The organism is Crenobacter sp. CS_VA4, from assembly GCF_055597485.1.
This window is the reverse complement of record NZ_JBVMAE010000021.1, coordinates 1-56,345: the sequence shown is the minus strand read 5'-3', so window position 1 is coordinate 56,345 and position 56,345 is coordinate 1. Positions and strand designations below refer to the sequence as shown.

Sequence of the window (56,345 nt, the reverse complement as noted above, 5' to 3'; positions counted from 1 at the left end):
ATGAATCGTTTCATAGCACCCAACCAGGCTGGGACGATGCCGATATCCTACCTGGTCTGGCGTTTTTACACAGTCTGGGCCAGGAGCGGTCATTCAGGGAGACGGTTTCCGAGGAGACCGCTTCCGGCCAGATTTCGGTCGGTCAGCCATCCCGTCGGCTCCGAACAAGACAGAACGTGCAGGACACGCTCCATCAACTTGAGGATGAATTTCGGCCCAGCCGTGCTGCCTCTATCTCGGCGATGTTGATCTTTTTCATTGTCATCATCGCGTCGAATGCGCGCTTGGCCGCCGCGCGATCGGGGTCGGTTATTGCCGCGGTAAGGGCGCGCGGGGTGATCTGCCACGACAATCCCCACCGGTCCTTGCACCAGCCGCATGCGCTTTCCTGGCCGCCATTGCCGACGATCGCATTCCACAATCGGTCGGTTTCTTCCTGATCGTCCGTCGCGATTTGAAAAGAGAAGGCCTCGTTGTGCTTGAAATGCGGGCCGCCGTTCAGCCCGAGGCAGGGAATGCCGGCGACGGTGAACTCGACCGTCAGGACATCACCCTGCTTGCCGTCCGGATAGTCGCCCGGTGCGCGGTGGACGGCGCCGACGGCGCTGTCGGGGAATGTTTCAGCATAGAAAGTTGCGGCGTCGAGGGCGTCGCCGTCGTACCACAGACAGATCGTGTTTTTGCTGTTCATTTTGTGTCTCCAGAAGCGCTGAGCACCGGCATCCGCTACCGTCAAAACAACTCCAATCGTTCATATCGCGGGACCTTTGTCTGCCGGATGAGACCGATGCTGTTGTCGGCCCCCCAATGTCTCACATTCTTGCGGCGGGCGCAGGCCGCTCGAAGCGGTGGACCGCATTTCGCGAAGGGCTGTTATCCGGCCATCGAATCTGATGGTCCGAATGACCGCTTCGGCTCGTTATGCGACGGTCGTGACCAGCTGAAACTGACCCTCCCCCGGACGGTCACAAAAATCGGGACAGGCCAATCCAAACGGTCGGGTCGGCTCGACGTTGGTGGTGATGCGATAGCTGGGCCGATGGCTTAGATTCAAAAGCAGAATGCTTTGTTAGACTCTCGTGGCCAGCTTTTCTTTATCACATCCAATCCACACTTTTCGATTCGGTTTAACCATGCCAAGAAAACCGCGCCTTCGCTCGGGAAGCGGCGTCACCATGCATGATATTGGGCTCGCCGCCGGCGTCAGCGCGATCACGGTTTCGCGAGCGCTGAACTCTCCGGAGCGCGTCTCGGAAGCACTCAGAGGCAAGATATTGGAAACCGTGGAGCGCTTGGGGTATGTCCCCAACCGCTCGGCCCGATCGCTCGCCTCGGCTCGTTCGCAGACGGTGTTGGTGTTGATCCCGTCCCTGACCAATACCGTGTTCATCGACACGCTGGCAGGGATCGAAGACGTGCTGCGCGCCGCCGGCTACCAAATGCTGATCGGCAACACCCACTACAGCTCGGATGAGGAGTTGCAACTGCTGCGCGCCTATCTCGAGCACCAGCCGGACGGCATTCTCGTGACCGGCCTGTCGCAGCCGCAGGAATTCGAGAGCACCCTCGAGCGGCTTGGCCTTCCTGCCGTGTACATGATGGACCTTACCGACGATGGCCGCCTATGCGTGGGCTTTTCCCAGGAGGACGCCGGGGCCGCGATCACCGCGCACCTGCTTGCCAGCGGCTATAGGCGCATCGCCTTCATGGGGGCGCAACTGGACGAGCGCGTTCTCAAGCGGCTCGAGGGGTACCGGACCACGCTGCAGGCGGCGCAGCTTTACGATGAGGGACTGGAGTCCCTCGACCCTTCGCCCTCTTCGATGCAGATGGGCGCGGAGACGCTGGAGCGCATCCTGCACGAGCACCCGGACTGCGACGCGGTGTTTTGTTGCAACGACGACCTGGCGATCGGCGCGATTGCACAGTGCCATCGGCTCGGCTTTGCCGTACCGGGTAGGGTGGCGGTAGCCGGCTTCAACGATCTTCAGCCCGCGGCCTGGATGACGCCTGCGCTGACCACGGTCGCGACACCGCGCTACCGCATCGGAGCAGAGGCGGCCCGGCTGCTGCTCGATCGCATCGCAGGCCACCCCATATCGACCCCCCGACAGGATCTTTGTTTCGAGGTTGTTGTGCGAGGCAGCTCGTAACATCATGAAATAGTTAGTGTTTTTCTTTGTATTGAATTGCCGGCCACGCGATAGTGGTCATAGGCGCATCCTTGTCTTGGCCCCGTTTTGCAACACCCAGCCAACGTCTCAGCGGATCCCCAATTAATTTCTTGTTGCACCCTGACGTTAGCGCTAACATCCGAAGCTGAACGCCGTCGCACCACACGGCGTTTTTTCTCAACCTAGAAATGTTAGCGCTAACATGAAAAAGCCGAACATCGTGGTCATGGGGGTTGCCGGCTGTGGCAAGAGCAGCCTTGGCAAAGTCCTGTCTGAAGCTCTTGAAGCCACCTTTATCGAAGGAGATAGCTTTCACCCACCCGAGAATGTCGCCCGCATGGCGGCCGGCATACCGCTCACCGATGACGACCGGGCCGGTTGGCTTGCCATGCTCGCCGACCGTTTGGCCGCCGGCCGGGCACGCGGCGAAGGCATGGTCCTGGCCTGCTCGGCACTCAAACGCCGCTATCGCGACAAGCTGCGCGAGGGTGACCCGGAGCTGCTGTTTGTGCACTTGAGTGGCGCACCGCAGTTGATCGCCGAGCGCATGACATCGCGTAGCGCCCACTTCATGCCGCAGAGCCTGATCGAAAGCCAGTTTGGCGATCTGGAGGCCCTGCAGACCGATGAACTGGCTGTCGTTTGTGACATCCAGCAATCGCTCGAAACCATTCGGGACAGAGTGGCCGAGCGCTTGGGCAGTGCCTCTACCGTGCACGCCTGGTAGAGAACCCATACAGAGGAGAACTAAAATGACTACAGCCCACACAACCCTGATTCCGACACGACGCTGGCGCATTGGCGGTCTGCTCGGCATCGGTGTACTGGTCAATTACTTCGACCGCATCAGCCTTTCGGTCGCGGCCCCGCAGTTACAACACGAATTTCACCTGAGTGCCGGTGACCTTGGCCTGTTGTTCAGTGCCTTTTTCTGGACCTATGCCGTGCTGCAGATTCCGACCGGCATGGTGCTCGACCGTTTCGGCGTCACCCGCGTTGGCCGCTGGGGAGCCTTCTTGTGGGGGATCGCGGCGACACTGACCGCCTGTGCCGGCGGTTTCGGCGGCGTGTTCCTGGCCCGTGCGCTACTGGGGGTGGCCGAAGCGCCGGGCTTCCCGGTCAGCTCCAAGGCGACCGGCTACTGGTTCCCCCGCCGTGAACGGGCGATGGCGACCGCGATCTTCGACGCCGCCGCCAAGTTTTCCAATGTGATCGGCGTGCCGCTGGTGGCGCTCGCCGTGGTGCATCTGGGCTGGCGCTGGGGCTTCGGTATCTCCGCACTGCTGAGCCTGGCCTACTTCGTCGCCTTCTATTTCATTTATCGCGACCCGAGCGCGGACCAAAAGCTTTCGCCGGCCGAACATGACTACATCGTTCGGGGTGGTGCTACTCCGGAGGGGCGCAGCCAAGGCGGCTCGCTACATCTGTTGGGCTATCTGCTCAAGCAGCGCAAGATCTGGGGGCTGTCCATCGGCTTTGCTGCCTACGGTTACGTTTTCTACCTGTTTCTGACCTGGTTGCCCGGCTATCTGGTGCAGACGATGCACATGAGCATCCTTAAATCCGCGTCGTTCGCGGCTATTCCATGGATCTTTGCCACCTTGTCCGATCTCTTGGTCGGCGGCTGGCTAATCGATCATCTGATCGCCAAGGGGCACAACGAAACGCGGGTGCGCAAGGGCGTATTGCTCGCCGGCATGTGCTGCGGTCTGGCCGTGTTCGGCGCCACCACGACCACCGATCCCTATATCGCGATTCTGTGGATCACCGTCGCCTTGAGCGGGCTTGCCGCGGCGGCCCCGGTGGGCTGGTCGCTGCCGTCTCTGATCGCCCCCCATGGCGGCACCGGCACGGTCGGCGGCATCATGAATTTTGCCAACAACTTGATGGGGGCCGTTGCTCCGATCGTGACCGGCTATATCGTCGGCGCGACGCACTCATTCACCAATGCTTTCCTGGTTGCGGGAGCGGTGCTGTTGCTCGGGGTGTTCGCCTTCGTGTTCCTGCTCGGCGCCATCGAACCGATCCCGGAGCCGGGCGAGGACAAACGGCTGTCGGATGCGCGTTTCAGCGCCAGCCGTACTTCAGGCAGGGCCTGAATGCCTAGTCGGTCCCCGACTGGATAGTTGGTTAAGTTTTGAGCAGCGCCTGGCGCTGCTCAAATTCCATCGGGCTTGGTTAGCCCAAGTTTGAATGGCGCTGGTGCTTGTAGAAGCAGAAGTAATCGAATGCATCCGGCCGCGCCTCGTCGTGGCTCCTGCATCCGACTGTCCGAATTTCCGGTCCTCCCTGCCGCCTCGTAAATACCAGGCGAATTTCCTGATATGACCGGTCGATACATCTGGGTTGGTAGAATGTCCGCTACATTCTGACTTGCCTCAGCCCTCATGCGAATCCTCCACACCTCCGACTGGCACTTGGGCCAGCACTTCATGGGCAAGACCCGCCAGGCAGAGCATCGAGCTTTCATCGACTGGCTGATTGCCCAAGTTCAGCAGCACACTGTCGACGCTGTCATTATGGCGGGCGACATCTTTGATACCGGCGCACCTCCCAGCTACGCACGCGAGCTATACAACCGGCTGGTGATGGAGTTGCACAATGCAGGCACCGGCCTGGTCTTGTTGGGAGGCAACCATGATTCGGTGGCCACGCTGGGCGAAAGCCGCCCCTTGTTGTCCTACCTCACCACCGCGGTAGTGCCCGCCGTGGAAGAAGACCTGTCCCGACAGGTGCTGGTGCTGCCAACGCGCAGAGGCCAGCCTGGGGCCATCGTCTGCGCCATCCCCTTCATCCGCCCACGTGACGTGCTGCAAAGCCAGGCCGGGCAGAGCGCCGAGGAAAAGCAGCAGTCGCTGCAGGAAGCCATCCACCAGCATTACCAGGCGGTTTACCAACTGGCCTGTGCCAAACGCGATGCACTCGGCCTGTCGCTGCCCATCATCGCCACCGGCCACCTCACCACCGTCGGCGCCAGCGCCAGCGAATCGGTGCGCGAGATCTATGTCGGCGCGCTGGAAGCATTCCCGACCACCGCCTTCCCGCCGGCCGACTACATCGCCCTGGGTCACATCCACCGCCCGCAGAAGGTGGGCGGGCTGGAGCATATCCGTTATTGCGGCTCGCCCATCCCCCTGAGCTTCGACGAGGCGCAGCAGCAGAAAGAAGTGCTGCTGGTTGACCTGAATGAGCAGGGCCTGCAGGCCGTCACCCCACTGGTCGTACCGCGTTTTCAGGCGTTGGTGTCGGTGAAGGGCGATCTACAAGAGTTGGCCGAGGCCATCCCGCTTGCCGCCCAGCAGCGCACGCCGGAACAGCCGGTGTGGCTGGAGGTGATGGTGAAGGGCGACGATTACCTCACCGATCTACAGACTCGCATTCAGGCCATCACCGAAGGCTTGCCTGTCGAGCTGCTGCGCCTACGCCGCGATCGCGGCAACGCTTCGGCCAACCTTCAAGGTGCTGCCCGCGAAACGCTGGACGAACTGAGCCCCTTCGACGTGTTCGCCAAGCGGCTGGAGCAGGAAGAGCTGGACGACGAGCTGAAGCAGCAGCTTCAGGCGCGTTACCGCGACATCGTCGCAAGCCTTGCGGAGGGCGCGGCATGAAGATCCTGACCCTGCGACTGAAGAACCTCAATTCGCTCAAGGGCGAGTGGAAGGTCGACTTCACCCAGCCGCCGTTCAAGGACAACGGCCTGTTCGCCATCACCGGCCCCACCGGCGCGGGCAAGTCCACGCTGCTCGACGCCATTTGCCTCGCGCTCTACCACGAAACGCCGCGGCTTAAGACCATCTCGGCCGCGACCAACGAGATCATGACCCGCCACACCGCCGACTGCCTGGCCGAGGTGGAATTCGAGGTGAAGGGCCAGGTGTACCGCGCGTTCTGGAGCCAGCGCCGCGCCCGCGACAAGGCAGATGGCGCGTTGCAGGCGCCCAAGGTGGAGTTGGCCGAAGGCGACGGCACCATCCTCACCAGCCAGATCAACGACAAGCTCAAACGCGTCGAGGCGATCACCGGCCTCGATTTCGCCCGTTTCACCAAGTCCATGATGCTGGCGCAGGGCGGTTTCGCCGCCTTCCTCAACGCCAGCGCCAACGAGCGGGCGGAGCTGCTGGAGGAACTGACCGGCACCGACATCTACGGTCAGATCTCGCAGCGCGTGTTCGAGCAGGCCCGCGATGCCCGGCAGACGCTGGATCAGCTCAAGGCCCGCGCCGAGGGTGTCGAGCTGTTGAGCGAGGCACAGCGCCTACAAATGCATGCAGAGACGGGAGGGCTGGAAGACCAAGCGGTCGAGGTCCAAACCCGCTTGAATGCCGCCCAGCAACAGCGCCAATGGCGCCTGGACCTGAGCCGTGTCGAGCAGGACGAAGCCAAAGGCGCGCAACGCGTGCTGCAGGCCGAGCAGGCGATAAGCTTGGCCGAACCCGATCTGCAGCGTCTGGCCAAGAGCGAGCCGGCCGAAGCCATCAAGCCGTTGTACCAAGCATGGCAGCAGGCCGAAACAAGACGCGAGCAAACCGACGCCAGCCTGCAATCCCTGTGTGGGATCCTAGCCGCTACCCGTCAGCAATGGGTCGCCAGCTACTGGCAAGCCCGAGCTCTGACCGGGCAGATTGCCGACAGCGAACAACAGCAGCTGCAGCGGTTGGCCAACGAGCGGCAGCTGTTGGACGAGGAATGCGCCAAAGCGCCACACCACGCCAAACTGGGCGAGCTGCTGGGAGTCTGGCGTGGCCAGTTCGAGCAGCGGGAACGCTTGGGGCGAGACCATGCCCAGCGTCAGGACGCGGCATCGGAGTTGGGCCAAAACGTGGTCGAGCGAGAAGGGAAGATTGCCCGGCAACAGGCCGAAGTCGCCACGGCACAGCAAAGGTTGGTCGAAGCGCAGTGGGCAGAGCAAGACGCCCAGGCCGCGCTGCACACTCTGCTGGCTGGGCAGAGCCTGACGGAGCTGCGCGGCCAATGGCAGATGCGCCAGCAAGACGTGCACCAGTTGCAGCAACTGGACGCGCTGGCCATCCAACTGCGCGAGCTGACCGAGCGACAAGGCCGGCAGCAGTCGGATAGGGAGCAAGGGCAAGCCCAGGTCGGCGAACAGGAAGCACGGCTAACCCAGTTGCGCGTCAGCTACAAACAGCTGCAGGAACAGGTGGCTGACAAGCAGAGGCTGCTTGAGCAAGAACAGCGCATCCAGGGCCTGGAACAACATCGTGCCCAATTGCAGCCGGGCGAAGCCTGCCCGCTGTGCGGCTCGCACGACCATCCCGCCATTGCTGCCTATCAGGCGCTGGATGTCTCGGCCACTCGTAGGACGTTAGAAGAAAAGCTGGCGACACTGGAAAGCCTGCGGGAGCAGGGGCAGCAAGCGGCCACGCAGTTGGCCGAATTCAAGACCCGGCTGAATCAGACCATCGAGCAGCACCAGCAGACCCTCGCCGATACCGACCGCGCCCAGCAGGCCTGGCAGGAGCAGGCCGCCCACTTCCAGCTGGACAGCCTAGCCTGGCAAACGCCGGACATCCTCCAGGCCAAACGCCAGCAAGCGGAACAGGTACTCGCACAACTGAACCAGACCTTGCAGGCAGTGGAGCAGGGCGAGCAAGCCCTGGCTCGCGCCCAGCAAGTCAGCCACCAGCAAACGCAAACTCTGCAAAGCGCGCAAAGCCAGCTGGCGCTGTTAGAACAGGCCCAGCAGGACACTCGCAACCGCTTGGATGAACTGCAGCAGCACCTGCAGAAGCAGCAACAGGAGTTAGCCGAGTTGACCAGCACGATTACGGACGACATTGCACAGGCCGGCTTTGCGATGCCAACCGAACCCACACCCTGGCTCCGTGAGCGAAAAGCTGAGTGGCAGCGCCGGCAGGAAACCCAGACCCGCCTGCACCAGCTCGCCGAGGCCATCACCCGCCAGCAGGCGGTGAACGACAGCGCCAGCGCACAAGCGGCAGACTGGCTGGCACGCTGGCAAAGGTTGGCCGAAAGCGAGCTGGCGCCACTGCCGGCCGCCGATAACGCCAAGGCGGCGCTAGCCCACTGCCTCGAACAGGTGGACCACATCACGCAGCTACTCGCCCAACTGCAAGGCCAGCAAAGCCACCTGGAATCGGACCTGACCCAGCAGCAGCAAACGGTGAACGACGCAGGCCAGAGCTGGAACGCATCCCTCACGACCAGCCCGTTCGCCGATCAGGCCGCTTTCATTGAGGCGCTGCTGGGCACGGAAGAGCGCCAGCGCCTGATGCTCCAGAAAGACCAGCTGCAGCAAGCGCTACAGCAAGCCCAGGCCCTGTTGCTCGCGGCAACCATGAAACTCGCCGACCTGCAGCAGCAGGCCATGACCGAGCTGGCGCTAACCGAGTTGGAGCAGCAGGTGGCCGAGCTGGATACCCGGCGCCAGGACATCACCCGCCAGCTGGGCGCGCTGCGTGCACTGCTGAGCAGTGATGACGGCCGCCGCCGCAACCAGCAGGCCTTGTTCCAGCAGATCGAGCAGCAGTCAGCGGAGGTCGACATCTGGCTGCACCTCGACGGGCTGATCGGTTCGGCCAAGGGCGACAAGTACCGCAAGTTCGCCCAGGGGCTAACGCTCGACCACCTAGTGCATCTCGCCAACCGACACCTCGACCGCCTGCACGGCCGCTATCTGCTGCAGCGCAAGTCAACGGGCGAGCTGGAACTCGAAATCGTCGACACCTGGCAGGCGGACGTCAGCCGCGACACTCGAACCCTGTCCGGCGGCGAGAGCTTCCTGGTCAGCCTCGCGCTGGCGCTGGCCCTGTCGGACCTGGTCAGCCACAAGACCTCGATCGACTCGCTGTTCCTCGACGAAGGCTTCGGCACGCTGGACGGGGAAACGCTGGAGATCGCGCTGGACGCACTCGATAGCCTCAACGCCAGCGGCAAGACCATCGGCGTGATCAGCCATGTGGAAGGGCTGAAGGAGCGCATCGCCGTGCAGTTGCGAGTTGGCAAGGGCAATGGGGCGGGGGTGTCGACGCTCAGCATTCACGGTTAGCCGGCGCTCGCTTTTCGGCCAACGTTGTCCGAGTCCCCGCGCGGCAGCGGCAACGGTCACGTTTGATTAAGCTCGAATAGAGGTGAGCGCTAACAAAACCCCGCGCAGCGGGTAGGATGGGTGAAACCCATCGCTCTGGTTGATGATAGGTTTCCCCCATCCTACTTGCTGCACCCCAGGCAGCAGCATCTTGCAGCAACCCGTCGTCCAGGCGAGGTCGAGAGTGTGATCGCATGCTCGATCAGCCCGATCCGCGTATCGCCGAGGTGCAAACGAGCTACACGAAACGGCTGCGCAGTGGGACGAAGTTGCCGGAGGAGTTACCGCCCGATGCGAATTGGAATACGCCGGCGCCCGAACTGACGATCGAACCGTTCGAACCGCCCTGCAATCGGTGCAGAGCAATCGGGACACGTACCGCCTTGAGTTAGGCGGTAGTGCTCGATGTCATGCCAGTCGCGCACGATGAGCGGCGCGCGACAGGCTGGGCAGTAGGTAGTGGCGCCGTCGGCGTCATGAACGTTACCCGTGTAGACGTATTGCAGCCCTTCCGCCAGGGCGATCGCGCGCGCTCGGGCAAGCGTGGAAGGCGGCGTCGGCGGCACATCGGTCATCTTGTAGTCGGGATGGAACGCCGTGAAATGCAGCGGTACGTCGCCGCCAAGTTCCTTCGCGATCCACTGCGCCTCGGCGCGAATTTCGTCATTGCTGTCGTTTCTGCCGGGAATGAGCAGCGTCGTGATTTCGAGCCAGACATCGGTCTCATGCTTCAGGTACTTGAGCGTCTCTAATACCGGCTGCAAGCGAGCCCCGGTGAGAATGAAATAAAAGTCGTCGGTGAAGGCCTTCAAGTCGACGTTCGCCGCATCCATCTTGGCATAGAAGTCGCGCCGGGCTTCCGCGCCCATGTAGCCGGCGGTCACCGCCACCGTCTTGATGCCCCGCTCGTGGCAGGCGTCGGCCACGTCCATGGCGTATTCGGCGAAGATCACCGGGTCGTTGTAGGTGAAGGCCACGCTTTTGCATTCGTAGGCCGCTGCCGCCTCGCCGATGGCTTCGGGCGTGGCCGCGGCGGCGAGCGTTTCGATCTCGCGGGACTTGCTGATGTCCCAGTTCTGACAAAACTTGCACGCCAGGTTGCAGCCGGCCGTGCCGAAAGACAGAACGCTAGTGCCGGGGTAGAAATGGTTGAGCGGCTTTTTCTCGATCGGATCGATGCAGAAACCCGATGAGCGGCCATAGGCGGTAAGGATCATCTGATCGCCGACCCGCTGGCGCACGAAGCAGGCGCCGCGCTGACCCACCTGCAGGCGACAGTTGCGAGGGCACAGGTCGCACTGGATACGTCCATCCCCCAGGAAATGCCAGTAACGGCCAGGGTAAAGAGCTTCCTTCATGGCAGTGGCAGCACTGACGGCTGCTCCAAAAAGCTGGGGCCGTGGGTGACCCGCTAGCGTGTATCCAAAGCAACAGACCCACATTCAATCATTATCTATCGAGCTGCGCCAATCTGCACCAGCCCCATTACCTGTTTAAGGAGGAAACGCCGTTCTCGTAGAGGTGCTTCTGGACGGTTGCCCAATCTGCGATGTTCTCCTCGTCGCCTCATGAAAAATTAGAACGGCTGCGGCACCGAGGTCCGGCGCCTGTACGTAGGAGCCACATAGAGACTGCGATCACATGATTGGGGGCTCGAAGACCGGGCAGAAGTCTAGCCAGTCCTTCACGGGCGGTGTTTCCAACTGTGGTGACTAAGATGATCACCCGAGGTGCGACATCGCCGCAGCCGGTGCAGGTCGCATCGGCCTTGCTATAATCTCCTTCAACCCCATTGACATAGCCAACCTGCGCCGCGGGACTGAATCGAGTGAGCACCGCAGTGCCGGCAGGATGGCTCAAGGCGTGACGAGGTATTACGTGGCCGGTACCAAGATCGCATCGCAAAGCGCCCCGCCAGCCGGGCAAGCCGTGTCGTCGGGCAGTTCCTTCCATGTCGCCTTGCGGGTTCTTCCCGCGCCGCAGCGCCTGGCAATGTCCGAGATCTACGCCTTTTGCCGCGCGGTCGACGATATTGCCGACGGCACCGGCCCACGTGCCGAACACCTGGCCGGCCTGCAGCAATGGCGTACTGACATTGCCGCCTGCTATGCCGACGCCGCGCCGTTCGCCCTGACTGGCTTGGCGGCGCAAATTGCCGGCTTCGGCCTAGCGCAGGAAGATTTCATCGCCATCATCGATGGCATGACCATGGATGTGGTCGACGACATCTGCGCGCCCGACGAGGCCACCCTCGATCTGTACTGCGACCGTGTTGCCAGCGCCGTGGGCCGGCTGGCTGTGCGCGTGTTCGGGCTGGACGAGGTGGCCGGCCCGGCGTTGGCCCATCATCTCGGGCGCGCCCTCCAACTGACCAACATCCTGCGCGATATCGACGAAGATGCGGCACTCGGCCGGGTCTACCTGCCGGCCGAGGCCTTGCGCGCGGCCGGCGTCACACCGGGTGAACCGCGCCGGATGGTGGCGCACCCAAATCTCGGCCAGGCATGCGCAGCGCTGCAACGACAGGCGCAGGCGCACTTCGACCAGGCCGATGCGCTAATGGCGGGCTGCCCGCCACAGCTGGTGCGCTCGCCTCGCATCATGTCCGAGGTCTATCACGGCATCTTGACCCGCTTGGCGGCACGCGGCTGGGATGCCCCGCGCGTCCGGGTACGGGTGCCGCGCGTGCAGTTGCTGTGGATAGTGCTGCACTCCACGATCGGCCGACCTGGCTGGTTCTCCAGAATAGCGGTGCGTCCGGCATGATGCCGGGCGTTCCGCGTTGTTGGCGAGAGCACTACGACCGATGAGCCAAACGACCATTCCCCCAATACGGCAAGCACAAATACAACCAGGGCCGCTTGATGCCGATACGGCACTCGAACAGGCGCTGGAGGCATTGCTGGCGCACCAGCGCGACGACGGCCACTGGCTATTCGAACTGGAGGCCGACGCCACCATCCCAGCGGAATACGTACTGCTGGTGCACTACCTGGGCGAAACGCCCGACCTGCAACTGGAGGCGCGTATCGCGAGCTATCTGCGCCGCATCCAGAATGCCGACGGTAGCTGGCCGCTATTCCAGCAGGGCCAGGCCGACATCAGCGCCAGCGTCAAAGCGTACTTCGCGCTGAAGATGATCGGCGATGCGCCGGAAGCGGAGCATATGCAACGCGCGCGCGCCTCCATCCTGGCGCAGGGGGGCGCAGAGGCGAGCAATGTGTTCACACGGACGCTGCTCGCACTGTACGGTGTGATGCCCTGGCAGGCGGTGCCGATGATGCCGGTGGAGATCATGCTGCTGCCGCTCTGGTTTCCCTTTCACCTGTCCAAGGTTTCCTATTGGTCTCGCACTGTGCTGGTACCCCTGCTGGTGCTGAACAGCCTGCGGCCGCAGGCGCGCAATCCGCGCGGGATCGGCATCGACGAATTGTTCGGACGGTCTCCCCAGTCCGTGCGCCTGCCGCGCAAGGCGCCGCACCAGCGGTGGCTATGGTTCGGCGTGTTCCGCGGCCTCGACGCCGCGCTGCGCGCGTGCGAGCCCTTGTTCCCGCGTCGGCTGCGCCAGCATGCCATCGGCCGCGCCGAGCGCTTCGTGCGCGAACGGCTCAATGGTGACGACGGCCTTGGCGCCATCTTCCCGGCCATGGCCAACGCGGTGATGATGTTCGAGGTGCTGGGCGTGCCGCGCACAGATCCAGCCATGGCGAGGGCGCGCGCCGCCATCGACCGCCTGCTGGTGGTGCGCGAGCACGAAGCCTATTGTCAGCCCTGTCTGTCCCCGGTGTGGGATACCGCTTTGGCCTGCCATGCCCTGCTGGAGGCAGGCGGTCCGCGCGCGTCGAGTGCTGCGGCGCGCGGGCTGGCCTGGCTGCGCCCGCTACAGGTGCTGGACGTGTGTGGCGACTGGGCGGTGCGACGACCGCGCCTGCGCCCGGGCGGGTGGGCCTTCCAGTATGCCAATGCGCATTACCCTGATGTGGACGATACCGCCGTGGTGGCGATGGCGCTGCACCGGGCAGCGTATGCCGTGGATGGCAAGGTGGGGGAGGGACCGCAGCCTGACAATGAAGGTATCGCGCGCGCTGCCGAATGGGTGGCGGGCATGCAAAGCGGCAACGGCGGCTGGGGTGCGTTCGAACCGGAAAACACGCATTTTTATCTGAACAATATTCCCTTTGCCGATCATGGTGCCCTGCTGGATCCGCCCACCGTGGATGTCTCGGCACGCTGCTTGTCGATGTTGGCGCAGCTTGAGGGGGGGGCGGCAGGGCCGGCGGCGCAGGCAGCCCTACGCTACATACTGGCCGAACAAGAAGCCGACGGAAGCTGGTTCGGTCGCTGGGGGACCAACTACATCTATGGCACCTGGAGCGCCCTGTGCGGGCTCAACGCCGCGGGCATGGCCGCCGATGCGCCCGAAATGCGGCGCGCCGCGGATTGGCTGATCGGCATCCAGAACGAAGACGGCGGCTGGGGCGAGGATGGCGACAGCTATAGTCTGGACTATCGCGGCTATGTGCCTGCGCCCAGCACTGCCTCGCAGACAGCATGGGCGCTGGTGGGCCTGATGGCCGCCGGCGCTGCCGGGCATGAGTCGGTGGCGCGGGGTATCGACTATCTGGTCCGCACCCAGCAGGCCGACGGCCATTGGCAGGAAGAGCGCTTTACCGCGGTGGGCTTCCCGCGCGTGTTCTACCTGCGCTATCACGGCTATGCCCGTTATTTCCCGCTGTGGGCGCTGGCGCGATACCGCAACCTCCGGCAGGACGGAGCACGCGCGACCGCATGGGGCCTGTGAGCTCGGCCAGAGTGGTGGTGGTGACCGGCATGGCCTTCGAGGCCCGCATTGCCGCCGGAGCCGGGGTGGAGGTCCTGTACGGGCTGCGTGCCGGCGCGCTGGAGCGCGCCCTGGCCGAGCGCCTGCGCATGCCATGCGCCGGAGTGATCAGTTTCGGCGTGGCGGGTGGGCTGGATGCGGCCCTGGCCCCCGGCGCCGTGGTGGTGGCAGAGCGCATCGTCAATGGCAGACAAAGCCTCGATACCGATCCTGCCTGGTCAGCCGCCTTGCGCGCGGCGCTTCCCCTGGCAGTGGGCGGAATCCTGGCAGGTGCGGATGCCGCCGTGACCGGCGTGGCGGACAAGCAGGCCCTGTACCGCGCCAGCGGGGCGCTGGCGGTCGATATGGAATCGCATATTGCGGCGCGACTGGCACTGGCCGCGGGTATACCGTGCGCGGCGTGCCGGGTGGTGATCGATCCGGCCATCCGGGCCATCCCATCGGCTGCGCTGGCTGCTATGGGCAGCGACGGCCGCACCGATCTCGTCGCCTTGCTGCGTGTCCTGGCCGGGCAGCCGCGCCAGTTGGCAGGCTTGCTGCAACTGGCGCGCGACGCTACCGTCGCCCGTGCAGCCTTGCGTGCGGCGCGCAGGGCTCTGGGTGAGCGTTTTACAATGCCGGAACCGAAGCCGCAAGCGTCGCCTATCTAAATCTGTTTCGCCAATTTCGCTTACTTCGTCTCTTGCTCGGCTGGTGCTTCTTGAGTGTTGCTATTGGCTTCGCGGTCGGGCAGCTTGTCCGGAGCCGGAGCTTTTCCTTCCTGCTTCGTCTCTTGCTTGGCCGGAGCCGCCTCGATGCCGCCACCGTCTTCATGAGCAGGCAACTTGTCCGGGACTTTCCCCTCGGGGTTCCCACCTTGTGTGGCCGGCGGCGTCTCAGTATCGCCGTAGTCTTCGTACTCAGGCAGTTTGACCGGGCCTTTCCCTTCCTGAATCCGATAGCGGCGCTGCTGCATGTAGGCGTCGCGCACGAAGGAATACTTGTCCAGCGCCGCTTCCGCGAGCAGGTCGGTTGCACCCAGCATATTGGTACGGGTGTTGACGAAATTCACGCCGTAGAGCGAATTGCGTACCGCCGGCTTCGTGTAGGCGGTCGGATCGAGCTGGAAGTCGGCGGCCAGCCCAAGGCCGTCGCGAATCGAACTGGGGCCCAATAGCGGCAGCACCAGATAGGGGCCAGACTGGGCACCCCATACCCCCAGCGTCAGGCCGAAATCCTGCGACTGCTTGTGCAGTCCGGCAGGTGTGGCGATGTCGATCAGCCCGCCAAGACCGAACACCGTGTTGATCGCCACCCGCATGAAGCTCTCCATAGCCGCAACGCCCTTGCCTTGAAGCAGGTTGTTGACGGTGTTGCCCACATCGGCCAGGTTGGAATAGAAATTGGTGATCGCAGTGCGCACTGGCTGCGGCGTGACCGCCTTGTAGCCCTTGGCCACCGGGATAGCCACGTACTGGTCGAGCTTGTCATTCGCGTTGAAGACGGCACGGTTGAGCGGCTCTAGCGGATCGTTCGGGTTGGCGGTAGGCCCGGTGGCGCAGCCGGTCAAGAGCGCTGACAGCAACAAGAGCGAGACGCAGAGACCTCGGGAGCGCATGCCGACCTGGCATGCGGATGGGCCGTAACGATGTGACAGGACGATCATCGGCAATCAGTCGGCGGAGTGCGTGGATCTGGAGGACTGCTCGACGCGGCCCTCGCGTTCGTGGCCAGCCAAGCTGACCTGCTTGGCATGGCTGGGATCGTGCTCGGAGGTACGGGGGGCGGCAGTGCGAGCCTCCTGGCGCCGGCGTGGCTTGCCCATCAGAATCGGCTGGAAGAATACCGCCCCAATCAGCGTGCACACCAGGGCCAGCGCCAGCAGTTTGCCCATGCTGGCGGTGCCCGGATGTTGCGACAGCCACAGGCTGCCGAAGGCGGCGGCGGTGGTGGCCGCGCTGAACAGCACGGCATGGGTGAGGCTGGACTGCAGCAGGTGCGTGTGTCCGCTGCGCCAGGCAATCACGTAGTAGATCTTGAAGGCCACGCCGACGCCGAGCAGCAGCGGCAGCGCAATGACGTTGGCGAAGTTCAGCGCGATGCCGAACACCACGCATAGTTCCAGCGTCACCACGGTCGAGACCAGCAGCGGCACTAGGGTGCGCAGCACATCGCCGAAGCGCCGCAGTGTGATCCATAGCAGTAGGGTGATCGACAGCACGGCCCACGCTCCGGCCTGGGCGAAGGCGGACATTATGGTATCGGCCGAGCCGCGCACCGAGATCGGCCCGCCCGCAGCTGCAGGCTCGGCCTGCAGCGCCGCGTCGATAAAGCGATTCAGCGCCGCCGGGCGGTCCGGGCTGTCGGCGCGCGGCAGCCTGGGGCTGACGCTGACCAGGGCCCGGCCATCCGGGGTCAGCCAGTCGCGCACCAGTGCAGGCGGCAAGCTCTGCAGGCTGACCGGCTGTGCCTGCAGGGCGCGCTGCAGCCGCGCCAGCGATAGCCGCAATGGCAGCGCCACGGCCAGTTCGGCACGGTCGCGCACGGCGGCATCGGCGGCGGCAAGCTGTCGCAGTGCCTTGGCCAGCCGCTCGCTGGGCGCTGCGCCTGGGCCGGGATGGTCCTCGGCGGCGAGCTCGAGCTGATCGGCCAGTCGTCTGAGCGCGGCCACGCGCAGCGCGTCGCTGGCAGGGCTGGCAGGGCTGGTGGTGGGCTGGGCCAGCACCGGCGTCAGGCTGGCCGCGGCGGCCGCAATGCGTTCCAGCTTGGCCGACTGCTGCTCCGGGATAAAGCTTTGCAGGGTGACCACGCGCGCCACCTCGGGCAGGGCTTCGAGCCGCATCGCCACGGCCCTCGCGGCGGCCAGCGACGGCGCCAGCACGCTGACATTCTCGGTGCCGGCCTGGGGTGCGTCCTTCAGTGAGAGCAGGGTGGACATGGATTCCGAGCGCGGATCCTTCAGATGCAGCGGGTCGAAGTCGAAGCGCAGCTGCGGCAGCAGGGGCGTACCCGCCAGGATGGCCGCGCAGGTGAACAGTAGTACTGACTTGCGATGCCGATCGAAGAAACGGTCAGCCGGCGCCAGCCAAGGAAAGTTCGGCGCGCGAGCCTCGCTCGGAGGGCTCAGCACGCTAATTAGCGCCGGCAGCAGCGTGACCGTGGTGGCAAACGCCACGATCATGCCGACCCCGGCAATCTGGCCCAGCTCCGCCACGCCTCGGTAGTCGGTAGGCAGGAAGCTGAAGAAGGCGACGGCGGTGGCGGCGGCGGCCAGCGCAAGTGGTACGCTCACCGCCTGCGCGGTGAGCTCCAGCGCCTTTGGCAGTTCGCCGTAGCGGTGACGTTCGGCGCGGTAGCGTACGCCGAACTGGATGCCGAAGTCCCCCCCCAGCCCGACGAACAGCACCGCGAAGGCCACCGAGATCATATTGAACGCGCCCACCATGGCCAACCCGAGAGCCGCGGTGATCGCTAGGCCGGCGAACAGGTTAAGCAGCACCGCCACGACCAGCCGAGTCGAGCGCAGCGCCAGCCACAGGATCAGCACCACCACCAGCACCGTCAGCACGCCGTTGAGCACCGCACCGTCTGTGACCGAGGCGAATTCCTCATCGGCCAGCGGCTGCGGACCGGTCAGTCGTACCGTAGCGCCGAAGCGCTCCTGTAAGCCCAGCTGTGCGGCGGCGGCACGAATGGCCCCGGCCGCGCCCGCGCCGGCCTCCAGCTCGCTAAAGTCCAGCACCGGTCTGATCGTCACGAAGCTGCTGGCCATAGCACCGCCGTCAGCACTGCCAAGTGCCGGGTGGCTTGCCTTCCCTTGCGCATCCAAATCGGCTTGGGATGTGGCGAGGGAAATCCAGGAGAGCGCGGCGGGTTTGCCCGCCAGCACCTGCTCGATGGTCGCGGCGCTGCGGTCGAGCAGGCCGGCCATATCGCCTAGCTTGACCTGACCAAGTTGCAGCGGCAGCGCCAGGGTGGTGGACAGGGTATCGGCCAGGCCGCGCAGGGTGGGGTCGTGCGCCAGAGTATTGATCAACGGGCGCGCCTGCACCAGTTGCGTGCTCATCTCATCAACGGTCTTGGCGGACAGGAAGAGCAGGCCGGCGCGGGCGAAGAAGTCGCCGCCGCCGGGCTGGCTAACCGCGCGAAAGCGCTGCGGCTGCCGCCGCAGGGCATCGGCCAGTGCGTCGGCGGCGGCGTCCGCCAGTTCGCGTGCCGGGGCCTGAACCACGGCCAGGATCAATTGCTCCCGCTGCGGGAAAGCCTTGCCGATGGCGGCATCGCGCTGTGCCCACGGTGTATCCACGTCGAGCAGGCGGTCGATATCGGTATTGATAGCGAAATGCTTCAACACGTAGATGCCGCTGACCAAAGTCAGCAACAGCGCAGCCAGGATCACCGCCCAGGCGCGGCGGGTGGCGAAGCGGACGAGGCGAGTGAGCAATGGTGTCAGCATAGGGCGGGGGCTAGCTGGCTCGGGGCGCGATTTGCGTTGTGGCGAGTATAGCAGTTGCGACAGGCATACCCGCGACGGGACCGCCGCTGGTCGCTGTATGGCGCTGGGCTATACTGCTTTGGCCATTCTTCTTCGCGCGCCGCGTGGCGGCCAGTGTTCTTCCCATCCACCACCTTGCTCACTATCGCATGAATACACACGGTTTCGTTTCCCTGCTTCCTCTTGCCGCCGTGGCGGCGGTGTCCGTCGCGCAGGCCCAGCCGGCCGAGCGCGCCTCGCCCGAGCTCTTGGTACAGGCCGCTGTGGAGGATGTGATCGGCACCATCCGGGCTAATCCCGATACGCGCGCCGGCGATATCGCCAAGATCACCACGGTGGTGCAACGCCAGTTCCTGCCCTACACCGATTTCGAGCGCACCACGCGGCTGGCGGTGGGCAGCGCCTGGCGCGATGCTACGCCGGAGCAGCGCCGGCAGTTGTTCGAGCAATTCCAGGCCCTGCTGGTGCGCAGCTATGCGCTGTCGCTCGCGCAACTGCGCGAGCAGAACGTCAAGTTCCGCTACAAGCCGGCACAGTCGGGCTCGAATGCGGCCGACGTGGTGGTGGAGACTCGTGTTATGAACAATGGTGATGAAACCCAGATCGACTACCGCCTGCAGCGCACGCCCGCCGGCTGGAAGATCTACGACATCAATATGATGGGTGCCTGGCTGATCGAGGTCTACCGTCACCAGTTTGCCGACATCCTCGCGCGGGGCGGGGTGGACGGCCTGCTCAAATACCTGAGCCGGCACAACGCCAAGCAGGCGGCTGGCAGCTGAGCCCATAGCGGCGCCCCGACGGCTGCCACGTCGCTTCTGTTGTGCCCGCCGCCGGCCCATCAAGACGTGCGCCCCGTTGGGTTGCGGCCGCCGCGCCGACTCTTACTCCCGCGTCGCCAACGGCGCAGTTCCAGCCACTGCCAGGACAGTAGCGCGGGCACGCCGAACAGGAGTTCGCGTGCGCGCTTGACCAGCGCCAATGCCAGCGATACCTCCGGGCCTACGCCTAGCAGCTGGCCCAACAGCAGTACCACCGCCTCCTGCACCCCTAGCCCGGCCGGCACGAAGAAGGCCACATGGCGCACCGCCTGGGTCAGCGCCTCGATGGCTAGAGCCTGCCAGAAGGGTACCGGATGACCGAGCAGCATCAGCGCGAACCAGACTTCGAGCGTGCCCGCCACCAGACCGGCGAACTGCCAGCCCAGCGCCTTCAGTAGTGCGCTGCGGCGCTGGTTGAGCGCGCGGATCTGGGCGTCGAGCCGGGCCCCGTCGACCATCTCGGCGATCCGGTGATCCTCGCCGAACAATCGCCGGGCCGCGCCTTCCAGCCGCTCGAAGACGGCGCTATGACGCAATGACAAGGCGAACAGTACCGGCACCGGCAGCGACAACAGCAGGCCGGCCAAGACCACCCAGCCGTGCCCGCCGGTCTGCATGGCGGCCAGCAGCATCAGCACGCCCAGTGCCGAGAACAGGTACTGGGTGAATAGCGTGACCATGACCTCGACCACGATGCTGGCGGTGACCGCGGTGGCATCGGGTACGCGCAACCGCGTCAGCCGAATGCCCACCAGCTCACCACCCACGCTGACCGTGGGCAGCAGGCGGTTGACCGCCTCGCGCACGGTGGCCACCCACCACAGAAAGCCCAGGCTCGCGCGGCCCGCCGGGTCGGACGGCGCCAGCAGCGTGCGCCAGCCCTGCGCGTCCAGCAGCAGCGGCAGGGCGTGCAGTGGTACCAGCAGAAGCAGCATCCAGCCACCCTGCGCCAGGATGCGGGCCACGTCGGCGATACCCTGATGCACCACCAGGGCGGTGAGACCAAGCAGGCCGAGGAGACCGGTCAGGTAGGCAATGCGTTTCATCATCGGCTCATATCGGCGCCAGCACGTCGGCGAAACCGCCGCGCCTGGGCGCTACCTCGTCCAGCGCCGCCCGCACGCGCGGCGATAGCAGCGCCGCGAGCTCGTCGGCGTGGCGGTAGCCGGTCATGGAAGGCGCCACGCGTGCGCCGGACTCCATGCCGGGGTGCAGGTAGATCTCGACCACACCGGCAGGCAGCCTGGTCAGCGCCGTGAGCAGTGCCGCCTCGTCCATGCCGCCGCTGTCGGCGATGCCCACCACGTAGTCGTTGTGGGCGATGCCGGCCGCGCGCAGGCGCCGGCGCAGCAGCGCCAGCCAGGGGCGCAGGAACAACGGCGTGCCCGTTTCCAACGGCAGCCGCATGGCACGCAAGCCGAACTCTCGGCCGATGCGCAGGATCAGCGACAGCACCGTCGGATGCAGGTGAAAGTGCTTGTGCGTGTTGACGTGGTCGAGTGCTAGGCCGGTGGCCGCGTAGGCCTCGAACTGCGCGCGGATCTCGGCCGCGAGCTGCCGCCGTACATGGGGCAGGAAGAAGAAGCGGCAGCCGTCCCGCACCATGGCCGAGCCGAAGCGACCTCGGGCATCGACCAGGTCGGGGATAACTGCGCGGGGCAGTATGGCGGGCCCATCAGCAAGCACTATATGCAGCCCTACGCGCAGGCCTGGCAGCCGGTGTGCGCGCGCTACCGCGTCGGCGGCGGCCGGAGCGCCCACCATCAGACTCGCTGCATTGAGAACGCCGTCGCGGTGCGCCAGCTCCACCGCTTCGTTGACGGCCGGGTGCAGGCCGAAATCATCGGCAGTGATGATCAGGCCACGCTGTGGTGCCGCTTCAGGCCGGTGCGACAGGGTCATGCTTCGTGCGAACGGAGGAAACGGAAGAACTCCACACCTTCGCGCAGGCGCCGCTTCGTCATGTCCCAACTGCCTAGCATCTCGCGCACGATCTCCCAGATCTTGCTGGGGCGGAAGTAGAAGCGCTTGTAGAAAATTTCCACGCCGTGATAGATCTCTTCCTTGGATAGATGCGGGTAGCTGATCGCCGCCAGCTGCACGCCGCTGTCGTTGACCAGGTTGATGACTTTGTTCTCTTCCAGCCAGCCGTTGTCCACGGCTTGCCGGTACAGAGTGGTGCCGGGGTAGGGTGCGGCCAGCGAGACCTGGATGGTGTGTGGGTTGATTTCCTTGGCGTACTCGATGGTCTTCTCGATGGTCTCGTGCGTCTCGCCGGGCAGGCCGAGGATGAAGGTGCCGTGGATAGTGATGCCAAGCTTGCGGCAGTCTTCGGTGAAGCGCCGCGCGATGTCGGTGCGCAGGCCCTTCTTGATGTTGTGCAGGATCTGATCGTCGCCCGACTCGTAGCCCACCAGCAGCAGGCGCAGGCCGTTCTCCTTCATGATCTTGAGCGTGCTGTAGGGAACGTTGGCCTTGGCATTGCATGACCAGGTCACGCCCAGCTTGCCTAAGCCCCGCGCGATTTCCTCCGCGCGGGGCTTGAAGTCGGTGAAGGTGTCGTCGTCGAACATGATTTCCTTCACCTCCGGCATGTTCTCCTTGATCCACTTTACCTCGGCGATGACGCTCTCGGCCGAGCGGGTGCGATAACGGTGCCCGCCCACCGTCTGCGGCCATAGGCAGAAGGTGCAGTGCGAACGGCAGCCGCGGCCGGTGTAGATCGAGACGTAGGGGTGCTTCAGGTAACCGATGAAATAGTTATCGATCTTCAGGTCACGCTTGTAGACTGGGGCCACGAAGGGCAGCTCGTCCATGTTCTCGATCATCGGGCGCGGCCCGTTGTGCTCGATCGAGCCGTCGGGCAGCTTGTGGCTCAGGCCGAGTACGTCCTTGAGAGGCCTGCCCTGCGCGACTTCCATGCAGGTGTAGTCGAACTCCTCGCGGCAGACGAAATCGATGGCGGGGCTGGCGCCCAGCGTGCCGCTCGGGTCCACCGCTGGCTTCGCGCCGACCATGCCGATCATCACCCCTGGCTTGCGCGCCTTCAGTTCCTCCGCGAACTTGGCGTCCGTGGGAAAGGACGGGGTGCTGGTATGAATGACGATCAGGTCGTAGCCGGCGGCGATATCCAGCGTCTGCTGCACGCCCAGGCCATCGGCGGGCGCGTCCAGCACGCGGCTGTCCGGCACCAGCGCGGCCGGCTGGGCCAGCCAGGTGGGATACCAGAACGACTTGATCTCGCGCTTGGCCTGGTAGCGCGAACCGGCTCCGCCGTCGAAGCCGTCGAAGGAGGGGGCCTGGAGGAACAGAGTTTTCATAGCGTCCTCTGGGGCGTCATGCCCTTGGCTGAATGCGAGGGGGAACATTGGCTGTATCTTGACCGACCGTGGTGATGGCAGGTGTGCTGGTGGACGTCCCGCCTGCGTCCGGTGCCGGTGCGGCAGCGACCTGCGCCAGGTCCCTGACCGACAGGACCTGCTCGCGCCAGCGTACGCGCGAACCGTACAGCGCGGCGGCCCATTCGGCCAACATCAAGGTGTCGCGCAGCGGCGCCCGCAGTGCCGCGCCGGCGCTGCCTGCAAGCAGACAGCGCGCCAGCACGCCGACCAGCGCCAGCGCCAGCACCGCCGGCAGCGGCGCGAGCACCAAGCCCAGCAGCAGCATGGGCCAGGTGAAGGTAATAAAGGTGAAGGCAAAGCCGGCCGGATTGAGCGAGCGGATGGTGCGCAGCCAGCGCACCTCATGCGCCCACAGAGCGCCCAGGCTGGCCTCGGTGACATCGGTGCTGACCATCACGTCCGACAGCACCGTGGCAAGCCCTTGCCGGCGCGTCAGTTCGCCCAGCCAGTAGTCGTCGGCCAGCCGCTCGGACAGCGCGGCGAAGCCGCCGATGGCCGCGAGCGCGTCGCTCCGCAGCGCGATGGTGGCGCCAAAGGAGAAGCGGCGCGAACCACCGGCGTGCGCGATGCGCACTGAAGGCGCGAACCAGTCGTCGATGAACTGCGCGCCCAGTCGCGCCCAAAACCCGCCCAGCGCGCGGCCGCGGTAGAGGCAGGTCGCCACGCCGGTGCCGGGGTCGGCCAGCGGCGCGGTCACCCGCCGCAGGTAGTCCGGCGCCACGGCGATATCGCTATCGGCCACCACCAGCCAGTCATGGCGCGCCTGCGGCAGTAGGTTGATCAGGTTACTGACCTTGAGGTTGCTGCCATGCACGTCAGGGGCGATCACCACCGTGATGTCGCAAGCGGGAAAATCGGCCTGCAAGCGCCTGACCACCGCGAGTGCGGGATCGTCCACATCGCGAACGCCGAACACGATCTGGTATTGGGGATGGTCCTGCCGGCACAGAGTCGCCAGGTTTTCATACAGGTGTGGCTCGCTGCCGCACAGCGGCTTGAGCACGCTGACCGGCCGCGGGACGGCCGCAGTCGCTGTATGGAACCCGCGCGGCGGCCGCCGGCCCAGCCATGCCGCCAGCACCGCATAGATTGTCGACGCGCCGCTCAGTGCGCAGCCCAGGAGAATCGGCCAGTCCGGCGCCATCGCTCAATGCCCCCCTGCCGCTGCTTGCTTGTCCTCGCGCCTGGCAGGCCTTGCCTTGCCGATCTCCTCCAGCTTGATTTCGACGTGGTGCGAGAACACATATTCAGCCGGACGCTGCCGGTCGAGCGGAATGTCCGGTGCCATCGGGCCTTGCGTGCGCACGCCGCGCAGGCTGACGCCCAGCGCCTTGAGCGGATGCGCCATGGTGTCGGCTACTGCCGTGGCTTCGTAGCCGCTATGCACCATGCAGTTGGCGCACTTCTCGTAGTTGCCGGTGCCGTAGGCATCCCAGTCGGTCTCTTCCATCAGCTCACGGAAGCTGCCGACATAGCCTTCGCCCAACAGGTAGCATGGCCGCTGCCAGCCGAACACCGTGCGTGCGGGATTGCCCCAGGGGGTGCAGTGATAGGTCTGGTTGCCGGCCAGGAAGTCAAGGAACAGGGACGACTGGCTGAACGCCCAGTTCCTGCCGCCGCGGCCGCGGGCAAGGATGTCGCGGAACAGTTGTCGGGTCTTGCCGCGGTTGAGGAAGTGCTGCTGGTCGGGCGCGCGCTCGTAGGCATAACCCGGCGAGACGGTGATGCCGTCGACCCCGATCGCCTTCAGCGAATCGAAGAAACGCGCCACCTGCTCGGGCTGGGCATCATTGAACAACGTGCAGTTGATATTGACGCGAAATCCGCGCGCCTTGGCGGCGCGGATGGCCTGCACCGCGCGATCGTACACGCCCGGCTGGCACACCGAGCGATCGTGCATATCGCGGTCGCCATCCAGGTGGACCGACCAGACGAAGTAGGGGCTGGGTTTGTACTGGTCCAGCTTCTTTTCCATCAGCAGTGCATTGGTGCACAGGTAGACGAAGCGTCGGCGGGCGATGATGCCTTCCACGATGGCCGGCATGTCCTTGTGCAGCAGAGGCTCGCCACCGGCGATGGAGACCACCGGCGCGCCGCATTCGTCGACCGAATCCAGGCACTCCTGCACCGACAGGCGCTGGTCCAGGATGGGGGTGGGGTAATCGATCTTGCCACAGCCGGAGCAGGCTAGGTTGCAGCGAAACAGCGGCTCGAGCATCAGGGCTAGCGGATAGCGCTTGCGGCCGGCCAGATGTTGGCGGACTACGTAGGCGCCCACGCGTGCAACCTGCAGGAAGGGAATGGCCAAGGCGTTCCTCCTTGCAAAGAGGTCAGTGCGAGATTGGCAGCGGATCGGCTAGCTCGGCGGGCAGGCGGAACTCGGCGTGCTCCTCCCGGCCTTCCATGGTCGAGACATCCACCGGCCCGAGCCGACGCAGCGCTGCAAGTACGTCTTCCACCATGGCCTCCGGCGCCGAGGCACCCGCGGTGATGCCTACCACCTGCGCGTCGCGCACCCAGGCGGGGTCGAGTTCGCTGCCATCGGCAATGAGATAGCTGGGCACACCGTTCTCGGTGCCGATTTCGCGCAGCCGGTTGGAGTTGGAGCTGTTGGTGGCGCCGATCACCAGGATTACGTCGACGCGCTTGGACAGCTCGCGCACCGCGCTTTGCCGGTTCTGCGTGGCATAGCAGATGTCCCGCGTGTCCGGGCCCACCAGGTCGGAGAAGCGCTGTCTCAACGCAGCAATGATGTTCCGGGTATCGTCCACGCTCAGCGTGGTTTGGGTGACATAGCCCACCGGGGTGTCGGCCGGCAGGTCGAGCCGGGCAACATCGGCCTCGTTCTGCACCAGGATCACCCTGCCGGGGATCTGGCCCATGGTGCCTTCCACTTCTGGATGGCCGGCATGACCGATCAGGATCACGGTACGGCCACTGGCCGCGTATTGGCGCCCTTGCTTATGTATCTTGATGACCAGCGGACAGGTGGCGTCGATGGCATGCAACTGGTGCTCCTGCGCTTCTGCCTCCACGGCCTTGGACACCCCGTGCGCGCTGAAGATGGTCACCGCGCCGGCGGGTACGTCGTCCAGACTTTCTACGAAGCGCGCGCCCTTGCTCCGCAATCCTTCCACCACATGCTTGTTATGCACGATCTCGTGGCGCACGAACACCGGTGCTCCATGCTTGACGAGAGCGCGATCGACGATTTCGATCGCACGAACAACCCCGGCGCAAAAACCGCGCGGTTGGGCAAGAATCACCTGCATACAGAGACCCCCTCTTTTCCCGAACGTCCGGTCAATTGTGTTAGGTATTCAAGTATCACTTTTTTTACGACGTAGTAATTACTATATACCCGTGCCGGTTTCTTTACTGCCCTCAGGCAGCCTGCGGCACATTTTCAATTGAGCATAGCGGAAATCGATGACGGCAGACGACGACATTCTGGTGACAGGGGCAGCAGGTTTCCTCGGCTCGGCGGTGGTGCGGCGGGCACTGGCCCGGGGGTTACGCGTGCGAGTTCTGGTTCGCCCTAGCAGCCCGCACCGCAACCTGGAAGGGCTACCCGTGCACACCGTGGTGGGCGATATGCGCGACGGCGCCGCCATGGAACGCGCCTTGTCGGGCGTGCGCTACCTATGCCATGTGGCGGCAGACTACCGGCTGTGGGCACCAGATCCCGAGGAAATCGTGCGCACCAACATCGCAGGCACCGAGGCCGTCATGCAAGCGGCCCTGCGGTGCGGCGTGGAACGCGTCGTCTATACCAGCAGCGTGGCCACCTTGCGCGTGGCGGGCGCCACGGCGCCGGTGACCGAAGAGGCCGCCATGGACGCCGCCGAGGCCATCGGTGCCTACAAGCGCAGCAAGGTCCTGGCAGAACGGCTGGTGGAGCGCATGGTGGCCGAAAGCGGCCTGCCCGCCGTGATCGTCAACCCGTCCACCCCGATCGGTCCGCGCGACGTACGGCCCACACCCACCGGCCGCATCATCCTGGAGGCCGCCGCCGGCAAGATGCCGGCCTTCGTCGACACCGGCCTCAACCTGGCGCATGTGGACGACGTGGCCGAGGGCCATTTCCTGGCGCTCGACCATGGCAGCATCGGCGAACGCTACATCCTGGGCGGCCAAGACGTCAGCCTTCAGCAGATGCTGCAAGACATTGCCACCCTGACCGGACGCCGCGCGCCCACCATGCAGCTGCCGCGCTGGCCGCTCTATCCGCTTGCCCACGTGGCCGAGGCCGTGGCGCGGCTGACCGGACGCGAACCGTTCATCACGGTGGACGGGCTGGATATGTCGCGCTACCGGATGTTCTTCAGTTCCGACAAGGCACGGCGCGTGCTGGGCTATCAGCCGCGCGCCTATCAGGAGGGCTTGCAGGATGCCTTGGCGTGGTTCCGGGAGGCAGGGTATTTGCGCTGAGCATAAAAGGTAAGCAAAGGCTTCCATGGATTTCGGAGCAGCGTCACAGCCAGACCATCAATACCCCGCCTGCACTCGGCCCTTCCACTGGCCGCCCCGATGCAGGCAATACCGCCACGCCGAAGCCACCGTGGCCCCCATATAAAACAGCACAGTCAAAGGCAGCAGCAAGGCCAGCCAAGCGGGCTGGCGGTACTCGCGCAGCATTGGCAGGTAGGCGGCGGTCATGGCCGTCCAGGCCAGCCAAGCAGGCCAGGTTGGCCCGAGCCCTATACTGGAAGCCAAGCCCGCCAAAATCAGCACCGATGGCGCCAGGTAGGTCAGCAACATACCTGCCACGGCGCCGGCCAGCAGCAGCGGGGAGTGGTGCAATTGGGTTATAGGCACTGCGCGCGATCATGTTCCACAGGCTGCGCCAGTCGTCGTAAGGCCGCAGCGAGTGGCTGTCGTCGGCCAGGTCCAGCCGGATCGATGTGCCCGGCTTGATGCGGGCAGCCAGGCTGCAGTCGTCGATCAGCGCGGCGCGGATGGCGGCAAAGCCGCCGATGCGTGCCAGCGCAGCGCGCCGTACCAACATGCAACCTCCGGCCGCAGCGGCCACGCGGCTGCACGGGTCGTTGACGCGCGCGAAGGGGTAGAGCTTGGCGAAGAAGAAGACGAAGGCGGGCACGATCAGCCGTTCCCAGGGAGAGACACAGCGCAGGCGCACCATCAGCGAGACCAAGTCGCGCTGTTCGTGCAGGGCGCGCGCGCTCAGCGCGGCGAGGACGCCGCTGCCGTGGCGAATGTCGGCGTCGGTAAGCCACAGCCAGTCGGCATCGGGGGCAAACCGGTCGGCCGCGACGAGCCCTTCGGATTGTGCCCAGACCTTGCCGCTCCAGCCCGGCGGCAGTTCGCGCGCGGCCACCACGGTGAGGGCATCAGCCTTGCCGAGCGCACTGGCGGCGGCGCGGGCCGCATCGGCGGCGGCGCGGGCCGCATCGGCGGTGCCGTCGCCACTGTGATCGTCCACCACGATCAGCCTGAGTGGCGCCGGATAGTCCTGCCCCAGCACGCTGGCGACGGCGCTGCCGATCACAGCGGCCTCGTCCCGTGCCGGGATAATGGCCACTACCGCCGGCCACTGCGCGGGCGGCGGGGCGGGAAGAGGCTTGCGTACACGCCAGAATCCGGCGCGGCCAACCAGCAGCACGCACCAGATCGCCAGCGTGAGCAGCGACAGGCCAAGGAGCAGGGGGAAGAGGGCGAAGTGGGCCACGCAGCGGGTGCCTCGGCTTGCCTAGCGCAGCAGGCGCCGGATTAGGCGCGCCAGCCGGGGTACGGTCTCGGGCCGCAGCAGGCGCGTGTCGTAGCCCGCCATGCGCCGCTCGTTCTCGGCCAGGCAGAGCTCGATCATCGCGCGCGGCGACAGGGTCTCGCCCAGCGCCGCCGAACCGTTCATGGTGAAGTTGGCATCCTGCGCCATGCCGTCAGCGTCGATGCCGCGCGCCATGCCAATGCGCTCCCAGATCAGGAAGGCCCAGACCCGCGCCACCTTGAGCGCGAACAGCGGCCGCCGCCACCATGGCAGGTTACGCCGGTACCAGGTGGCCCAGTTGACGAAGAACAGGATGTGGCGGCCTTCCTCCTGGATCACAGGTTCGAAGGTCTCCACCAGTTCGGCGGGGAAGAAACCCGAGCGCTTGGCCGCGGCGAACAGGCCGAAGGCGAAGAAGCTGTCGATGCACTCGCTGTAGCCCGTCACCAGCCAGCCCCATTCCGGGTCGGTCGGCGGCGGGTAGGCGGGCTCCGGCGCCAGCGGGATATCGTAGGCCTGTACCAGCCTGGACAACACCACCTTGTGGCGAGCCTCTTCCGCGCCGTCCAGCTCCAAGGCGCTGCGCAGCAGCGGCTCCCGCACCGTGGCGGCGAAGGTCTGTACCCGGATCGAGGCACGGCCTTCGGTCTGCACCGCGATGTCCCAGACCGGCAGCGAAGTCACGCGCTGGAGCGCCTCCGGCGAAAGTCTGGGCCATTCGAGTACGGCCGGCTTGTAGGGATTATGGGTCTGCAGCAGCATGTCGCAGAACAGGCGCAGATGCCGCGGCGACCCAAGGCGAACCGCCTCCGGCGACGGGTCGGCCCAGTTGCGCATGGCATGGTCGGCCTGCGCTACGGTGAACTTGGCGACGGTGGCGGCTATCGCGGTCTCACTCTCTTCGGCATCAGGCTGCGTTTCGCGCTCCGGCGTGGCTAATGGATCGGACATCCTTTTCCTCTGGCAGTGGATTGCCTAGAGGTCATTGTAGTGGTGCCACGTGGCATTGCTGCGTAACTCGGGCACATGCCATGTTCAAACAGCGCCTGTCAGGACAGCGACGACTTTGACCTGGACAGTACTCTGTCTTGCCCTGTGTTTCAGGGGGCTCGTCCACACAGCGTCGACGAGGCTTGAACCTGGTCAAGCTAGTGGTTGATATCGTCTTCTATGTTGTAGGTAGGCGAAGGCAAGATTTTGGTGCCTGGTTTTGATTCGCATGCTAGAGGAGGCTGATGATGTTCACGCGCATTTTGTTTGCCACTGACGGTAGCCTGACTTCCGAGCATGCTCAACAATCGGTGGTCAATCTGGCGGGTTACGGTTCGCAGGTTAGGGTGGTCACCGTGGTGGGGGCTCCTTCCGGGGCAGCGATTTCCCCGGCTTCGGTGCTGGTTGCTCGAGAGCCCAATCGTTCCAGCCCAGTGGTGGAGAAGGGGGAGAACACCCTCGCGGTGGAGGCGGGAGAGAGCATCCTCGAGAGCACAAAGGCGAAATTGGCCGAGTCTGGGGTGACGGCCGAGACCCAATTGCTCCTATTCGAACAAGCCGACCCGGATGTTCCCGCTGCGATCCTGAAAGCGGCAGAAGACTGGGCTGCGGACATCATCGTGGTGGGTACACACGGAAGAACCGGGCTTCAGCGTGTGATTCTGGGGAGCGTGGCAGAGACGTTGGTCAGGCATTGCAAGATTCCGGTTTTGTTGGTGCGGGCCCCTCATCAGGATTGACTCACAGACCGCCGCCAGCCGCTGCGAGGATTCGCTCTGGCGATCACGCAACTGGATCTGTTTTCCAGCTCAGCGACTTGCTGGTCCGCTGTCCAGCTACGAGTGGGCAAGGGCGACGGGGTGGGGGTCGACGCTCATTATCCACTGCTGGCCGGGCACGCGGGGTTCGGCCAACGTTGGCCGAAAGGCGGTAAACGGTGCAACGCCCCACACGCGGGGTGTCGCACCCTGCCAAAGGTTGATGGTTAGTGCGCCTTGAGCTTGAGGTCGCGCAACACCTCGCGCGCCGCGTTGTGCCCGGGCGCGCCGGTAACGCCGCCGCCGGGGTGGGTGCCCGAGCCGCAGGTATACAGGCCGGGGATCGGCCCACGGTAGTCGGCGTGCCCCAGCATCGGGCGCGCCGAGAACAGTTGGTCCAGCCCGAGCGCGCCGTGGAAGATGTCGCCGCCGACCAGGCCAAAGGTGCGTTCCAGATCGAGTGGACTCATGATCTGCCGGCCCAGCACCGCGCCCTTGAAGTTGGGCGCGTAGCGTGTGACTGTGTCGATCATCAGATCGGCCACGGTTTCGCGGTGCTCGTCCCAGCTTGAGCCGCCCGGCAGTTGCGGCTCCACGTGCTGACAGAACAAGCTGGCCACGTGCTGGCCGGGCGGGGTCAGCGTCGAATCGAGCGTGGACGGGATCAGCACTTCGACGATCGGCTCGCGCGACCAGCCGCTGGCGCGCGCATCGTGATAGGCGCGCTCCATATAGGCCAGACTCGGCGCGATGATGATGCCGCTGCCGTGATGCTCGGCCTGTTGCTTGCCGGGCAGGCAGGTGAAATCGGGCAGCTCCGACAGCGCCACGTTCATGCGGAAGGTGCCGGAGCCGCATCGCCAGCCTTCCATGCGGCGCAGGAAGTCGCCCGGCAGTGCCGCCGAATCGACCAGTTTGGTGTACAACAAGCGCGGGTTGAGGTTAGAGATCACCACGCGCGCATTGAGCCGTTCGCCCTGCTCGGTGACCACGCCGACCGCGCGCCCCTTCTCCAGCAGCACTTCGCGCACCGCGCTGTCGGTGCGGATCTCCACCCCGCGCGCCGCAGCCGACTTGGCCATGGCCTGGGTGATCGCGCCCATGCCGCCGATGGCGTGGCCCCAAGCGCCTTTCTTGCCGTTGACCTCGCCGAATACGTGGTGCAACAGCACGTAGGCGGAGCCAGGCGTGTACGGGCTGGCGTAGTTGCCGACCACGCTGTCGAAACCGTAAGCGGCCTTGATCGGCGCGCTCTCGAACCAGCCGTCCAGATAGTCGCCGGCCGATTTGGTAAACAGATCGAGCAGCTCGCGCTGGGTGACCAGGTCGAGCTTGCGCATGCGGTTGCCGAGGCGGCCGGCCTTGAGCAGTTCGGGCAGCGCGCTCAGCCAGTTGCCCTGCACCATGTTGGGCGGAGTTTCCAGTACCAGATCGCGCAGCAGGTCGGCGGCGACATCCAGATGCTGGGCGTAGGTGTCCAGCCGCTGTGCGTCGCGCTTGGAGAATTTGGCGACCTCGGCGGCGGTTTTGCCGGCGCCGACCTTAAGATACTGACCGTCGTTAAGCGGCAGGAAGTTGGACAGTGGACGCTCCACGATGCGTAGCCCGTGCTTGGCCAATTCCAGATCGTGAATCACCTTGGGGTTCAGCAACGACACGGTGTACGAAGCCACCGAGTTGCGGAAGCCCGGGTGGAATTCCTCGGTTACCGCCGCCCCACCGACCACACCGCGCCGCTCCAGCACGGTCACCTTCAGACCGGCTCGCGCCAGGTAATGAGCACATACCAGACCGTTGTGGCCGCCGCCCACGATGATTACGTCGCGCATGTTTATTCTCCTCGTCTTAGGAAGCCTCATTGTCCGGGCCGACCTGGCAAAATGCATCATGCATAGCGACGAACTGTCGGATATTATTGGTCGAATCGACGAAATATCAGGCGAAACGCAAAAATGGACCCGACCGACCAGCACCTACTGGCACTGCTGCGCGAAGACGCACGCGCCTCGACGACGGAGCTTGCCCGCCAGCTCGGGCTGTCACGTACCACGGTGCAAAGCCGCATCGAGCGCCTGGAGCGTGCAGGGGTAGTGATCGGCTATACCGTGCGTACCAGCGCCGACTACGATGCCGGCCAAGTGCGCGCACTGGTGATGATCACCGCGACACCGAAGCTGACCCCGGCCATCGAGAGCGCGCTGCGGCGCATTGCGCAGGTTCGCACGCTGCATTCGGTGAGCGGCATCTACGACTTCATCGCCGGAATTGAAGCGGGTTCGGTGGGAGAACTGGACGGGTTGGTGGACCGCATCGGCGCGCTGGATGGGGTGGAGCGCACCACCACCGCGATCGTGATGACCACGCGTATCGATCGCTAACGGCTATGCCGCTGCCGCATGGAGGCATTGAGTCGCCCTCACTTTCCCAACCACCTCATGAGCCTCACGCTTCGGCATGATGAGACACGATGAAGGGCTGAAGGAGCGCAGCTTGGTGCAACTGCGGGTGGGCAAGGGCGATGGGGTAGGAGTGTAGACGTTCAGCATTCACGGCTAGCCGACGCCGGCGTTTCGGCCAACGTTGGCCGAAACGGGCTGCGAGGGTCGCCATCGTCGGCATGCCGGGCACCGGGCCGCTGGCCGGCGTGGAAGTCACCTTCGAGAGTAAGACAGCAAAACCGCCACGACCGTCACCGACCACAACGGCGACGCCACCGTCGAGATGTCGGAAAGCGAAACCTGCCCTAGCGCCGGCCTGCGCCGCGAGGGCAGCCAGGCGCCGCTGCAGTGGTTCACCATCTCCTCATCCCGCGCCGCCGCGCATCTGGCGGCCTTCACGGTCGACGACGGGGAAGGGCGGAGGGGGTGCCAACGCCAGTAAGCCCCATGTTCTGCCAACCCAAAAGCTTCGCATCGCGAAGCTTTTTTTCATTTTGACCTCTTGGGATGCCGCCAAAAAACTGGCAGTTCGACAGCAATTTGCGCAAGCGCCTGATTTCGTCGGACAGAACCCCATGCGCTTATGAAGTATTTCAGCCACTTAGCTTCCCCGTCTCGGGTGGCACACTCCCTGCTAGGGCAGAGGTCATGGCGGCAACGGCACAACGGCCGGGCTGCGATTCCGTCAACAGATTCGACCAAGCGGTGGGGCTACATGGACAACACCTTTGAGCAGTGGCTGGAGCGGGCAGCACGGCTCGTCATCGAGCATCGTGCCTTCATTGCGGGGGAATACGCCGAGTCGCAGGCAGGCCAGTCGATGGACTGCCACAGCCCGATCGACGGGCGGCGGCTCGCCAGTGTTACTCAGTGCGAGGCCGCCGACGTCGACCGCGCAGTGGCGGCGGCCCGGCAAAGCTTCGAGTCGGGCAGCTGGTCGCGCCAGTCGCCACGCAGCCGCAAGGCGGTGCTGCTGCGCTGGGCTGGCCTCTTGCAGCAGCACCTCGAGGAGCTGGCCCTGCTCGAGACGCTCGACGTCGGCAAGCCGATCGCCGAGTCGTTGAGCATTGATCTGCCCGGTGCCATCCACTGCCTCGAATGGTTCGCCGAGGCAATCGACAAGGTCACCGGCGAGGTGATCCCCGGTGACGGCGCCTTTCACGGCACAGTGACGCATGAGCCCATCGGCGTGGTCGGCGCGATCGTACCGTGGAACTTCCCCCTGCTGATGGCGATGTGGAAGCTCGCCCCGGCGCTGGCCGCGGGCAACAGCGTGCTGCTCAAGCCCTCGGAGCGCTCGCCCCTGACCGCCATCCGCATCGCCGGGCTGGCGCAGCAGGCCGGCCTGCCCGCCGGCGTACTGAACGTGCTGCCCGGCGACGGCCGGGTCGGCGACCTGCTCAGCCACCATGCCGATGTCGACTGCATCGCCTTCACCGGCTCCGGCGCGATAGGGCGCAAGATCCTGCACGCTGCCGCCGACTCCAACCTCAAGCGGGTCTGGAACGAGCTGGGCGGCAAGTCGGCCAACATCGTCCTGGACGACGTCGTCGACCTCGATGCCGCCGCCCAGGCTGCCGCCGCGGCCATTTTCTACAACGCAGGTCAGGTATGCAGCGCCGGCTCGCGGCTGTTGGTACAGCGCTCCATCCTGCCGCGCTTCGAAGCGGCGCTGCTGGCGGCCACCCGCCAGTTCGTGCCCGGCCACCCGCTCGACCCGGCCACCCGCCTGGGCCCCGTGGTCGACGAGCGCCACCTCGACCACGTCCTGCAGTACATCGCCTACGGCGGCAGCGAGGCCCGGCTCGTCTGCGGCGGACAACGCGTCGCGACGGTGGAGGGCGGCAGCTATCTCGAGCCGACCATCTTCGAATGCCACAGCGGCAGCGAGCGCATTGCCACCGAGGAAATCTTCGGCCCGGTGCTGGCCGTCATCCCCTTCGACGACGTCGATGAAGCAGTCGCCATCGCCAACGCCAGCGACTACGGCCTGGCAGCCGCGCTGTGGTCGAGCAATCTGAAGCGCATCCACGCCATCGTCCCCCGGCTTCGTGCCGGCACCGTCTGGGTGAACTGCTACGACGGCCTCGCCGACATGAACTTCCCCTTCGGTGGCTACAAGCAGTCGGGCAACGGCCGGGACAACTCGCTGCATGCGCTCGGCAAATACCAGGAAATCAAGTCGACGATCATGCAGGTCGTCTGATTGCCCTTGACGGCTGCCCGGGCGGCCACCGCGTCACCACGCCTTTCAGGAGTCCATCATGTACAAGCCTTTCGACCTCGACTTGCCGGCCGACTTTTGCGCAGACATCGACCATGCCTACACCTTGCCCGCCCGCTACTACACCGCGGATGAGGTGTTCGCCTACGAGAAGGAGCAGATCTTCGCCAAGGCCTGGCTGTGCCTGTGCCACGGCAGCGAGCTGGCCGCCCCCAATGCCTATGTGACGCGCAAGATCGTCGGCGAGAACCTGCTCGCGGTGCGCGGCCGCGACGGCGTGCTGCGCGCCTTCTACAACGTCTGCCCGCATCGCGGCCACGAGCTGCTGCAGGGCAGCGGCAATGCCAAGAACGTCATCACCTGTCCGTACCACGCCTGGACCTTCAAGCTCGACGGCGAGCTGGCCATGGCGCGCAACTGCGACAACGTGGCGCACTTCGACAAGGCCGATCACGGCCTGGTCCCGTTGCAGATCGCCGAATACTGCGGCTTCGTGTTCGTCAACATGGACCCGCACGCCGCGCCGATCGAGACCCAGCTGGATGGCCTGCAGGAGCACCTGATGTCAGTCTGTCCCAATGTGGCCGAACTGAAAGTGGCCTCGCGCACCATCACCGAGACCCCGGCCAACTGGAAGGTGATCGTCGACAACTACATGGAGTGCTACCACTGCGCACCGGCTCACCCGGGGTTTTCGGCGTCGGTGAGCACCGATAGCTACACCCATACCTTCCACGGCAACTGGACGCTGCAGCGTGGTGAGTCCAAGTCGTCGAGCAAAGGCTACTCCTTCGACGGCGATGTGCAGAACCAGGCCTTCAACGGTTACTGGGCCTGGCCCTGCGTGATGTTCAACGTAGTACCCGGCGACGGCACCATGACGGTGATCTACGAGTACCCGGTCTCGGCGGGCGTCACGGTGCAGTACTACGAAGTGCTGTTGGCCAGCAGCGAGATTTCCGAAGAGCAGCAACAGTTCATCGACTGGGCCACTCAGGTGTTCCGCCCCGAAGACCTGCGTCTGGTGGAAAGCGTGCAGCGCGGCCTGCAGTCGCGGGGGTATCGCGGCCAAGGGCGCATCATGGCCGACCCGGCGCGCAGCGGCATCAGCGAGCACGGCATCGCCTACTTCCACAGCCTGGTCGCCCAGGCCTACCGGCGCTGAGCCGGCAGGCGGCGCCAGGGCTCGACATCGGGCGGCCCTGGCGCCGCCTGGCCCGAGCAATGCCCCGATTCCTCCTACTGAAAGGCCCATCATGCACGCTGCCGAACGGATCGCGACCGAGGTCGTTGCCATCGAGCCACTGGCCCGCGACATCAAACTGTTCACGCTGAAGGCGGTGGCTGGCCAGCTGCCGCCATTCGACTCGGGCAGCCATATCGTGGTGCAGCTAAGGTTGGCCGAACAGCGCTGCGCCAATGCCTATTCGTTGATCAATGACGCCGCCGAAGGCGTGTACCGAATCGCTGTGAAGAAGGACGCCGCCTCGCGTGGCGGCTCGCAGCACCTGCACGAAGCGGTGGACGTCGGCAGCCAGCTGACGGTCAGCGCACCGGCCAATCTGTTCCGGCTCGCCGACGGCGCCGGCCGGCATGTGTTCATCGCCGGCGGCATCGGCATCACCCCGTTCATCGCACACATGCAGGCGCTCGACAAGGTCGGCGGCCGCTACGAGTTGCACTACGCATTTCGCGGCACAGAGAACGCGGCCTTCGTAACGGTGCTGCGACAGCGACAGGACGAGGGGCGGGTGCAGCTATACGACTCGGCCGCCGGCCAGCGGCTGGACATCGAGGCGATTGTGAGTCGGCTGGCGAGCGGCGACCAGCTCTATGTGTGCGGGCCGCAAGGCCTGATCGATGCGGTGGACACCGCCACGACCGGGTGGATTCCACCCGGCAGCCTGCATATCGAGCGCTTCGCGGCCCAAACTCAAGCCGGCACCGAGGCGTTCACGGTGACGCTGGCGCGCAGCGGCCAGACCCTCACCGTCGAGGCGGGCGAATCCATACTCGAGTCGATCGAGCGCCAGACCTCGTTCACGGTCGACTGCCTGTGCCGCGAGGGCTATTGCGGTACCTGTGAGACACGCCTGCTCGACGGCGAGGCGCTGCACCTCGACCAGTATCTGGACGAGGCGGACAAGACGGCGCAGCAGAAGATCATGATCTGCGTGTCGCGCGCCAGGGGCCGCACACTGACGCTCGACCTGTAAGCCGGATCACCACGGTCCGGCCGCGGCTAAGCGTCGACCACCGAATGGGCGAGACGGATGCCGTATTTCTTCATCTTGTACTGCAGCGTCGCTCGCGGCAGCCCGCAGCGGCGTGCCGCCTCGGATAGGTTCGGGTAGCGGTTCAAATACTGGATCAGCAGCGAGCGCTCGAACGCCGCCACCTGCTCGTCGAGCGACTGGGCACTGTCTTCGGCCAACGTCGCCGCGACCTTGCCCGACGGCGCCGGCGGCTCGGCCTCGCGCAGCGGCAGCGCCTCCGAATGGCGCGCTGGCACCGGTAGCTCGTCGTCCTCGAGCAGGATGAAGTTCAACTCGTCGCCGTTCTCGCACAGGATCAGGCTGCGCAGGATGATGTTCTCCAGCATGCGCACATTGCCCGGCCAATGGTGGCGCTGCAGCCGCTCCATCACCGCGCTGCTGATGCGCTTGACCCGGTTGCCGGTGATCTTGCCGTTCTTCTTCAACAGGGCCTGGGCCAACAGCGGAATATCGTTGACCCGCTCGCGCAGCGGCGGAATGACCAAGTAGCCGACATTCAGCCGATAGAGCAGGTCCGGGCGGATCTTCTTGCCGTCGAGCATGGCCTGGGGCGACTCGTTGGTCGCCGAGATGATGCGCACGTCGACCCGACACTCGGTGCTCGATCCCACCCGGCTGAAGGTCTTTTCCTGCAGCGCGCGCAACAGCTTGCCCTGGATCGCCATCGGCATCGAATTGAGCTCGTCGAGAAACAGTGTGCCGCCGTTGGCGGTTTCCAGGATGCCGCGTCGGTCTTCCGCACCGGTGAATGCTCCCTTCACCGTGCCGAACAGCGCGCTCTCGAATAAGGGCTCGGGCAGGGCGGCGCAGTTGAGCACCAGAAACGGCTTGCTGGCGCGCTCGCTCTGCTTGTGCAGCAGCCGCGCAAACAGCTCCTTGCCGGTACCCGTTTCGCCGTATATCAGCACCTGGACATCGGTTTTCGCCAAGCGGTGGGCCTGGTGGATCAGCTTCTGCATGTCCGGATCGCAGGTGATGATGCCGACATCGTTGTAGCTGTGCTCGCCATCGAGCCGTTGCTGCAAATCGACGAATTGGTCGTGCAGATTGCTGATCACCGACAAATCGCGGGAAATCTCGATCGCGCCGATGATCCGGCCATTACTGTCGTTCAAGGGCAGGGTGGTGTGTACCTGGTGCACCGGCTTGCCGGCCGCATTGAAATACAGCTGGTATTTATTGTGGTAGCGCTTTCCCTTGTAGACCGATTGCAACAGGGTGCTGCTGTGTTTATCCAGCTGCGGATAAACATCCAGCAAGGCATTGCCCAATGCTTTTTCCACCTTGTAATCGTCGAGCCGGGCGCTTTCCTCGTTGTAATACACGTAATTGCCACCGCTATCGATGATGGCAACCGGCTGCGGAATCGAATCCAGAAACTCTGAAAAGATGGTAATGGCAGAGACCAGTTGTTCGTTCATTTGTCCTTTGTAGCTTTCCCGATACTCCAGCTATCCATCGTTACAACCAATGGTGCTGAATTTTTTGATAGTAGCGCCAGGGCCGGGCATCACGCCGAACAGCAAAGCAAGCCACTGCCGACGGTCGATGCCTGCCGAAAAGCTGGCGTTCTTATTGTTTTTAGAATTATTACTCGAAAGTTACCGAGCCGTCCATTTGTAAAACCACATTAAATTCAACGGCTTGCAAATAAACAAAAGCTGGCACAAAGCCTGCTTAGACAGGGCAACCCGGTGGACTGCCGTAATGGCACCGGGACTAGACAGCGCCCGTCGAACAGGGCAGGTCACTATGCAGAAGGGGAACAGCGTGCCGCTTCACCAGCCAGACGTCGCAACCGATCCGACCCCGATTATCGATGTCGTGGATCTACACAAGCACTTCGGCCAACAAACCGTGCTGGATGGGGTGTCGTTCTCGGCTCACGTCGGGGATGTGATCTCTCTGATCGGCGCCAGCGGCTCGGGCAAGAGCACGCTGCTGCGCTGCCTCAATATGCTGGAGGTGCCCAATCGAGGCAGCGTGCGGATTTCCGGCGAGGAGATCGCCATCAAGACCAACCACAAGGGCGTGCCCATCCCGGCCGATGCCCGCCAGGTCGACCGCATCCGCACCCGGCTCGGCATGGTGTTCCAGAACTTCAATCTGTGGCCACACATGACCGTGCTGGAAAACCTCATCGAGGTGCCGGTGAGGGTGCTGCGCCAGACCCGTGCCGAGGCGACCGAGCACGCCGAGGCCTTGCTCGAGAAAGTCGGGCTCTCCAACAAACACCACTGCTACCCGAGCTTCCTGTCCGGCGGCCAGCAACAGCGCGTCGCCATCGCCCGCGCCCTGGCGACCCGACCCTCCGTGATGTTGTTCGACGAGCCCACCTCGGCGCTCGACCCCGAGCTGGTGGGCGAGGTGCTCAAGGTCATCCGCGACCTCGCCCAGGACGGCTGCACGATGGTGCTGGTGACGCACGAAATGGCGTTTGCCCGCGACGTGTCGAGCCAAGTGATGTTCCTGCACAAGGGGCGGATCGAGGAGGCCGGCACCCCCGAACAGATTTTCGTTTCCCCAAACAGCGAGCGCTGCCGGCAGTTTGTGAACGCCCAGCACTCGCGCTCGTAAGTCGTAGTCGATCACTTCCTTTCCCCCAGGAGACATAGACATGAAAGCCACGGTCAAAAAGCTGGTTCTTTCCTGTGCAGCCGCAGCCACCCTGCTGGCCGCTAATGCATCGGCCACGACACTGAAGATCGGCGTCGCCGCCGAGCCTTACCCGCCGTTCTCGATCAAGCAAAGCTCGGGGCAATGGTCGGGCTTCGAAATCGACCTGATCAATTCCATCTGCAAGGAAATCAAGGCGCAGTGCCAGATCACCGAAATGTCCTGGGACGGCATTATTCCGGCGCTGAACAGCAAGAAGATCGACGTGATTTTCAACTCGATGTCGATTACCCCGGAACGGGAAAAGGTCATCGCGTTCAGCGTGCCTTATTACTACACGCCGTCCCAGTTCATCGGCCCCAAAGGGGTGAAGCTGAATACCTCGCCTAGCGGGCTGAGCGGGAAAATCATCGGTGTGCAGGCATCCACCACCAATGCCGACTATGTGAAGAAGTATTACGAGAAGACCTCCAGCATCAAGTACTACAACACCCAGGACGAGCTGAATGCCGACCTGACGGCGGGCCGAGTCGACGTCATGCTCGAAGACGCGGTAGCCGCCGTCGATTTCCTCAAGAGCAAGGATGGCGCCGATCTGGAATCGAAAGGCTTCGCCCCCAAAGATCCGATCTTCGGGCCTGGCATCGGCGCCGGCCTGCGCAAGAGCGATGTCGCGTTGAAAAAGGAATTCGACGCGGCGATTCGCAATATCCAGACCTCAGGCACCTTCAACGCGATTCAGAAGAAATACTTCAAGATCGACATCTCGGCCAAGTGAGCTGACGCCAGGAGGCGCAGGACAGCGAGATCGAGTCGACTCAGCACGTGTGCCGGTTCGATCTCGCCGCGAGCGCCTTGCCATGTTGCCAAGCCGGGCATCACTACCGAACGCAGCCTTTTAAAGACGGTCTAGCTGGAGACAGCGCATGGTTTGGATAGAACAGGCGGTGAACACCGTCATCGGGGACTGGGGCGGGGCACTGATGCAGGGGGCGATGGTGACCCTGCAGATTTCGCTGGGGGCGTTTGCCATCGGCCTTGTCATCGGCCTGACGGTAGCACTGGTCAAGATGACCTGCAGCGGCGGGCTCAAGGCGCTGGCCAACGGCTACACCACGGTGTGCCGCGCCGTGCCGGAGCTGTTGCTGATTCTGTTGCTGTACTACGCCGGCAGTGACCTGATCAACGCCATTGCCGCGCTGTTCGGCCACGGCCCGGTCGAAGTGAACGGCTTCATGGCGGCGGTGGTGGTGCTCGGCATCGTGCAGGGCGCCTATGCCGCAGAAATCATCCGCGGCGCGGTGCAAGCCATCCCGGCGGGCCACATCGAGGCGGCCAAGGCCTTCGGCGCCCGGCGCGGCTTCATCGTCCGCCGCATCATCCTGCCCGAAATGATGCCCTATGCGCTGGCCGGCCTGTCCAATCTGTGGCTGGTGCTGATCAAGGACAGCGCGCTGATCAGCGTGGTCGGCTACAACGAGCTGCTGTTCACCACCAAGCAGGCCGCCGGCTCGACCCGGCAATACCTACTGTTCTATCTGTCGGTGGCGGCCATTTACCTGGTGGTGACGCTGCTGTCGAACGCCGTATTCGGCCGCTTCGAGCGCAGCTTCAGCCGCTGGATGCCGGCTAACTGAATCAGGAGGCAAACATGCACTTTGAATGGACCGCGACTTACGGACACATACTGCTGACGGGCCTGCTGATCACGTTCGAGCTCTTATTGCTGTCCGGCTTTTTCGGCTTCCTGCTGGCCTTGCTGGTCGGCTTCGGCCGACTGTCGAAGCAGCCGCTGATTGCCTGGCTGAGCCTGTCCTTTACCAACCTGATCCGCGGCACGCCGCTGTTGGTGCAGATCTACGTGCTGTATTACGGCGTCGGCAGCCTGTTCGTCAGTTTCCCGGCGGTACGCGACAGCTTCCTCTGGCCGTATCTGCGCGAGGGCTTCTGGTATGTGGTGGTGGCGCTCACCCTCAGCGTCGGCGGCTATGTCGGCGAGGTGATCAAGGGCGGCCTGCGCGGCGTGCCCAAGGGCGAGCTGGAGGCCGCCCGGGCGCTGGGCATGTCGCGGATGCTGATGATCCGGCGCATCTGGCTGCCGCGCGCGATCCAGATCTTGCTGCCGTCGCTGGCCGGCGAATCGGTGGGGCTGCTCAAGTCGACCGCGCTCGCGTCCACCGTTGCCGTCATGGACGTGCTCGGTGCGGCCAACCTAGTGCGGGCACAGACCTTCCGTACCTATGAACCGCTGCTGCTCATCGCGGTGACCTATCTGGTGCTGGCCCTGCTAATCGAACACCTGTTCCGTCGCCTGGAACTGCGCATTCCCGTCAGAGGTGCCCTGTGAACAAAGACCCGCGTTTCTCCAGCCTGGTGGGCCGTATCGGTGGCAAACGCACCGACGCCTGGAACATTCACTACGCAGCGCTCGATGCCGCCCAGCGCGGCGAGGACGTCATCGTGCTCAGCGTCGGCGACCCCGATTTCGCCACGCCGGCCGCCATCACCGAACGAGCTGTCGAAGCGCTCAGGGCAGGGGACACGCACTACAGCGATGTACCCGGCCGCCCCGAGCTGCGGCGGTCACTGGCGCGCATGCATAGCGAGGACAGCGGACAGCCGGTCGGCGAGGACAATGTGATCGTGGTCGGCGGCGCGCAGAACGGCCTGTTCGCTGTGGCCCTGTGCCTATGCGAGGCCGGCGACGAGGTGCTGGTCCCCGAGCCGATGTACCTGACCTACGAAGCCAGCATCCGCGCCAGCGGCGCCACCCTGGTGCCGGTGCCGGTGGACGCCGAACGGGGCTTTCACCTCGATCCTGCCGGCGTCGCCGCCGCCATCACGCCGCGCACCCGGGCCATCTTCCTCGCCACACCAGGCAACCCGACCGGGGTGGTGATGACTCGGGACGAGCTGGAAGCGATCGCCGAGATCGCCCGTCAGCACGACCTGTGGGTGGTGTCCGACGAGGTCTACTCCGGTCTGACCTTCGAGCGCCCGCACATCAGCATCGCCGCGCTGCCCGGCATGGCCGAGCGCACCGTCACCATCGGCAGCCTGTCCAAGTCGCACGCCATGCCAGGCTGGCGCCTGGGCTGGGTGGTCGGCCCCGAGACACTGATCGCCCACCTGGGGCGGCTGGCGCTGTGCATGCTGTACGGCCTGCCAGGCTTCATCCAGGAAGCCGCGCTGGTCGCGGTGGCCGAGCGGGCAGCCATCGTCGCCGCGATGCGCGAAACCTACCGGCGTCGCCGCGATGTCACCTACCGCCTGCTGCAAGACGTACCAGGCATCCGCTGTCTGTTGCCCGAGGCCGGCATGTTCATGCTGATCGATGTTCGCGCCACCGGGCTGAGCGCCACCGAGTTCGCCTGGGGCCTGTTCGAACAGGCCCGCGTATCGGTACTGGACGCCACCGCCTTCGGCGAAACCGCCAGCGGCTTCCTGCGACTGGGTTTCGTCGTCGACGAAGAGCGGCTGATCGAGGCCTGCCGTCGCATCGCGGTCTATGTCGGCAGTCTCGAACCCGTCCCGGCCTGAACGGCCCTCTTGACACCGGACCGCCGCCGGCGGCCCGGTCCGACCTTCCGCCACGGAGTCGCATGTATGAAAACAGTGGGCATGTATCTGACCGAACTCTTGGCCGCCTACGGCGTCGACATGGTGTTCGGCATCCCCGGGGTGCACACGGTCGAACTGTACCGGGGCCTGGCCGAGAGCCGCATCCGCCACGTCACCGCGCGCCATGAACAGAGCCTGGGCTTCATGGCCGACGGCTACGCGCGGGTCAGCGGCAAGCCCGGGGTCTGCTTCGTGATCACCGGCCCGGGCCTGACCAATATCGCCACTGCGATGGGGCAGGCCTATGCCGACTCCATCCCGATGCTAGTGATCTCCGGCGTCAATGCGCTGGGGCGGCTGGGCTCCGGCAACGGCCACCTGCACGAGCTGCCCGACCAGCACGGCTTCGCCCGCGAGGTCAGCGCCTTCAGCCATACCGTCACCCGGGCCGGAGAATTGCCCCAGGTGCTGGCGCGCGCCTTCGCGGTGTTCGACGGCGCCCGGCCGCGCCCGGTGCACATCGAAATCCCGCTCGACCTGATGTCGGCCTCCGCCGAGCAACTGCCCGTAATCCCGGCCCGCCCGCCGCGCATCGCACCCGGCGCAGCCGCCGCTGCGGCCATCGGCGAAGCGGCCGGCTGGCTGCAGGCTGCCGAACGCCCGCTGCTGCTGCTCGGCGGCGGCGCGGTCGCGGCGGCCGACGAGCTCGCTACCTTGGCCGAAAGGCTGGACGCCCCGACCGTGATGACGATCAACGCGCGCGGACTGTTGCCAGCCGACCACCCGCTCGGCCTGTCCTTCAGCCCGTCCTGCCAGGCGGTGCGCCGGCTGGTGGCCAACAGCGACGTGGTGCTGGCGATCGGCACCGAAATCGGCCAGACCGATTACGACGCCTACTGCGATGGCGGCTTCGTTCTGCCGGGCAAGCTGATCCGCATCGACATCGACCCCGAGCAGCTGTTCCGCAACCGCGCCGCCGACCTGGCTCTGCTGGGCAATGCCCGGGAAACCGTGCGGGCGCTGCTGGCGCAGCTGGGCGATGCGTCCGGGACACGGCGCGGCGCCGAGCGCGCGCTGTCGACGTGGATGGCCGGCGGCGACGACCTCAACACGCTGGTGCACGACGACCTGGCCTTTCTCCACGCGGTGCGGGACGCCTTGCCCGAAGCGCGCTTCGTCGGCGACTCCACCCGACAGGTATATGCCGGCAATCTCGGCTTCGTCGCCAACGCGCCGCGCAGCTGGTTTAACGCCTCGGTGGGTTTCGGCTCGCTGGGCTACGGCCTGCCGGCGGCGGTGGGTGCGGCCCTGGCATCGGACCAGCCGGTGGTGTGCCTGGCGGGTGACGGCGGCTTCCAGTTCACCCTGGCCGAGCTGGGCACGGCGGTGGAAACCAGCGCCCGACTGATCGTGCTGCTGCTCAACAACGGCGGCTACGGCGAGATCAAAGCGGCCATGCTCGACGCCGGGGTGCCGCCGCTGGGGGTGGACCTGCACACGCCCGACTTCGTCGCACTGGCCCGTGCCTATGGCTGGCATGCCGAGCGCTACGAGCGCGGCAGCTCGATTGCCGAGCGGGTACGGCAGGCCGCCGCCCGCTCGCAGCCGACACTGATCGAAATCCAGGATCGGGACGGCAGTACGCTGCGTAGCCTCTAGCCCCGTTTGGTGCTCTGCCCGAGCCGCCAAGCGCTAGCGGCGGAGCACCACACCACATACTGCTTTGCCTTCGGCGCAAGCCCGTCTTAGCCGCGGAGCCTGTCTCTATGCACTTCACGCATGCCGTGACCCGTCTTCCGGCCGGACTGGCGCCGGGCTCGCCCCGCGGCGAGGTCGACGCCGAGCTGTGCCGCCACCAGTTTCATCGCTACGTCGACACGCTGCTCGGCCTGGGGCTGTTCGTCGCCACCTTGCCGGCGCAAGCCGGCGCACCGCAGGCGCACCGGGTGGCGGACAGCGCGGTGGTGGTGCCGGAACTCGCCATCCTCACTCCGCCGAGCCGTTCGTCCCGCCACGACGAAATCGACAGCATGGCGCCGCTGTTGGCGCGCTTTCGGCCAACGGTACAGCTGAGTCCCGGCGCCCGGCTCGACGCCGGTGATGTGCTGTGGGTGGGCAAGACCTTTCTGGTTGGCTTGAGTACCCATACCGACGAGCAGGGCATCCGCGAGTTCGCCCGCATCGTCGAGGGCTATGGCTACCGGGTGAGGGCGGTCGACACCGGCTCCGGACGGCGGCTTCGCAGCACAGTCAGCTACCTGGGCCGCAACCGGCTGATGTTGGCCGAAAGCGAGGCCGGCCATCCGGCCTTTCGTGACTTCAGCCTGCTGGTGGTGGACCAGAATGAGGCCGACGCCGGCAGCACGCTGTGGCTCAACGAAACACTGCTCACCCCGGCCGGATTCCCCAGGACGCTGGCACGCCTGCAGGAGGAGGGGCTGCCGGTCATCGCCGTCGACACCAGTGCCTTCCGGCACGGCCACAACGGGCCTGCCTGCCTTGCCCTGTGCTTCTGAGCGCGCCAAAAGAAAACCCGCCCGCTGCGAACCGGCGGGCTGTGTTTCGACTGCGACGGCCTAGCTGGCCTGCTTGGCTACCCAGGCATTGAAGCGCTGCTCCAGGCTTTCGCCGTGGTCGATCCAGAAGTTCACATCCAGCGCCAACGCCTTGCGCATATTCTGCGGCGCGGTGGGCAGCTCGGCCTGCACCGAGGCGGGCAAGAGAGCCAAGGCCTTGCGGTTGGTCGGGCCGTAGGGCATCTGCTCGGAGTACAGCTTCTGCTGTTCCGGGCGGCTTGCCAGCGCGATGAACTTCATCGCATCGACCTTGTGCGGCGAGCCCTTGGGGATGGCCCAATAGTCCAGCTCGTACAGGCTGTTGTCCCAGACCATCTGCAGGTTCTTGCCCTCGCGGCGCGCATTGGTGATGCGGCCGTTGTACGAGGTGCTCATCACCACATCGCCGGCCAGCAGGTATTGCGCCGGCTGCGAGCCGGACTCCCACCACTGGATATAGGGCTTGATCTGGTCGAGCTTGCGGAACGCCCGTGCAACACCCGCTTCGGTCGACAGCGTCTTGTAGACCTCCGAGGGCGGCACGCCGTCGGCCAGCAGTGCGATCTCCAGCGTGTACTCGGCCCCCTTGCGCATCGCGCGCTTGCCCGGAAAGCGCTTCACGTCCCAGAAGTCCTGCCAGTTCTTCGGCGCGGTCTTCAGCTTGTCGGCGTTGTAGGCCAGCACGGTCGAGGACACGAACATACCGATGGCGCAGGGCTGCACCGCACCGGGAATGAAATCGGCCTTGTTGCCGATCTGACTGTAATCGAGCCGCTCGAACATGCCTTCGTCGCAGCCGCGCCCCTGCAAGGATGCCTCGACCTCCACCGCATCCCAGGACACGCTGCGCGTGTCGACCATCGCCTTCACCTTGGCGATTTCGCCGTTCCACTCGGTGGCCACCACATTGACGCCGGACTCGCGCCGGAACGGTTCGTAATACGCCTGTGTCTGCGCCGCTTTGTTGGCGCCGCCGTAGGACACGACGATCAGGTCCCGGGCGGCCGCCATCTGAGCGGCGCCGGCCAGAGCACAAGCCATCAGCACGCAGTGTCGAGTCGTTGACATAGTGTTGCTCTCCCCATGTTGGTATGCGGACAGGCGAAGCGCTATGTCGTGGCAGCCACCCGCAGTCAGGGCGACGGCGCAGGCAGTCCGGCCTCCGTCTGTCTCTCAACCAGCTTAGGAGGCGATTTAAATAATGTGAAAATTTTTTTAATGAGAGGAAAATTAGCTCAATAGGTAGGCGGGGTAATCACCCACACTACCACCGTCTCGGTGCTGCCCGGGTTGCGGTAACGGTGCGGCTCCTCGCTGGAGTAGGCGAAGCTGTCGCCCTGTTCCAGGTGGAACTGCCGCTCGCCCACCCACAGCTCCAGCGAACCGGCCAGCACCAGGCCGGCTTCCTCGCCCTGGTGGCTGTAGCGCTCCTCGCTCGACGCCCCCGGCGGGATGCGGCAGTGGATCATCTCCAACTGGCGGTTGCTCTTTGGCGTCAGCAACTCGTCGATGAAACCGCCGTCGTAGTCGATGCGCAGGCGGTTCTTTTGCCGCACCACATAGCCCAGTTCCTCGGCCTCGTGCGCATCCGGGCCGCTGAAGAACCACTGCACCGTCACGTTCAGGCTTTTGGCCAGGTTCACCAGTGCATTGATCGACGGCCGGGCCAGATCGCGCTCGATCAGGCTGATGTGGCCGATCGACAGGCCGCTCTTGTCGGCCAGGTTTGCCAGCGTCAGCCCTTGGCGCTTCCTCAGCAGGCGAATGCGTTCCCCCAACTGGATCGCCGGATCGTCCTCGAAGGCCGGCGGCTCGTCGGCCCCGATGTGCTCCGACTCGTGTGGGGGCAGGGCTTTATGTCTCATGGCCATCAGTAGTGCCTCGCAATCACAGAGCAATGACGATAACGGCGCACCGGCGTACGGCCGAGCCACTGTTTGAGAGTGTGGCGGCTTCCCCACCTTGAATCAAATCAAAATTTTTTGCAGTTTTTTTTAATTTAACTAAATTTCTGAGAGGCCACACCGCTGGCCGAACGCGGATCGACCCCGGTCACGTTCGGCCAACCTCGGGCATGCCACCGCGTCGACACCCCTTCACCATCAAGCAGGAGAGTTCCATGAGTGCCCTGTTTCCCCAGCTGTTCTCCCCGATCAGGATCGGCGCCGTCGACATCAAGAACCGGATCATGTCGACCGGCCACGACACCGTGCTGCCGACCGAAAGCCGGGTGAACGACGCGCTGATCGCCTACCACCAGGCACGGGCGAGGGGAGGCGTGGGCCTAGTGGTGCTGCAGGTGTCCGGCGTGCACGAATCGGCGCGCTACACCTCCCACGCGCTGATGGCCACCGACGACGACTGCATCCCCGGCTATCGCGCGCTGGCCGACATCCTCCACGCCGAGGACTGCAAGGTATTCGCCCAGCTGTTTCATCCCGGGCGCGAAATCATGGAAACCGCCGACGGCCTGCTGGCGGTGGCGTACTCCGCCTCGGTGTCGCCCAACGAGCGCTTCCACGTCATGCCGCGCGCGCTGACCGTGGCGCAGATCGCCGACATCGTCGCCGGCTACGGCGAGGCGGCACGGCGCATGCAACAGGCCGGCATCGACGGCGTCGAAGTGGTGGCCAGCCACGGCTACCTGCCGTCGCAGTTTCTCAACCCCCGCGTCAACCAGCGCCAGGACGGCTACGGCGGCAGCGACGCGGCCCGGCGGCGCTTTCTTGTCGAGGTGCTCGACACCATCCGTGCCCAGACCGGACCGGACTTCGTCATCGGCCTGCGCATCTCGGCCGGCGAGCAGGACGCCGAAGGCTTGGCCGAAGACGAAGCGCTGGCCACCGTGCAGGCGCTACAGGACCAGCTCAACTACGTCAGCGTGATCGCCGGCAACTCCGCAAGCATCGGCGGCGCGGTGCACATCGCCCCGCCGATGTCGGTGCCCAACGCCTACCTCGCCCCGGTGGCGGCCTGCTTCAAGGCCCAGCTCGCCATACCGGTGATGGTGGCCGGGCGCATCAACCAGCCGCACGAGGCCGAGCAGATCATCGCCAGCGGCCAAGCCGACGTGTGCGGCATGACCCGCGCACTGATCTGCGACCCCGAAATGCCCGGCAAGGCCGCCGGCGGCCGCCAGGACGAGATTCGCGCCTGTATCGCCTGCAACCAGGCCTGCATCGGCCGCTTCCACCGCGGCCTGCCGATCTCCTGCATCCAGCACCCGCAGTCCGGTCGCGAGCTGCAATACGGCACGCTGACGCCGGCCGCCGTCCGCCGCCAGGTGCTGGTGGTCGGCGGCGGGCCGGCCGGCATGAAGGCCGCCGCCATCGCCGCGCAACGCGGCCACTCGGTACGACTCTACGAGGCCGGCCCCCGGCTCGGCGGCCAGGCCGCGCTCGCCCAGCTCTTGCCCGGCCGCGCCGAATTCGGCGGGCTGATCACCAACCTTCAGCATGAGCTGCAGCGTTACGGCGTCGAGGTCAGCCTCAACACCCCGGTCGACCGCGCGCTGGTCGAGCAGCTGGCCCCCGACGTCGTCATCGTCGCCACCGGCGCCAAACCGCGCCGCCCTGTGCTGGAAGAGGGCGGTGCCATGCAGGTGCTCGATGCCTGGCAGATCCTGCGCGACGACGCCCCCACCGGCCACTCGGTGGTGGTGGCCGACTGGCGCTGCGACTGGGTCGGCCCCGGCATCGCCATCCACCTCGCCAGCGCCGGCTGCCGCGTCAAGCTGGCGGTCAACGGCACCAACCCCGGCCAACTGCTGCAGATGTACGTACGCGACGACCTGGTCGCCCAGTTGCACCGGCTCGGCGTCGAGGTCATCCCCTACGCTCGGCTGTACGGCTACGACGACGACACCGTGTTCATGCAGCACACCGCCAGCGAGGAGGCCATGCTGTTCGAGGGCGTCGACACCCTGGTGCTGTGCCAGGGGCAGGAGCCGGTAGACGGGCTGTTAGCCGAACTGGACGGTATCGCGGCGGAGGTCCATGCGATTGGTGACTGCCTGGCGCCGCGCACGGTGGAAGAGGCTATTTACGAGGGGATGCGAGTAACTTGGGACTTGTAGTGCTTGCGATGAAGTAACCGAGCCGGGCCTGAGTAACGGACGTCAGCGATACCCTGACGCAGGAAGGCTGGGGGTCTCAGGCGGGGCAGCGGCTGGGATCGATACACAGCATTCACCGCTTGCGCCACCGAAACCGTTCGGCCAACGTTGACCGACTTATTGGCCTGCCATGGGCAGCGGGTAGGATGGGGGCAACCCATCACTCTGTTGATGATGGATTACGGTCTCTCGCCTTTACCCATCCTGCTTGCTGACGGCGGATTAGCACCATTGGGGCCTCCGCCTGGCGCAGCCAAATCTTCGGGATGTCAGTTATCGCTCGCCCACCAATTCCAGTTCGGCTTCCAACCCTCCACCCCAATCCTCGGCAACCCGCCCGTCTTGCACAAACCGATGAAATGACGAGTACGGCCAATCCCGGACCCAGTCTACATAGCCATGTTTCACCGGGTTGAAATGGAGGTAATCGATATGGGCCGCCAAATCCCGCTCGTCGCGAATCGTGTGTTCCCAATAGCGCCGTTGCCACACATCGAAACCTCCGTCGGGCAGGTGGGTCAGGGCAATGCCGTTTTGTTTCAGGGAACGAGAAAAGTGGGTTTTCAGCAGCGCCCAACGCTGCGGGTAATCGCAGTCGCCTTGCGGCAGGGTCCAGATGGTATGCAAATGATCGGGCAGCACCACTACCGCATCGATGGAAAAAGGCATGCGCCGTAAGGTGAAACGGAAGGCTTCACGCAACAGATCGACGTGATCGGTGAGCAGGGTAGCTTGCCGGTTGCGCAGCGTGACTGTGAAGAAGAACGTCCCGCCGGGTTGGAAGTTGCGTCGATAGAGGACCATATGGCGCAGAGTATATGCCATATGAATCTACAACAATCCCGCCAACGGTTTTTCGGGCTCCAAAGTAGCCCGGAGGAGGCGAAAGCCGAGTCCGGGGCCGGGGCCGGATGAAACAGGCCCTGCTTTGCGGCAACCTCCCCGGACTCGGCCCTACGGGCGCTCCTCCGGGCTACTCAGCGGCAGCCGGTCTCAACCCCCGTCACGCTGGCAGGCCAAACCTTTGCCGGCAAAGCCGCCGTACAGCATCAGCTGCTTGGGGTCCTTGCGAGAAAGCGCGAAGGTGTCGGGCAGGGTGTGGTCGTTCTCATACTTCGGCCAGGTCATCTGACGCTTTTCATCCATGATGCCCTGATAAGTTGTGCCGGCACGGGTCAGCTCCACCGTCTGGCTCTGGCGACTGTAGTGGAACTTCACCTGATCGGGGCAATGAAAACTGCCTTGCAACGGTGGCTGCTGGCAGGCGGCGCACAACAGGGCCGGCAGCAGCCAGCAGGCCAGGCGGGGGAGAGCGAGCATTGGCAAACCGTTCGTGGTGGAGGCGGGCCGCCAATATAGCACAGGCTGAAATGGCCTGAATCTGGCCGTTTCGGCGTGAAGGACCACTCCACCTGTAGCCCGGAGGAGGCGCAAGCCGAGTCCGGGGGCGCTTGGAGCGCGCGCCGTGGTCATGGACACAGCCATGGCAAGCAAAGAAAAAAGCCCGGAATTATCCGGGCTACTTGCTTTCTATATAATCCCCCACGATTTATATGCTTCGGAAGAGTAATGATTAAGCGCTGTCGCAGGAAGGTTGTTGTGGTTAAACTGAGATATTGCGTCAAGCAAAGGGGCTTTTTTGAATGGAACGTGAATGACTCGCGCACTCCCGTTCTTAATTCGCAAGTTCAACGCTGACGGCCATAGGTGTGACAGCCCACTAGGATCCATAATTTTTTCGTAGTCAGGGTATGCTGCAATAATTGGAATTCTACAGTTATCAACCGCGTGTTCAATTTCAAATGGAACCCAATCATTATCCAGCTTTGTCGTTTCTCCGATGATAAGAACCATGTTTTTAGAGTTATTCAAACGCTCACGGAGAGACCTGCGAAGTGTTTCTTTACTGCTACTATCCCTCACCGCAGCCACTTTGTCATGACTATTTACAAAACCAAAGTCTATGGATTTATTTTCTTTCCACCCCATGAGCAATCGATAATATTTGATATCGGTATCAATGGGAGACGTTTTACCCTCAGCATGGAAAGCCACATAAGTGCCATTCCTATAGGCCATGATTCCACCTTTCTTTGACATCGATCAAATTAATCTTGCCGGCTATATCACTCCTTCTCAGGAGAACAACAATCTCGCCGGGGTGATGAGTTTCACTTTGAAACCGACTAACAGAAGTAATTAAGAAATTAATCAACAACTCTTCAGAAATACCAATATTAGAGATTCCGCCTCCAATCATAGGCAATATGATTGCGCCCCCATTGGAAATAGATGCGGCTTTCTCTAAGGACGCTTCAACTGCAATTGCCAAATTCCCTAGGTTCGCAGAGGCTTTACATGTATTTAAATCGGTATTAGTAAGCGCAACACAAACATAGTTATCGCCAGCAATATCAATGGCAACGCAAGAACCAATAGGGTACTTTATTTCTTTTATACCAGCCGGTGAGTTCCGTGCAACATGAACTCCATTGCTTAGCTGATTTGCTACTGCCGAATCGAATGCCTGAGGATGCCCACCCAGCTTTTCTTTAATTAACTTTCCATGCAAGCTTTTTTCTGCAACAGGCAAACCTAAAGTACTATCGAAAAACTCGTTAACGGGAATTATCTTTGTGCCTACATAGTCGAAAATATCACCTATAGCCACTACAATAATTCCATTGTGGCCTTGCTTTTTCAATTCAACCCTGTTTTTATCAACAGCTTTAAAAAAAGCAAGCACAAGACTGACTAATATGGTTATTAAAAATATAGCAATAAGCTGAGCGGCATTTAATCCATTGGTAATATTGGCAAAGTCCTTTGCAAAGGTTACCAGCATGACTGTTATTGATAGGTATAAGAAAAAATTATTCTTAGCAATTTTTATTGAAATATTCATATATCAATGTCATTTATATTAATAAAAAAAAGGCCATATGACCCTTTTGAATTAAAAATGTCAGAGAAGCCAAAGTTTGAAATTTAGATCCCTGTAAATTCAACAGCTTAATCAATGGCGACTGCTAATATTCTGAGATGCTTTTTAGTTAAAAAATAAAATTTCGCAATCCCCTAGTCTAAGATTGAAATTTCTCATCTCGAGATTCGTACGAGGTACGTCAGCTAACCCTCGTGTTAGCGTTAGCGCCGGGTCAGTTCATCGCGTCGAGAAATTCCTGCGTGAGTGACTGAACAGGAAAGTACAGGTCCATGATTGCTTCCGCCACGATCACTGAGAAACGCCCGTCAAGACGAAAGTGCTTCGTATAGCATTCGCCTTTGATTTTACATACCTTGGTTGCGATTTCAGCGCGCTGCTGCTCCGTGTGCTGCATCGTTGCACCATCAAGGTGCGTAACGATCGTTGATTTCTTGTCAATGATCGCGTGTACATAGAAGGTCTCGTTGGAGACGTCCAGGAACTGCCACGCTTCGAATTCCACATTGGTGGCAGTCGCCATCGTGTGTGCGACCATCGTCGCAATCACAGCCTTGCCTCGATACTTGGTCCACTCCTGCTCGCAGAACATTGATTTTTGCAGGCCTGATGAACTCTCGTACGCCTGCCTCAATGCACGACCAAACGGAACGTCGATGATTGGGGCGCGCTTCTGCCGGATGTCAACGTGGTTAAAGCGTAATCTGGCAGCAGACCATAGCTGCTCGTCTTTCCGTAGATAGTCAACAACGCCCCTGCACTCGGGGGCGATGAACAACTCCTCATTGTCGAGGTAAAACCGGTCGAGACGTACCGAGAGGTGCATGGTAGGTAGTAGGCCATCCTTGTCGTACATGTAGACCTTGCGTTCCATAGTGCGGGGGTGCCCGGATTTCTGCGTAGATCGACCATTACTCATTACATCGCTGACCGGCTACTTTGGCCGACGATCTGCCGGGGCTCATGATGAGCTGGCTGCAGGTCAGCCAAAGCTGCCGGTGGTCCAAATACACGGGAACGTCTGTTACTAACCCAAGGCGGGATTTGGGCCGCCGAAGGCCTACGACTACTTCGTAGCGTGTCCGGTTGGGGAGTGCAGCTCTGTCTACTCGCGGTTCTCGTTTCCCCATCATTGGCGCTACCAGGGGATGAGTGTAGCGCTCGTCCCGTTCCTGCCGATGAACTGCGACGGCGCACCGTTCTTGACCTCCCCCTGCCGGTTGACGCGAAAGGTCGACGTCATCAAAACACAAGCCTTAACCGCCCGGGTGACCCCCACGTAATGTAGGTTTAGGCATTGCTTTTCGTTCTCGAAGATGACCTGACCAAACGTTCCCGGCGGATAAAGACGTGTCGGGATGACGTGATCGTAAAGATCGGCATGGAAGACGAGGTCAAATTCCAGCCCTTTGGCCTTGTGCAGCGTCATGATCTGAACAGCATCGCGGCTTGGACTGTGAAACCAGCGAAGCTTTCTGGCATCCCCGCATACGGACACAAGCTCCATTGCGCCGGTCGACGATGGCGGCTGACCTAGCAGGCGCGTGGCCGCGTCCATCACGGACGCAACCAGGTCGTTCTCCGCGCAAGTCCGGCATCGCAAAAGCGCCTGCCGAAGCTCGCGCCTCCCCTGGAGACTTGGCTTGAGCGCGCCGGCCCGCTCAATCAGCGGTTCTGCGGTCAACTCCTGGTCGTAGCGCAACCTCAGCAAATCAGAGAAAAGACTCGCTTCGGCCGACGGGGCCGTCGTGAAAGGGCCATCCTCGACCAGATGGTGGGCAAGCCCCAGATGATCCGCAATCAGCCGTGCTGAATGCTGATGTCGGCAAAAAATGGCCACCCTGTCCGCCGAGCCAACTTGGTAGTGGCCCATTAGATGGGGAATGGCGGTCCTCAACCAGGCACCCATATCACGCTGGTTGCCGTTGATCGTCTTCATAAACACCCGCATATCGTTCGTCGGCGCGACCGGGTGGTTCAGATCGAGCAGGCGCAGCGCAAAGTCGTTGATGGAAGGGTGACTGCGGAAATTGGTGGTGATGGCAAAGCGTGCAAAGCCGCTGTTCTGCGCAGCAAGCTCCAGCAGGTAACGGGGATCCTTGTGCGCGAAAGCATAAATGGACTGGTCACCGTCGCCGACCGCAACAGCGGTCAAACCCAGAGCCTTGAGCTTCAGAAAAAGCTCGTGTTGGAAGTACCCGCTGTCCTGGTACTCGTCGATAAACACGGCGCGATACCGTGCCATGAGGTATTTCTGGCAGGCAAGGGATTGGTCGACCACATGGCGGGCGAGCATGCCCACGGTTTCCAGGGGGACAAAACCCTGGGCCAGCGCTCCTTGCAAGAACGGCAGGAACTCGTCCGTGTTGGCAACGGTTGCGTCCTGAATCGGCGTTGCCGGCAGCAAGAGCCTCACCGGGTCGGGCAGCTCTCTGAGCTTGGCCGTCTTGGCTTCAGCCCCCACAGGCATCAACTGCCGCACGAACGGAAAAACTATCTCGCGAAGGCAAAATTCGTCGATCGTGCCGAAGAATGAATGCTTGACGTCGAAAGCGTCAGCTTTGCAGCGGCGCGCCAGCTCATCGCTCGCTTTGTTCGTGAAGGAAATGGCGATAATGCCCTGGTAAGGACGCAGCTCCGACACCAGGTTCCGGATCTTGCGTGACAGGACGCTGGTTTTTCCACTGCCGGGACGGGCGACGATCACCATGTCGCTCAGGCATTGAATAGCTTGGTCCTGCTGGGGATTGGGCGTGAAGTTGGCCATGGCTACGCTTTCGCAGCAGCGTTCATACAATAGAAAAGCGGCTTTAACAGATGCCCATTGAGCGTGCAATGAGCCGCTTTCCGCAATACTCAATGAACTCCTGCATGCGGATGGCCTTCTTGCCTTGCAAATAGCCGATAGCTTGAGGCAATGCATGGCCGTTGAATCCAGTCAGCAGCCCCGGGAGTTCAGTGGCAATGTCGTGCTCTAGATCGACCTGCGAGAGAAAGATGCCTAAGGGTGCGACGGCGGTACTGACCGCTTGCCAAGTGCCATCCGCCAGCGAGGCGGCTTGATCGTATGGCACAGGGCGGTGTTGCTGGGGAAACAGACCCGCCAGCGACAGCGCACGGTTGATGCCCGCGACTTGGCGCCACACCACTTGCGAATTCTTGGGACCGATCAGGATGTCGGAGATGTCGTTGTCGGTTCGCATGGACCATGGAATTTCCAGCGCGTTCAACACGCGCTTGTAAACCTCGAACGACACGCCATCGACAGACAGTAGGGACACGTTGCGTTGGTGTTGGCGCTCACTGAATTTTGACCAGCCGTGCTCGTTGAATTTTGACCAGGCATGGAGGCCGCCCGCGCAGCG

Annotated in this window: 46 protein-coding genes; 23 read left to right on the top strand and 23 right to left on the bottom strand. The window is 63.7% G+C overall.

The window, feature by feature from the left end:
* Positions 1–193: 193 nt before the first annotated feature.
* On the bottom strand, positions 194–691 hold the full coding sequence (locus tag ACZ2IA_RS17385; protein ID WP_470293854.1) for a VOC family protein: 498 nt from the start codon (positions 689–691) through the stop codon (positions 194–196).
* Between the two features lie 442 nt (positions 692–1,133).
* On the opposite strand from ACZ2IA_RS17385, the gene gntR reads away from it, so the two are divergent.
* The 5 genes from gntR (at position 1,134) to ACZ2IA_RS17360 (ending at position 9,201) form a co-directional block, all read left to right on the top strand.
* A complete protein-coding gene (gene gntR / locus ACZ2IA_RS17380) occupies positions 1,134–2,153 on the top strand; it encodes an HTH-type transcriptional regulator GntR (protein ID WP_470293853.1) in 1,020 nt (339 codons plus the stop codon).
* Between the two features lie 223 nt (positions 2,154–2,376).
* Positions 2,377–2,901, top strand: coding sequence for a gluconokinase (locus tag ACZ2IA_RS17375; protein ID WP_470293852.1), 525 nt, complete (start codon positions 2,377–2,379; stop codon positions 2,899–2,901).
* A 25-nt stretch (positions 2,902–2,926) separates the two neighbouring features.
* A complete protein-coding gene (locus ACZ2IA_RS17370) occupies positions 2,927–4,273 on the top strand; it encodes an MFS transporter (protein WP_470293851.1) in 1,347 nt (448 codons plus the stop codon).
* Positions 4,274–4,561: 288 nt separating this feature from the next.
* The gene (gene sbcD, locus ACZ2IA_RS17365; RefSeq protein ID WP_470293850.1) at positions 4,562–5,782 is read left to right on the top strand and encodes an exonuclease subunit SbcD; all 1,221 of its coding nucleotides are present in this window, start codon (positions 4,562–4,564) and stop codon (positions 5,780–5,782) included.
* Positions 5,779–9,201, top strand: a complete 3,423-nt coding sequence (locus ACZ2IA_RS17360) for an AAA family ATPase (protein ID WP_470293849.1) — start codon at positions 5,779–5,781, stop codon at positions 9,199–9,201. Before sbcD ends, ACZ2IA_RS17360 begins: the two co-directional genes overlap by 4 nt.
* Positions 9,202–9,521: 320 nt before the next feature.
* Here the strand turns inward: ACZ2IA_RS17360 and amrS are convergent, their stop codons facing one another.
* A complete protein-coding gene (amrS, locus tag ACZ2IA_RS17355) occupies positions 9,522–10,598 on the bottom strand; it encodes an AmmeMemoRadiSam system radical SAM enzyme (RefSeq protein ID WP_470293848.1) in 1,077 nt (358 codons plus the stop codon).
* Between the two features lie 520 nt (positions 10,599–11,118).
* Here amrS and hpnD point away from each other — a divergent pair.
* The 3 genes from hpnD to ACZ2IA_RS17340 are packed head-to-tail and all read left to right on the top strand — an operon-like array spanning position 11,119 to position 14,730.
* Positions 11,119–12,006 carry a presqualene diphosphate synthase HpnD gene (hpnD, locus tag ACZ2IA_RS17350; RefSeq protein ID WP_470293847.1) on the top strand — a complete coding sequence of 296 codons (888 nt, stop codon included), beginning with the start codon at positions 11,119–11,121 and terminating at the stop codon, positions 12,004–12,006.
* Between the two features lie 40 nt (positions 12,007–12,046).
* Positions 12,047–14,041, top strand: coding sequence for a squalene--hopene cyclase (gene shc, locus ACZ2IA_RS17345; protein ID WP_470293846.1), 1,995 nt, complete (start codon positions 12,047–12,049; stop codon positions 14,039–14,041).
* Positions 14,029–14,730 carry a phosphorylase gene (locus ACZ2IA_RS17340; RefSeq protein WP_470293845.1) on the top strand — a complete coding sequence of 234 codons (702 nt, stop codon included), beginning with the start codon at positions 14,029–14,031 and terminating at the stop codon, positions 14,728–14,730. The genes shc and ACZ2IA_RS17340 overlap by 13 nt, the downstream gene beginning before the upstream one ends.
* A gap of 20 nt (positions 14,731–14,750) precedes the next feature.
* Here the strand turns inward: ACZ2IA_RS17340 and ACZ2IA_RS17335 are convergent, their stop codons facing one another.
* Together ACZ2IA_RS17335 and hpnN are read right to left on the bottom strand one after the other, a co-directional pair.
* Positions 14,751–15,725, bottom strand: coding sequence for an MlaA family lipoprotein (locus ACZ2IA_RS17335; RefSeq protein ID WP_470293844.1), 975 nt, complete (start codon positions 15,723–15,725; stop codon positions 14,751–14,753).
* A gap of 6 nt (positions 15,726–15,731) precedes the next feature.
* Positions 15,732–18,515, bottom strand: coding sequence for a hopanoid transporter HpnN (gene hpnN / locus ACZ2IA_RS17330; RefSeq protein ID WP_470293843.1), 2,784 nt, complete (start codon positions 18,513–18,515; stop codon positions 15,732–15,734).
* A gap of 188 nt (positions 18,516–18,703) precedes the next feature.
* Here hpnN and ACZ2IA_RS17325 point away from each other — a divergent pair, with 188 nt between their 5' ends.
* The gene (locus ACZ2IA_RS17325) at positions 18,704–19,336 is read left to right on the top strand and encodes an MlaC/ttg2D family ABC transporter substrate-binding protein (RefSeq protein WP_470293842.1); all 633 of its coding nucleotides are present in this window, start codon (positions 18,704–18,706) and stop codon (positions 19,334–19,336) included.
* Positions 19,337–19,395: 59 nt separating this feature from the next.
* Here the strand turns inward: ACZ2IA_RS17325 and ACZ2IA_RS17320 are convergent, their stop codons facing one another.
* From ACZ2IA_RS17320 to ispH, 6 genes are read right to left on the bottom strand one after another with little or no spacing between them, the layout of a single operon-like run.
* Positions 19,396–20,424, bottom strand: a complete 1,029-nt coding sequence (locus ACZ2IA_RS17320; RefSeq protein WP_470293841.1) for a lysylphosphatidylglycerol synthase domain-containing protein — start codon at positions 20,422–20,424, stop codon at positions 19,396–19,398.
* Between the two features lie 4 nt (positions 20,425–20,428).
* Positions 20,429–21,277, bottom strand: a complete 849-nt coding sequence (gene hpnK / locus ACZ2IA_RS17315; protein ID WP_470293840.1) for a hopanoid biosynthesis-associated protein HpnK — start codon at positions 21,275–21,277, stop codon at positions 20,429–20,431.
* A complete protein-coding gene (gene hpnJ, locus ACZ2IA_RS17310; RefSeq protein ID WP_470293839.1) occupies positions 21,274–22,695 on the bottom strand; it encodes a hopanoid biosynthesis associated radical SAM protein HpnJ in 1,422 nt (473 codons plus the stop codon). Before hpnJ ends, hpnK begins: the two co-directional genes overlap by 4 nt.
* Positions 22,696–22,711: 16 nt before the next feature.
* A complete protein-coding gene (gene hpnI, locus ACZ2IA_RS17305) occupies positions 22,712–23,920 on the bottom strand; it encodes a bacteriohopanetetrol glucosamine biosynthesis glycosyltransferase HpnI (RefSeq protein WP_470293838.1) in 1,209 nt (402 codons plus the stop codon).
* A gap of 3 nt (positions 23,921–23,923) precedes the next feature.
* On the bottom strand, positions 23,924–25,084 hold the full coding sequence (gene hpnH / locus ACZ2IA_RS17300; RefSeq protein WP_470293837.1) for an adenosyl-hopene transferase HpnH: 1,161 nt from the start codon (positions 25,082–25,084) through the stop codon (positions 23,924–23,926).
* A 22-nt stretch (positions 25,085–25,106) separates the two neighbouring features.
* Positions 25,107–26,048 carry a 4-hydroxy-3-methylbut-2-enyl diphosphate reductase gene (gene ispH / locus ACZ2IA_RS17295; protein WP_470293836.1) on the bottom strand — a complete coding sequence of 314 codons (942 nt, stop codon included), beginning with the start codon at positions 26,046–26,048 and terminating at the stop codon, positions 25,107–25,109.
* Positions 26,049–26,205: 157 nt separating this feature from the next.
* Here ispH and hpnA point away from each other — a divergent pair, with 157 nt between their 5' ends.
* Positions 26,206–27,207, top strand: coding sequence for a hopanoid-associated sugar epimerase (gene hpnA / locus ACZ2IA_RS17290; protein WP_470293835.1), 1,002 nt, complete (start codon positions 26,206–26,208; stop codon positions 27,205–27,207).
* A 43-nt stretch (positions 27,208–27,250) separates the two neighbouring features.
* Here hpnA and ACZ2IA_RS17285 read toward each other — a convergent pair whose 3' ends face one another.
* Positions 27,251–28,465, bottom strand: coding sequence for a glycosyltransferase (locus ACZ2IA_RS17285; RefSeq protein ID WP_470293834.1), 1,215 nt, complete (start codon positions 28,463–28,465; stop codon positions 27,251–27,253).
* Positions 28,466–28,486: 21 nt separating this feature from the next.
* Entirely contained in the window at positions 28,487–29,455 is a 969-nt protein-coding gene (locus tag ACZ2IA_RS17280) for a hypothetical protein (protein ID WP_470293833.1), read from the bottom strand.
* A gap of 287 nt (positions 29,456–29,742) precedes the next feature.
* Between ACZ2IA_RS17280 and ACZ2IA_RS17275 the strand changes: the two genes are divergently transcribed.
* On the top strand, positions 29,743–30,234 hold the full coding sequence (locus ACZ2IA_RS17275) for a universal stress protein (RefSeq protein ID WP_470293832.1): 492 nt from the start codon (positions 29,743–29,745) through the stop codon (positions 30,232–30,234).
* A 245-nt stretch (positions 30,235–30,479) separates the two neighbouring features.
* On the opposite strand, the gene ACZ2IA_RS17270 is transcribed toward ACZ2IA_RS17275, so the two are convergent.
* Positions 30,480–32,081: a phytoene desaturase family protein gene (locus ACZ2IA_RS17270; protein WP_470293831.1), complete on the bottom strand. Its 1,602-nt coding sequence runs from the start codon at positions 32,079–32,081 to the stop codon at positions 30,480–30,482.
* Positions 32,082–32,204: 123 nt separating this feature from the next.
* On the opposite strand from ACZ2IA_RS17270, the gene ACZ2IA_RS17265 reads away from it, so the two are divergent.
* From ACZ2IA_RS17265 to ACZ2IA_RS17250, 4 genes are all read left to right on the top strand, one after another.
* Positions 32,205–32,630, top strand: a complete 426-nt coding sequence (locus tag ACZ2IA_RS17265; protein ID WP_470293830.1) for an Lrp/AsnC family transcriptional regulator — start codon at positions 32,205–32,207, stop codon at positions 32,628–32,630.
* 775 nt (positions 32,631–33,405) lie between these two features.
* Complete coding sequence (locus ACZ2IA_RS17260; RefSeq protein ID WP_470293829.1) at positions 33,406–34,896, top strand: aldehyde dehydrogenase family protein; 1,491 nt, start codon at positions 33,406–33,408, stop codon at positions 34,894–34,896.
* 58 nt (positions 34,897–34,954) lie between these two features.
* Positions 34,955–36,079: an aromatic ring-hydroxylating oxygenase subunit alpha gene (locus tag ACZ2IA_RS17255; protein ID WP_470293828.1), complete on the top strand. Its 1,125-nt coding sequence runs from the start codon at positions 34,955–34,957 to the stop codon at positions 36,077–36,079.
* Positions 36,080–36,170: 91 nt separating this feature from the next.
* Complete coding sequence (locus ACZ2IA_RS17250; protein WP_470293827.1) at positions 36,171–37,130, top strand: PDR/VanB family oxidoreductase; 960 nt, start codon at positions 36,171–36,173, stop codon at positions 37,128–37,130.
* A gap of 26 nt (positions 37,131–37,156) precedes the next feature.
* Here ACZ2IA_RS17250 and ACZ2IA_RS17245 read toward each other — a convergent pair whose 3' ends face one another.
* Entirely contained in the window at positions 37,157–38,611 is a 1,455-nt protein-coding gene (locus tag ACZ2IA_RS17245) for a sigma-54 interaction domain-containing protein (protein ID WP_470293826.1), read from the bottom strand.
* 331 nt (positions 38,612–38,942) lie between these two features.
* Between ACZ2IA_RS17245 and ACZ2IA_RS17240 the strand changes: the two genes are divergently transcribed.
* The 7 genes from ACZ2IA_RS17240 (at position 38,943) to ACZ2IA_RS17210 (ending at position 45,883) form a co-directional block, all read left to right on the top strand.
* A complete protein-coding gene (locus tag ACZ2IA_RS17240; RefSeq protein WP_470293825.1) occupies positions 38,943–39,767 on the top strand; it encodes an ABC transporter ATP-binding protein in 825 nt (274 codons plus the stop codon).
* 40 nt (positions 39,768–39,807) lie between these two features.
* Positions 39,808–40,584, top strand: a complete 777-nt coding sequence (locus ACZ2IA_RS17235) for a transporter substrate-binding domain-containing protein (protein WP_470293824.1) — start codon at positions 39,808–39,810, stop codon at positions 40,582–40,584.
* Positions 40,585–40,732: 148 nt separating this feature from the next.
* Complete coding sequence (locus tag ACZ2IA_RS17230) at positions 40,733–41,443, top strand: ABC transporter permease (RefSeq protein ID WP_470293823.1); 711 nt, start codon at positions 40,733–40,735, stop codon at positions 41,441–41,443.
* A 14-nt stretch (positions 41,444–41,457) separates the two neighbouring features.
* Complete coding sequence (locus ACZ2IA_RS17225) at positions 41,458–42,153, top strand: ABC transporter permease (protein WP_470293822.1); 696 nt, start codon at positions 41,458–41,460, stop codon at positions 42,151–42,153.
* Positions 42,150–43,346 carry a pyridoxal phosphate-dependent aminotransferase gene (locus ACZ2IA_RS17220; protein ID WP_470293821.1) on the top strand — a complete coding sequence of 399 codons (1,197 nt, stop codon included), beginning with the start codon at positions 42,150–42,152 and terminating at the stop codon, positions 43,344–43,346. The genes ACZ2IA_RS17225 and ACZ2IA_RS17220 overlap by 4 nt, the downstream gene beginning before the upstream one ends.
* 66 nt (positions 43,347–43,412) lie before the next feature.
* Entirely contained in the window at positions 43,413–45,026 is a 1,614-nt protein-coding gene (locus tag ACZ2IA_RS17215) for a 5-guanidino-2-oxopentanoate decarboxylase (RefSeq protein ID WP_470293820.1), read from the top strand.
* Positions 45,027–45,133: 107 nt separating this feature from the next.
* Positions 45,134–45,883 carry an amidinotransferase gene (locus tag ACZ2IA_RS17210; RefSeq protein ID WP_470293819.1) on the top strand — a complete coding sequence of 250 codons (750 nt, stop codon included), beginning with the start codon at positions 45,134–45,136 and terminating at the stop codon, positions 45,881–45,883.
* A 60-nt stretch (positions 45,884–45,943) separates the two neighbouring features.
* Here the strand turns inward: ACZ2IA_RS17210 and ACZ2IA_RS17205 are convergent, their stop codons facing one another.
* Positions 45,944–46,990 carry an ABC transporter substrate-binding protein gene (locus tag ACZ2IA_RS17205; protein WP_470293818.1) on the bottom strand — a complete coding sequence of 349 codons (1,047 nt, stop codon included), beginning with the start codon at positions 46,988–46,990 and terminating at the stop codon, positions 45,944–45,946.
* A 167-nt stretch (positions 46,991–47,157) separates the two neighbouring features.
* A complete protein-coding gene (locus ACZ2IA_RS17200) occupies positions 47,158–47,787 on the bottom strand; it encodes a cupin domain-containing protein (RefSeq protein ID WP_470293817.1) in 630 nt (209 codons plus the stop codon).
* Positions 47,788–48,041: 254 nt separating this feature from the next.
* Between ACZ2IA_RS17200 and ACZ2IA_RS17195 the strand changes: the two genes are divergently transcribed.
* Positions 48,042–49,997: an oxidoreductase gene (locus ACZ2IA_RS17195; RefSeq protein WP_470293816.1), complete on the top strand. Its 1,956-nt coding sequence runs from the start codon at positions 48,042–48,044 to the stop codon at positions 49,995–49,997.
* Between the two features lie 312 nt (positions 49,998–50,309).
* Here ACZ2IA_RS17195 and ACZ2IA_RS17190 read toward each other — a convergent pair whose 3' ends face one another.
* From ACZ2IA_RS17190 to ACZ2IA_RS17160, 7 genes are all read right to left on the bottom strand, one after another.
* Positions 50,310–50,861, bottom strand: coding sequence for an REP-associated tyrosine transposase (locus ACZ2IA_RS17190; RefSeq protein ID WP_470293815.1), 552 nt, complete (start codon positions 50,859–50,861; stop codon positions 50,310–50,312).
* Between the two features lie 168 nt (positions 50,862–51,029).
* Positions 51,030–51,356: a hypothetical protein gene (locus ACZ2IA_RS17185; protein WP_470293814.1), complete on the bottom strand. Its 327-nt coding sequence runs from the start codon at positions 51,354–51,356 to the stop codon at positions 51,030–51,032.
* 210 nt (positions 51,357–51,566) lie between these two features.
* Positions 51,567–52,115 (bottom strand): TIR domain-containing protein, encoded by a 549-nt coding sequence (locus tag ACZ2IA_RS17180; protein WP_470293813.1) that lies wholly within the window; start codon positions 52,113–52,115, stop codon positions 51,567–51,569.
* Positions 52,105–52,941 (bottom strand): macro domain-containing protein, encoded by an 837-nt coding sequence (locus tag ACZ2IA_RS17175; protein WP_470293812.1) that lies wholly within the window; start codon positions 52,939–52,941, stop codon positions 52,105–52,107. The genes ACZ2IA_RS17180 and ACZ2IA_RS17175 overlap by 11 nt, the downstream gene beginning before the upstream one ends.
* Positions 52,942–53,194: 253 nt before the next feature.
* The gene (locus ACZ2IA_RS17170; RefSeq protein WP_470293811.1) at positions 53,195–53,854 is read right to left on the bottom strand and encodes a hypothetical protein; all 660 of its coding nucleotides are present in this window, start codon (positions 53,852–53,854) and stop codon (positions 53,195–53,197) included.
* 264 nt (positions 53,855–54,118) lie between these two features.
* Positions 54,119–55,747, bottom strand: a complete 1,629-nt coding sequence (locus tag ACZ2IA_RS17165) for a UvrD-helicase domain-containing protein (RefSeq protein ID WP_470293810.1) — start codon at positions 55,745–55,747, stop codon at positions 54,119–54,121.
* Positions 55,748–55,790: 43 nt separating this feature from the next.
* Positions 55,791–56,345, bottom strand: a 555-nt coding sequence (locus tag ACZ2IA_RS17160; protein WP_470293809.1) for a TOPRIM nucleotidyl transferase/hydrolase domain-containing protein, incomplete at its 5' end; no start/stop codon positions are given.

Coding starts and splice junctions, on each gene's coding strand:
- ACZ2IA_RS17385 (WP_470293854.1), bottom strand. CDS start 691: ATGAACAGCAAAAACACGATCTGTCTGTGGTACGACGGCGACGCCCTC.
- gntR (WP_470293853.1), top strand. CDS start 1,134: ATGCCAAGAAAACCGCGCCTTCGCTCGGGAAGCGGCGTCACCATGCAT.
- ACZ2IA_RS17375 (WP_470293852.1), top strand. CDS start 2,377: ATGAAAAAGCCGAACATCGTGGTCATGGGGGTTGCCGGCTGTGGCAAG.
- ACZ2IA_RS17370 (WP_470293851.1), top strand. CDS start 2,927: ATGACTACAGCCCACACAACCCTGATTCCGACACGACGCTGGCGCATT.
- sbcD (WP_470293850.1), top strand. CDS start 4,562: ATGCGAATCCTCCACACCTCCGACTGGCACTTGGGCCAGCACTTCATG.
- ACZ2IA_RS17360 (WP_470293849.1), top strand. CDS start 5,779: ATGAAGATCCTGACCCTGCGACTGAAGAACCTCAATTCGCTCAAGGGC.
- amrS (WP_470293848.1), bottom strand. CDS start 10,598: ATGAAGGAAGCTCTTTACCCTGGCCGTTACTGGCATTTCCTGGGGGAT.
- shc (WP_470293846.1), top strand. CDS start 12,047: ATGAGCCAAACGACCATTCCCCCAATACGGCAAGCACAAATACAACCA.
- ACZ2IA_RS17340 (WP_470293845.1), top strand. CDS start 14,029: ATGGGGCCTGTGAGCTCGGCCAGAGTGGTGGTGGTGACCGGCATGGCC.
- ACZ2IA_RS17335 (WP_470293844.1), bottom strand. CDS start 15,725: ATGATCGTCCTGTCACATCGTTACGGCCCATCCGCATGCCAGGTCGGC.
- hpnN (WP_470293843.1), bottom strand. CDS start 18,515: ATGCTGACACCATTGCTCACTCGCCTCGTCCGCTTCGCCACCCGCCGC.
- ACZ2IA_RS17325 (WP_470293842.1), top strand. CDS start 18,704: ATGAATACACACGGTTTCGTTTCCCTGCTTCCTCTTGCCGCCGTGGCG.
- ACZ2IA_RS17320 (WP_470293841.1), bottom strand. CDS start 20,424: ATGATGAAACGCATTGCCTACCTGACCGGTCTCCTCGGCCTGCTTGGT.
- hpnK (WP_470293840.1), bottom strand. CDS start 21,277: ATGACCCTGTCGCACCGGCCTGAAGCGGCACCACAGCGTGGCCTGATC.
- hpnJ (WP_470293839.1), bottom strand. CDS start 22,695: ATGAAAACTCTGTTCCTCCAGGCCCCCTCCTTCGACGGCTTCGACGGC.
- hpnI (WP_470293838.1), bottom strand. CDS start 23,920: ATGGCGCCGGACTGGCCGATTCTCCTGGGCTGCGCACTGAGCGGCGCG.
- ispH (WP_470293836.1), bottom strand. CDS start 26,048: ATGCAGGTGATTCTTGCCCAACCGCGCGGTTTTTGCGCCGGGGTTGTT.
- hpnA (WP_470293835.1), top strand. CDS start 26,206: ATGACGGCAGACGACGACATTCTGGTGACAGGGGCAGCAGGTTTCCTC.
- ACZ2IA_RS17280 (WP_470293833.1), bottom strand. CDS start 29,455: ATGTCCGATCCATTAGCCACGCCGGAGCGCGAAACGCAGCCTGATGCC.
- ACZ2IA_RS17275 (WP_470293832.1), top strand. CDS start 29,743: ATGTTCACGCGCATTTTGTTTGCCACTGACGGTAGCCTGACTTCCGAG.
- ACZ2IA_RS17270 (WP_470293831.1), bottom strand. CDS start 32,081: ATGCGCGACGTAATCATCGTGGGCGGCGGCCACAACGGTCTGGTATGT.
- ACZ2IA_RS17265 (WP_470293830.1), top strand. CDS start 32,205: ATGGACCCGACCGACCAGCACCTACTGGCACTGCTGCGCGAAGACGCA.
- ACZ2IA_RS17260 (WP_470293829.1), top strand. CDS start 33,406: ATGGACAACACCTTTGAGCAGTGGCTGGAGCGGGCAGCACGGCTCGTC.
- ACZ2IA_RS17255 (WP_470293828.1), top strand. CDS start 34,955: ATGTACAAGCCTTTCGACCTCGACTTGCCGGCCGACTTTTGCGCAGAC.
- ACZ2IA_RS17250 (WP_470293827.1), top strand. CDS start 36,171: ATGCACGCTGCCGAACGGATCGCGACCGAGGTCGTTGCCATCGAGCCA.
- ACZ2IA_RS17245 (WP_470293826.1), bottom strand. CDS start 38,611: ATGAACGAACAACTGGTCTCTGCCATTACCATCTTTTCAGAGTTTCTG.
- ACZ2IA_RS17240 (WP_470293825.1), top strand. CDS start 38,943: ATGCAGAAGGGGAACAGCGTGCCGCTTCACCAGCCAGACGTCGCAACC.
- ACZ2IA_RS17235 (WP_470293824.1), top strand. CDS start 39,808: ATGAAAGCCACGGTCAAAAAGCTGGTTCTTTCCTGTGCAGCCGCAGCC.
- ACZ2IA_RS17230 (WP_470293823.1), top strand. CDS start 40,733: ATGGTTTGGATAGAACAGGCGGTGAACACCGTCATCGGGGACTGGGGC.
- ACZ2IA_RS17225 (WP_470293822.1), top strand. CDS start 41,458: ATGCACTTTGAATGGACCGCGACTTACGGACACATACTGCTGACGGGC.
- ACZ2IA_RS17215 (WP_470293820.1), top strand. CDS start 43,413: ATGAAAACAGTGGGCATGTATCTGACCGAACTCTTGGCCGCCTACGGC.
- ACZ2IA_RS17210 (WP_470293819.1), top strand. CDS start 45,134: ATGCACTTCACGCATGCCGTGACCCGTCTTCCGGCCGGACTGGCGCCG.
- ACZ2IA_RS17205 (WP_470293818.1), bottom strand. CDS start 46,990: ATGTCAACGACTCGACACTGCGTGCTGATGGCTTGTGCTCTGGCCGGC.
- ACZ2IA_RS17200 (WP_470293817.1), bottom strand. CDS start 47,787: ATGAGACATAAAGCCCTGCCCCCACACGAGTCGGAGCACATCGGGGCC.
- ACZ2IA_RS17195 (WP_470293816.1), top strand. CDS start 48,042: ATGAGTGCCCTGTTTCCCCAGCTGTTCTCCCCGATCAGGATCGGCGCC.
- ACZ2IA_RS17190 (WP_470293815.1), bottom strand. CDS start 50,861: ATGGCATATACTCTGCGCCATATGGTCCTCTATCGACGCAACTTCCAA.
- ACZ2IA_RS17185 (WP_470293814.1), bottom strand. CDS start 51,356: ATGCTCGCTCTCCCCCGCCTGGCCTGCTGGCTGCTGCCGGCCCTGTTG.
- ACZ2IA_RS17180 (WP_470293813.1), bottom strand. CDS start 52,115: ATGGCCTATAGGAATGGCACTTATGTGGCTTTCCATGCTGAGGGTAAA.
- ACZ2IA_RS17175 (WP_470293812.1), bottom strand. CDS start 52,941: ATGAATATTTCAATAAAAATTGCTAAGAATAATTTTTTCTTATACCTA.
- ACZ2IA_RS17170 (WP_470293811.1), bottom strand. CDS start 53,854: ATGGAACGCAAGGTCTACATGTACGACAAGGATGGCCTACTACCTACC.
- ACZ2IA_RS17165 (WP_470293810.1), bottom strand. CDS start 55,747: ATGGCCAACTTCACGCCCAATCCCCAGCAGGACCAAGCTATTCAATGC.